This is a genomic window from Prolixibacteraceae bacterium (assembly GCA_019856515.1).
In the GTDB taxonomy this organism is placed as follows: domain Bacteria; phylum Bacteroidota; class Bacteroidia; order Bacteroidales; family Prolixibacteraceae; genus Halosquirtibacter; species Halosquirtibacter xylanolyticus.
This window is the reverse complement of the sequence record CP082230.1, coordinates 3,863,983-3,921,653: the sequence shown is the minus strand read 5'-3', so window position 1 is coordinate 3,921,653 and position 57,671 is coordinate 3,863,983. Positions and strand designations below refer to the sequence as shown.

Here is a 57,671-nt window from a genome sequence, read left to right as displayed (position 1 = left end):
AGAAACAACATTACTCTGTTTGGTTTGGTTCAATTCATCACCACTAACATTTTGAACTGAATAACCCAAAGATTTTTTCTCTCTTGAGATTCCTAAGGCAGCAACTACTACTTCACCCACAGCAACATGATCCTCTTCTAGAGTGACATCATAAACAATTTTGTCGGTCAAAGGAAGAACTATCTTTTTCATTCCAATGAAACTTATCGTCAAAGATGGAGCACCTTCTGGAATTTTAAGTTTAAAGGCACCATCAAAATCAGTTACAGTACCAACAGTTGTTGAAGTTACAACAACAGATGCCCCTGGGATTACAGAGTTATCTGATGCAGATCGCACCACCCCAGTAATAACTCTGGTCTGTGCTAATGAAACTTGCACACTACACAATAGTAATGTTACAAGGATTAGTAATTGCTTTCTCATAGACTTATATAAATATTTGATTTTTGTGTTTTACTCTGTAGTCCATTATTTAATTCACAAATGACAAATAATACAAACAGAATAAAATATATGACATTTTATGTTATGCCATAGAGTACAAATATATGTGTTTTACAACAGTTTAATTACATTATGCAATAACACGACACCATATACTTACATAATCACACACAGATCATACAAATAATACTATATCAAAAGACACATGCACATCATAATAATAAAACTTGATAATCAAGCTATTATATATTAATAAAAGTACACATAGTTATACATATACAACCACTATATTAAATTTATATTAACTTTGATTATAATCACATAAATTGACATAATAAACAACTAAAAACCTACAATCTTTAAACAATAAGCACAAAAAAAGAGATAATGTTCACAAAGAACATTATCTCTCAACACTATGTAAATCTATGAAAATTTCTAGTTCACATCCCACCAAAGTTTGGTGCTCATCTTATCACTACCTCCAAGTTCTACTACACCTGAATCATAACCACTTGGGTTTAATAGCGGTTCATCATTAGCAAATTTAACACGACTTGGAAGGTCATCTGTCACATCACTTACCAACGTAGTGAATACATACTCCTTACCTGCATCATCTTTACTTATGATTCCGTCCGTATCAACAAATGATACATCACCAGGTTTTACTAGCGTTTTAGGATATCCTGTTCTACGATACTCAGCCCACGCATTATATGGCTGCATATAAAGGGCTATATACTTCTGTGTCAATACAGTCTCCTCAGAAGCAGCAGGCAATGTTGCCATATAAGTATCAATACTTGCAGCATTCACACCCCATCTTATCATGGATGCACGAACACCTTTCTCATACCATTCTTGATTCCAACCATTTAACTCTGACTGAATAAAACAGACTTCTGCATAATCCATAAAAGGGTTACCAAAAGTAGCTTGCATTGGCATATTTGGAAGGGAGACCTTAGTCGCTCCAATTTTAGAAGCATACTCACTTTCCAAACCATAAGGCATGCCAATATAATTATCTGGATTATATTTCCCAGTCCCTAGAATATCCGAAGCTTTTGGTAAATAATCGCCTTTGGAAATTGCAGGTCCAGCAGAAGCTGTTGCTGTTGCATCAAAAGGTGCAGCAAAGTAGTATAGACGTGGATCAATAGAGGCGAATGGACCTACATTTGCTTTCAGAAGATCTACGAATGGTTTAGCTACAGTAAAATCAGTTCGGTTATCCACTGCAAATGCTTTATAGAAAGGTGATGCATTGGCCGCTGTTGCTTCGCCACGGAATAGTGCATTATCAGTATCACTGTCCATAATCCCACTATGTAGTGCTGCTGTTATTGCAAGATTTGCAATCTCAGGAACCGCAGCTTTAATACGCAATGCCCCTCTAAGAATAAGAGAATTTGCTAGCTTCTTCCACTTTGAAGCGTCGCCACCAAAAATACGATCCCCTTCAGTAAAAGCAACTTCAGATACGTCAATCATATCAGCAGCTTCACGTAATTCTTTAAGGATATCTGTGTAAACATCTTTTGGGTCAGCATACACTGGATTTAGAATATTTTCCTTTGCTTTTAGTGCTTGAAATGAAGGATTATCATTTCCGTAAGACTCATAAGGGATGGGGCCATAAGTCTCAGTAAGCAACATAAAAGTCCATGATTTAAGGATACGCGCTACGGCAATTTGGTTGTTATTATTCCCATAAGCCGACATCATGTCCTTAGTTGCAGGATCTGTATTTAGATCCGCAATAGTCTTCAAATCCATCAAATCCGTGTAGATGACCTTCCACGAACTTGAATTTGAATTTTCACGATATTGGTATCGATCTTCTTCGGTATAATTAGCTTGTGCCCAATATTGTGACCAAACCAAAGCCATACGACCAGAATACCACTGATCTCTAATATCATCTACCAAGCGATATTGAGCATTGATCAATAAGGTGGTAGTAGGAACAGTCACTGGACTATTCGGATTCTCATTTGTCTCTGTCAACTTCTCTGTACAGCTAGCAAAAAACAATGCGGCTGCGAAAGCTGTATATTTTATCTTTCTAATCATTATCAATGGTTTTTGGATTTTTACTTCTCTTGAGATGAAATCTCAATAATTAGAAGCTAAATTTCAGGTTAACACCATAGTTTGCTGTAGAAGGTAATGCACCACCTTCAATTCCTTGTACGTTTCCTGAAGAAGTTACAGCCGATTCTGGATCAAAATCAGGATTATCCAATCCCCAAACAGCAAGATTTCGTCCATACAATGAAATATTTAGGTTTCTTATTGGTCCTGTAAGACGACTTGGGAAAGTATAACCAAATGTAACTTCACGTAATTTGATATACGAAGCATCAAAAACACTTTGAGCATCAGGTCCAGAATAGAAGTCTGAAGCATAGCGCTGAGCAGAGATATTAGTCTCATTGTCCACAGCATTTCCTGAGACATCCCCAGCAGCATCGGTATGTACTACATTTCCATTACCATCGACTCTTCCGTATACACCATCTAAAACAATTCCATTCTCTCGAATATCCACACCATTGTGATATACAGATTCTTGGATCATCCCTGAATACATTCCCCACATATTTGAAGTAGAGAAGTAGCTACCACCTTGTTGAATATCAATCAAAGCAGTAAACGTAAAGTTTTTGTAGCTGAAAGAGTTGTTAAGTCCCATATTGAAATCAGGAAGTACAGTACCTAGTACTTCTGGTGAATCAGTTTTTAGATAACGACCATTGGTTCCAATGACTTTGTTTCCTGCATCGTCGTAGACATAGTTTCTACCCATTATTGCACCATAAGACTCTCCAACGAACGCATTTACTGTCACATTGAAAGGAGCTCTAGCCATTTGGTAGTTATCAATTCCATCTGTTAACTCAACTAATTTGTTGCTGTTCTTTGCAAAGTTCACTGCAATATCCCATGAAAAATCACGTGTTTGAACAGGTGTACCAGTTAACATTAACTCAATACCTTTATTACTCATGACTCCCGCATTCATCGTTTTGTACAGGTAACCTGTAGATCCTGATAATGCCACATTGGTAATAAGATCCTCTGTACGATTAGAGTAGTAAGTCGCGTCGACTCCCAAACGGTTTTTGAAGAACTTCAGTTCCGCTCCAATTTCCCATGAATAAGTAGTCTCTGGCTTCAGATTCTCATTAGGCAGAGTATTCGGAGTACTGTAACGTGGAGTACCATCAAAATTAGGCTGATAGTTTGTAAAAGTTTCTTTCAAAGAGTAAGGGTCTGTATCATTACCTACCATGGCCCATCCAGCACGTATCTTACCAAAAGAGAACCAAGATAAATCTTTCAGTCCATTTAATTCAGAAAGAACAAGACTACCTGTAAATGATGGATAGAAAAACGAACGATGAGCTTCAGGTAAAGTAGAAGACCAATCGTTACGGAATGTGGCATCAAAGTAGTATGTATTCTTATATCCTAAACTAAAGTTACCATAAGCACTATAAACTAACTTATGCTCCTCATAGTCGGTAACCTTAGAAGGATCTTTTGAGTTCGTAGTTGTATATAGATCAGGCAGAACAAGTCCCCCCTGAGTGGTTGCATAGTTAGAATAATAGTTATTCTTACGTATGTTTCCCCCAGCCATTGCTGTTAAACTAAGGTCATCAGTCAATTGCTTATTATAGTTCAACATGAATTCATAATTATTCTCCACAGATTGACGTACTTGCTCTGAATAACCAGAAGTCTCTTGTGAACCAATAGCAGAACGTTGACTATTACGGAAAGTGTAGGAATCATGGTAAGTTTTTAGACTTGCCTTTAGATCACTTGTAACATCATAAGTCAATCCAATATTTCCGATATAACGGTTTCTTTCATCTTCCGTATAATTCTCGTAACGTGTCCAATATGGATTGTTCGAATAAGCAGGTGTTCCATCATATGCAGAAGTTCTATTCCAACTATTTTGAGTTCCATCTGGATTCTTATAGTTCTTCAAATGCTCCATATCCAACTGGCGCTGTCCCCACTGGGTAAACTTCACCATGACATTATTGTCACCATAGCCCGTTTCAGGACGTCCTAATGCAGCAGTGTTTACATATGACACCCCAGCGTTAACGGTAAATTTATCGGACAATTTACGAGAACCATTAAAGCTAACAGTATATTTATCAAGATTAGAGTTTGGCATATATCCATCGGTATTCACACTTGATATAGACATTCTAAATGAACCTTTATCGTCAGATCCCGAAAGAGAAACAGAGTTATTGTATGTCACTCCTGTATCGAAGAAATCTTCCACATCATGCTCTGGCGCTATCCAAGGACGTGTCTTTAAGTATGTAGATGGATCATTTTGATTGAATGCATCCCAATGAAGGACTTGTTTGTTAGGATCGTATTTAGGTCCCCAGCTCTCATCAATATTATAACTCACAGCATCATAAGATTGACCATTGAAAGTTACTTCTTCAAAACCACCAATACCACCACCATAAGATGTTTGGTAATCAGGAAGACGATTCACTTTCTCAATAGAAACACCAGTGCTCACACTTACACCGATACCTTTATTTCCCTTTGAACCTTTCTTTGTAGTAATCATGATCACACCATTAGCAGCACGTGAACCATATAGTGCAGCAGCAGAAGGTCCTTTCAGTACAGACATTGTTTCAATATCTTCAGGATTAATATCCTGAGCCATATTACCATAATCATATCCACCAGCACCTCGTGCAGCTTCTGAACCATTGAAGTCTGAATTATCAATAGGGACACCATCTACAACGAAAAGAGGTTGGTTGTTACCTGTGATAGAACTAGCACCACGTATCAAAATACGACTAGAACCACCCATTGATCCAGAAGATCCTGAGACTTGTACTCCAGACACTTTACCTGAAAGCGCAGATACAACATTGCTCTGTTTCGTTTGAGTTAAATCATCACCACCAACATTCTGTACGGAATAACCTAGTGCCTTTTTATCTCTTGATATACCGAGAGCTGTGATGACAACCTCATCCATCGCAATATTATCTTCTGCTAGAACAACGCTATAGTTTTTTTGCTCAGTTAGTGAAACGACTTGTGATTTCATTCCCATGAAACTCACAGTGATATTAGAAGCATCAGAAGGAACTTTTAAAGAGAAGTTTCCATCAAAATCAGTTACAGTACCAACTGTCGTTGAAGTGACAACAACAGATGCCCCTGGAATTGGTTGTTGATCTTTACTTGCTATAACATTACCTGTTATAACACGAGTCTGTGCAAAAGCAGACTGTATCGTAACCAAGACCAAGAAGGCCCAAATTAACAATTGTTTTCTCATAGACTTAAATATTTGATTTTATTGTTCTCGTAAAATATCGACTATGATACTGCCATTTAACGATATCTATCCCGTTACAAATAGATATGAAAGTGATCACGGCAAAATTGCATCTCTTAGTTGTAAACTAATTCGACTACACCACAGTACGAATATTTTCCGAATGCAAATATATACGAGGAAACATATTATCAAAAATGATCTGTAAGTATAAACACCCTTTTTACTTACACTTTATCACTCAAATGGTGCAACTAATAATATCTACCAAATATTGTTAACAAAGGCTTTAATGCTCAATATCAAACAGATATAACATAAGACTAAAGAATATAAGTTAAGGCAATGTTAACCAACAACTGTTTATTAACTAAATTATTGATACTGTTAATAATTTCAAATTAATATTTTTTAAACAATCAACCCCTGTTATTTTAACACTTATGACGTGTTTAAAGATCTGATAAAGTGATAAAGCATCAATTTACAATAGGGTCATATCATAAAAACTACATTTATTTACAGAAGAGGGTATACAAATAACTTAAGAGTATACTAATATAATGGGATATCAAAAAGCTCCCTTAACATTTGTATTTTAAGTAATTATTTCGACATAAATTTAAATAGAATGAATTCATGTTCTAAGAGGATATAAACAAGGGGTACTTCAATTCAATACACATCTAAAGTCATAGATATAACAGACAAAAAGAGGATGCCCAAATATATAGGCACCCTCTTTCAATAAAATGATATAATAATATATCTCTATTTATTGTGCAAGATTTGGATTCAAACGAATTGCTTCCAATGGAAATTTAACTACATAACGAGGATCATTCTCTAGTAATGTCTCTGTTCTAGTTTCACCAGCATCATCTTTAAACTCATGAGTAATCGAAGGTTTTCCAAGACGCTTCAGATCAACCCATCGCTTTCCTTGGAATGCCAACTCCATACGACGTTGACGTAGGACTTCTTTAAGCAAAGCTGCATTATCCATAGCATCAATCTTTGCATTAAGCGTAGCTGCCCCAGCTGGAGTATATCGTGCTTCAATAAGCTTCTTCAGTTGTGTCTTTGCTGTTGACGCATCAGGAGCATCAAGACGTAAAGAGGCCTCAGCAAGCATAAGCATCACTTCAGGAACACGGAAAGTTGTTTTAAATTCATTACTACTCATTACTTTTGTTTTTCCATCATCAAAAAGCATAGCTTCTTTTCTCATAGAACCGTCCTCAGACATTCCTTCATTTAATGGAGTTGAAGCAATTATCAAGTTTCTTTGTGATGGAAAACTATATATTTTATGAATCGACAAGATGTTTTCAACTGACTTATATGTAAGAAAATCATCTTTTTCAGTATTCACATTTTGCAAAGAAGACTGTAACACTAATGCTTCATTAGCATCTGAAATTACATTAGACCATGAACCTTGTAATAACCCGACTTTAGCTTTCAAGGCATGTAATGCTACTTTGCTAAACCTATACGAAAGTGCTTTGTCTTTTTGTTGTTCAACAACCATAAGCTTACCTGCCTCTATTAAATCATTATTGATTTGGCTATAAATCACAGATAAGTTTTCTCGATTAAATTGACCATTAAGATCAACTTCTGGTTTTAAAACAAGAGGAACTGATTTAGTTGTAGATGCTGTTGATGCCATGTAGGTATCAGCAAAAACATTTACTAAATCCAAATATACCATTGCTCTCAATGCGTATGCCTCAGCAACCAACTGATTTTCATCAACTTCTGTCCCTTGGGTCATTTTTCCTTGAGCAGCAATTACCTGATTACACCCAAAAATAATCTCATATTGAGTTTTATATGTATATATGATTGTATTTATATCACCATTATTCTCATTCCAAAAATAATGCTCTATATACATTGCGTTATCGTCTCCTCCCTTAAAGGTATAATCATCTGAACGATAATCTATCAATCCTAGATTGTTATTATTTTGATTGTAACTATCGGTCAATAATGCACGATAGTCTTCAACTGTGGTAGGAAGTACCTTACCTACCGGAGTAATATCTAGGAAATCACTACAACTAGATAAAAAAGTGGCAATAATTAATCCCACTAAAATATGTATCTTTTTCATTGTCTTCAATAAATTGGTGAATTAGAAACTTAGGTTTAGACCAACGGAGAATGACTTCGCAATTGGTTGAGAATATACACTACCATATGTCTCAGGATCAAAATAGCCACTATAGTCCGTTCCAAACACAAACGGATTTAATGCTTCAACTTTCACAGAAGTAGTACCAACTCCAAGTTTGTCTGTAAAACTCTTTGGAAGATTGTAACTCAATCGAATATTTGAAATACGAATATAGTTTACTTCCTTAAACCAAATATCTAGATCTTTAAAAGGCTCAAAGGAACCTAAACCACCTGAGTTATATGCATAGTATTCATATGGGTTTTCAGGATCACTAGTGGAAGACATAATTGCAGGATAAACTCCATCTTTATTCTCAGGAGACCAAATTTGATTAACCTTACTAGAATAGTTTCTTGATCGATCAAAAGAACCTGCACTATAGAATGGTGTTTCACGTTTCATTCCTTTTAAGAAGAAGTTTGCAGCAACATAAAGTGTAAATCCTTTATAACGAAAACTATTTACAATACCTCCGGTGAACTTTGGATCTGTCGTACCCATATAAGTATATCTATCTCTAATTTCATCAGAGCTTAATGTAGAAGCTGTCAATGGAGCATAATCCCATAATGCTTCTAGTTTAAAAAACTCTGTTGCAGATACTCCCTTTCCATTATCATCATATATTGGCATTCCAGTTTCACTCAAACCTCTGGTTTTAAAACCAAACATCGCATTTACTGGTAATCCTTCACGAGATGGTACTACCTGCTGATCTCCAACATGTATTTTTTCCACCTGATCTTTATTATGTGACCAGTTAAATGTAACATCCCAACTAAATCGTTTTGATCTAATAGGCTGAGCAGTCAAACTTAATTCATAACCTTTATTACTAACCTCAGCCCAGTTCACTGGAGATGTATAAAAACCAGTCTCATGTGCTAATTCTTTTGTTCCAATTAAGTCATAAGAATTACGAGAATAAATATCTGCAGTAAACTGTAAACGATTTTTAAAGAATCCCAACTCAATTCCTAGATCGTAGTTTGTAGTTTTTTCCCACATCAAATCTGGGTTGGGTGCTCCTGTTACTACAATCGCATTTTCGTTTAACCCACCAAGAATATTGTGCTGATTCCATTCTCCTACAAGAGTAGGGGCTGTTGACTTATCAATATTCCCCTGAAGACCATATGAAAGACGTAATTTGGCCTTATTCATAAAATCAAGATTATAAAATGCTTCTTTATCAATATTCCAAGCTGCACCCATTGCCCATAAAGGAACGAACAGATCATTCGTATTCTTTCCAAAAATATTTGATGCATCAGTTCTAATACTACCAAATAATGAATAACGGCGATCAAAGCTATAACTAAATGTACCAAAGTAAGAAACATATGCATTCTCTGCAGCAGCTTCTCCATAAGTTGGAAATCCATTTGCATCACTTTCTCTGTGATAGACTAAAGGTTTCGATGTTAATGTAACTGGATTAAAACCATACACCCATGACTCACGCTGTGCAAGATCATCATGTCTGATTTCATCACCTATCATCAAATCAAGTTCATGTTTACTTCCGAAAGTTTTATTGTATTCTAAAATATTCTTAACATTCCATTGATTGATACGGCGATCCAAATTATTTCTAATTTGTCCTTCTGGAAGAAAATGTTGTTTATTGCCATCACTATCCGTATACTCTGATTTATAATTACGATGTCTCGAATAGAATGTTTCCCAATCTGCACGTTTTTCAGCTAACGATTGATCATACTGATAACCTAAAGTAGAACGGAATGTTAAGTCTTTCAATATCCTCCATTCTAAATCAAACTGAGCTAAATAACTCATTGATGTAAGGTTATACATTGTACCTTCTCGTTCCTCTACAAAGTTAAATGGCAAATATTCATTACCATTTGTCTGCGTATCTCGATCATACTTATAGCTACCATCTTTATTGTAAATATTCAAGTATGGGTTCACATTTCTCGAGTATCTATTTGGGTTGGTATAATTTTCAGTTCCTTGTAGGAAAGATGAGTTTTTACGTCTATTTGCGAATACTTTAAGGCCAACATTTAAATTGTTAGTTACATTAAAGTCCGTACGCATCGTTATACTACTTCTATTCATTCCAGTCCCTACAGTCGTACCTTTTTCATCATAGTATCCCATAGACACATAGTAGGTTGCAAAATCACTACCTCCTGATACACTAAGGTTATGATTTTGATTCACAGCAGAACGATAAATTTCTTTTCCCCAATCAGACCCACTTGATCTCAATGCACTGATTTGATCTTGCTTTACTTTACTTAGATGATCGAAGCCTTTATCTTGATAAATTGAAAGCTCATTACTTTGGCCATTCTTATCATTCTCTAAGATTCTCATCACCTCACCACCATGATAATTATAAGATCCCCAAGGTGAGAAATCAGTTCTGCCAGCCATCTGAAGTTCTAGATCAACTTTCTCACTCGCATTCAGTAAGTTTAAGTCATTCATTTTTGGACGCTGTACAAAAGAGATATTAGAGTTAATGTTCACATTAACCTTACCCTTTTTACCTTTTTTGGTGGTAACAACAATTACACCATTTGATGCACGAGCACCATAGATAGCAGTCGCTGCAGCATCTTTAAGAACTGTGATACTTTCAATGTCGTTCGGGTTCAGACCAGCAATACTACTATTCGTAAGGTCACTAATATCTTTACCATCAAGGCTAGGTACATCCGTATTAGTCAAAGGAACACCATCCACTACCCAAAGAGGATCTTGGGATCCATTCAGTGATGCATTACCACGAATACGTATCTTTGCTGGAGCACCTGGAGCACCTGATGTAACAGTAGTTTGCACACCAGCTAACTGTCCTGCAAGCATTTGATCGATACTCGAAACGTTTGCTTGGATAATATCATCTGTTTTAAGCTTCACTACAGATGCGGTTAGTTTACGCTCTTTGATATTTTGGTAACCAGTCACAACAATCTCTTCTATGTTTGATACATCAGACTTAAGTTGAATGACCAACTTACCAGAAGAAGGAATAGCTATTTTTTTCGTTTCATAGCCTACAAAGCTACAAGATACGAATTCAGCACTTTTTGGAACCTTCAATGAAAATACACCATTGATATTTGAAATTGTTCCTTGACTATAGTTGACTACAGTATTACTCTGTACTTCATTTAATACACCTACAACGGTGTTGTCTAGAAATACAGATGCTCCAGGAAGCGTTTCTCCAGAAGCAGCATCGAACACTACCCCATGAATTGTTCTTGTCTCTTGTGCGCTAACGCTCCAAGAACAACAGAACAGGAGTAGAAGTAAGAATAAAGAATATTGTTTCTTCATTTTAAATAGTTGATTTACAAAGATTGATTAATTTGAATAGTTGATTGCTTGTCTTCTCTCACTAGAAGAGAAGACAAGACTTTGGTATTATTTTATTTTCTTAGAGATTGCTCAATTCTCAACAATAGATCTTCATAGTGATTTCTTGTTGCAACATCTCCGGTATATCTTTTTGTTTTCAGTAACTTCTCAATGCGAAGAAGTGTTCCTCTTTTACAGCTTACAATATCATCTGAACGAAGCCCTGTTTTGAAACGCCTCTTTGAATCGATATGACAACCCTCGTGAAAACATGGCATTCCAACATGTAACCAAGATTCAACGACATCACTATGTAGCTTCTTCTTCTTCTCTTTCGAAGCATTTCTATCTGAAGCAATAATTAATGCATCAACGAATGTTTTCTCTATCATTCTATCGTTGAATGATAGACTTCTACCTTTGATGGTTTGACGGAAAATATATTTATATAGATCCTCCAACATCTGATCAGGACCATATCCTTTCGTCCCTTCAGCATCCTTAGCTAGAGTCATACGGTGCATACGAGTATCATTTAACAGATCCCACATTACATATGAAATAGCACCATAATAAGAGGCTGTAGGCTCATATTCATTATATCCAATCGGTGATGTTTTAATTGGATACACCTTGCTATATATAGGCGCAGCAAATAACCACTTAGGAAAAGTAAACACATTCTTCTCTAAATAATCTACGGCCTCTTTTTGCACTTTACCTGGAACATAATCATATGCATGCTCATGGTCTCCTTTAACAATATTGTTTTGGTAAACCCCTCCAATATTTGCCAATACATGGTAAGAGTAACGATGCCATTGACCAATAATACCATTCATCAGTTTACCGGCAGTAACGTAGTTATCACCAGATTTAGTTGTCCACTCTTCAACATGAGGAATAGTCTTCTTCAAATTGATCAATCCAAATTCACTAGCCTTCATTGCGTTGTCTCCAAGATCCTCAATTTGAGCTCGTGGATCAACAGCATCACGCATTCCTTGTTGTGCTAAGAAATGGCAATGAGGATTCTGATATGCCTCCTCGATGGTTTTACGAGACCATGATTTTTCATTATGAACATCTTTTACACCAGTGAAGTGATATCCCCACTCTATAGCAAACACATCATACTCTCCAATTTTTGGAGTGATATGCTTCAAGTGGTCTGCCTCTTGTGCGACATAATTAAATCGAGCGTAATCCATAATAGAAGGGGCTGTTGCTGCACTCTTCGTAAAAGTCTTACTTCTCAACGAATCAATTGGATATGTATAAGAAGACCCCATATTATGAGCTAACCCTAAAGTGTGTCCGATCTCATGAGAAGAGACAAAGCGTACAGCTTCTCCCATATGTTTATCAGAGAACACATTGTCTCTTGATTTAGGATCTATAATACCCGTTTGAACACGCATCCAATCTTGCACTGCCACCAATACATTATGCCACCATATTACATCCGCTTCAATAATTTCTCCTGAACGAGGATCAACAACACTAGGACCCATAGCATTCGATTGGTCAGATGCTGCATATGTAATTACTGAATAGCGAACATCATCAATATCAAAATCTTTATCCTCCTCAGTTACCAACTTACAAGTGATAGCATTTTTGAATCCAGCTTTCTCGAATGCAACATTCCAATCATTCACACCATCAATAATCGGCTGTTGCCACTGATTAGGAGTTGCAGGATCGACATAATATACGATCTGTTTTTTAGGCTCTACCAACTCACCTCTAGCATATGCCTCAGGATCTTTAGGCTCTAATTTCCAACGTGTAATCAGTTCTCTTTTTTCAACCTCTTGCTGTGCATCATTAAAGTACCAACGATCTTCAGTAAAATACCCCACTCTTTCATCAGAGAAACGTGGTGTCATTGGCTCTTCAGGAAGAAGAACAAGATTAGATGTAACTTCAACAGTCATACGAGCCTCCGATTCCATTCCTGGAATCTTAGTTGTCTGAACTGTCTTAACAAGTACATTCTCTGGAAAAGATTTAACTTTACCAATATATCCAAAGTTCTTTGATGGGCTAGTTCCCATTCCTACCGAACCAAACACATTTACAATACTCTTCTCACTACCATCATATATCTTATTCACTTTAATAACAACTGCTGTAGAGTCATTATTATAAGCTTCTACTTTGAAATTTTCTAAGATTGACTTCGTAAAATTTCGATCTACACTCTTTGTTATATTATCATCTTTAGGAGAGTCAACAAAGGGCTTATAGTTCATGACGAAGACCTTTTTCTCTAATCTATTAAGATGAAATTGTACTACCAAACTTTCAAATTTGATTCCTTGATTTAGACCTGCATCATTTAACTTTGCAGGAACTTTAGATAGCTTATTAACCACAAGCATATCACGATCCATCATTTTAAGAGGAATCTCAAAATAGTAGTTATTTGTATCCTTACAAAGTACATTAATGAAACCAGAGTCACATTCTGCTTTCAAAAATTCCTTGTCATACGGCGTCTTGACTACCTCTTCTTTGGCATCCTTATCCTTGTTTTTTCTCTTTAACCACTTAAACTGTGCCGATGACTCCATTGGATTCACCATCGCGGCAAGAAGAATTAATGCAGCAACTACTCTAAACATATTATCGCTTTTTCCTTAATTTTAAATAATAAGAGATGATCTATTATTCGTTTACAGTTCCAAACACTCTATGAAGTCATTAATACAAGTTGTTATTAACAACCGCACTTAAATAACAAACTGTCACAATAAGATGCAATCTCTTTCAAGAACACATAAAAAAAAGGAAGATTACTATTATTTTGAAGGGATAATGAATGAAATGACAGTATTTAGGAGTCAATAGACAAAAAACAGGAGTGAATGATTACCCCTATTTTTCTCTTATGATAGGTAATTCTGAAATATAATAATTCTCATCATGATAAAAGTTACAAGATTTAAGTGTAAATGTTTTATACCTCAATCTCATTAATCGATGACCTAAATTCATAGAGAATCCACTTTGGTCTCTCCTGTTTAAATTGTTACGGACAACAATAAAATCGCCATCCTTAAATATTTCAATCTTAAGAGGCTCTTCTTTGGTCGCTATGTTATGCTTTAAAGCATTCTCCACCAATAATTGTAAAGATGCTGGAGGCAACTGAATAGGTTGAACCTGTTCATCCAATAAGACATCTACATCGAAAGATACACGTTCACCAAAACGCAACTTTTGTATTGCAAAGTAATCATTTGCAAATTTAAGCTCGGACTTCAATGTAACTAAATCTTTCATCTGCGTAGATAGCTGATAACGTAACAAGTTAGATAATCTTTTCGCAAACGTACAAGCATCTACTGGATTTCGTGGGATAAGTACTATAAGAGAACTTAATGAATTAAATACGAAATGAGGATCAAGACCCGTTTTCAACAATTGAAGCTCAGTCATTGCAAGCTCTTTACTCTTTCGCTCTTCACTAATTTTTGTTAGAAAAAGAGACTCTTCCGCTCGTAATCTCAACTTATGTTCTCGATCAGAAAAGAACCATGACACCATCACAATGGATAAAACACAAATGAGAAAAAGTATCAATATCAATGCCAAGTTACGCTCTATTGCACTTAAGAATTCAGTATAGTTGAACTTAGGAGTATTTCCGATGAGCAACCATTGCTGTCCACCTACATGCATAACGCGATAAGAACGTATTACTTCCGACTGTAAAAAACCAGAGAATACGGATCGGTATGTACTAAACATCTCAGGGTCACAATTCTTCACAATGGCCCTATCAATTTGACTTGGGGACAACTGTCCTATCAACTGCTCTTCTGGATGATAAATATACCTTCCATTTTCATCGAGAATCTCTAAATAATTACTCGAACGGATATCCATCTTTGCAACTTTCTGATGAAAACGTTTAAGGTCAACAGTGATTCCGAGTATAAATGGATCCGATTTATCAAACGATAGATATCCTATATCCATTAAAAAAGTATCCCCCTTACGATAGGGACCAATAGTATAATTTCCTGTATTACCAATAGAGTTTTTCCTTGACTTAACCCATAGACTCGAATGATCTGACAATGAGTTATACCATCCATCAACCACTGTCGAGTCAGACTTAACATAGGTCTCTAACATATCAGGGAACTCTCTCTGTCGATGAGGATATTCAACAAAATATCCTATTTTCTTCTCATAATCAGAAAAATAGCTCTTTATTAGTTCGAGATTCTCCGAGGCAGCAATCATATTGAAACGCATTCCTGTTTCTTGTGCTTTCTCATATATAGAATCACGCAAAGAAGAAAGATAATATACACTTACAACCACAATTGTAAGTGCAACCCCTAAATAGACTCGTACTTTCGTTGGTATTCTCATGACAATAGCCAGTTTTTAAAGCTTAAAACTTTTGTTGCACTTAAAAGAACTAACTCATCTGTCTCAGGAGATAGATTCAGTTTGTATCTATTATTAGAGTATAGAACCAACTCATTCACACTTTGCTTATTCACCATATATGACCTATTTACACGGAAGAATAGAGTTGGATCCAATTGCTCTTCCAACTCTTTGAGTGTCGCATCATAATAGAATTTACGACCATCTTCAGTAATAGCATATAGATATTTATCCTCCGCAATAAAGTAGCATATCTCATGAACACTTATAGGCTTATAAACACGTCCAAGACGAAGCATCATTCTCTGAATATACTCTTCTTGAACATATTCTCCTTCAACCTTATTCTCTTTGGTTCTCTCCACATAATAAGAAGTTAAATTCTCATACTTCTCAAGTGCCTTAACAATACACATTCGATCATAAGGCTTTAGAATATAAGCAATGCTATTTAAATCAAAAGATGTTTGAACATATTGATCATACGCTGTCAAGAAAATAATCGGAGTCGAGACTTTTACTTCTTTAAAAATATCAAAACAGTCACCATCACTTAAGTGGACATCCATAAAAACCAAATCACACGTATTTGATTTAAACCATGCAATACTGTCTTTGACAGTATCTATCTTACCACATATTTCGATATTATCTGGTGCAATATCTAATAAATTACTTTCTAGTTCTTCACACAATAACTCTTCATCCTCAATAATCAGTACCCTCATGAAATGTGTATAGAATATATTTGCCTGTAAATATTGTTATTTTACAACAAAAAACAATCAAATTTTACCATTATTATTCAATTTATTGACTACAAGCAATAGTTTCGCAGTTATTCTTTTAGAAAAGAATCAATATGATCAATTAAGTTTTTAGTAGTCAGTGTATCTTCAGATATACAAACGATATCTGACTGTAAGTAGAAAGGCTCTCTATATTCAAGTGCTTGAACAATAAAACTACGAAGCTCAACTTCCGACTTTCCCCTTACTATTGGACGCTGGCTATTATTTTGTGTCAACCTCCTCACTAAAAGATCCATTGGTGTTTTTAGATATATAGAGATACCTGTATGACGTATCACGTCCATATTATTATAGAAACATGGTGTACCACCACCTGTAGCAATAACGACATTTTCAAATACAGACAACTCTTGTAATGCATCTCGCTCTTTTTCACGAAACCCACTTTCTCCCTCTTTTTCAAAAATGGAGGCAATAGACATGAAATATTTCTCTTCGATAAACTTATCTAGATCTATAAAAGAAAAACCCAGAGCAGAGGCCAATTGCACACCTATAGTCGATTTACCAGCCGCCATATATCCATTTAAATATACTCTACTTTTCTCCATGTCCATCTCCTTTTATATTAAAAAAGTGTCATTTGATTATCATCATCATCCGAGGTTGTCTCGTCCTCTATATCCTCAACTTCTTCTATAACTTCAGGTTCTACGAGTTCTAAATGTGCAACATCAAATGTTGTTAACCTCTTCCCTTTCGCCTTTATTGATTTTACACCAATGAAATCAGAGGTAATTACCTCTTCAGCCAATCGATTTTCGTTTCTTGCACCAAAATGAATTTTCACTATCGCCTCACCATTATCACTAACCAACATCATCTTATTCTTAGGATTATCTCCAATGAATGATATGGTATCCTTCTGGGTTGGGTCAATCTGGAACCGCTTTATATAATAGAACTTCTGATCTGCATCCCAATACACTACAACAAAGACACGATCAGAGTCTAGCTTTTGAATTCTCTTGATATCAGAAGAAAAATGATTACTTAGATCATATGAATGAACCGTACAATCACCCATACCACTTATGGATACGATTTTGTCATTACCACTAAACTCACCTAAAAAGGCACCTCGTTCTTCTGTGTTAAGTCTAAAAATATCCTTATCAAAAAATATACGACGTCCTCCTAGTGTGGAAGCACCTTTCTCTTTTAAAGTGATCTTCAACACTTCATTTTTGGTGACCGTATTTCCTTTTGATGTTCTTCCTTTAATTGCAAGCACACCCAGGTCAACCTCAAATATCAATCTTTTCAATCTTAACTTAGGCTTCAAAGTAACCTTTAGCTTCTCCGCTTCACCATTTGGATTAGCACTAAACCAATAAAGTCTAGAACCGGCTTTATCTCCCATTAGATTATATTCACGATCTCTTGTGACACCTGTCACAAAGAAACGTTTCATATAGGTCGTTCCTTGCTTCCCCTCACGGTAAACGGTATTATATATCGTTCGCTTGTCATTCTTTTTAAAGACCGCAATATGGATTACATTTTTACCAATAAACGCTTTCTCACTCACTTTTGTTACAAAGTAACTTCCATCTTTACGGAAAATAATCACATCATCGATATCAGAGCATTCAAACAGATACTCTTCCTTCTTTAGAGAGGTTCCAATAAATCCCTCTTTTCTATCGACATAAAGTTTCTCATTTGCTACAACAACTTTGGTTGCTTCAATATTCTCGAAACTTCTAATCTCCGTTTTACGCTCTTTATCCTTACCATATTTCTTCTTGATCTTACGGAAATAGTCGATAGTATACTTAACCATCTGACCAAGTTGTTTGTCAATTTTAGCAATCTCTTCTTCAATTGAAAGAATAAAATCAGTCGCCTTTTGAATATTAAACTTCAAAATTCTAGCCATCTTAATCTCTAGAAGTTTAATAATATCCTCTCGCAAAATTTCTTTCTTGAGACTCTCCTTCCATGGATCAAAACGCTGATCGATATGTGCCACCACTTCGTCCACACTCTTAGCCTCTTCAAACTCTTTATCTTTATACATGCGCTCTTCAATGAAAAGACGCTCCAAAGAGCTATAGTGCCATTGTGACTCTAGTTCAGACTTTCGAATCTCTAACTCTTTCTGTAAAAGTGCTAAGGTATTTTCTGTAGAACGTCGCAAGATAGTCTTGACATCAAGAAAAACAGGCTTATCTTGATCAATGATACAAGAGTTTGGTGAGATTGAGATCTCACAATCAGTGAATGCATATAGCGCATCAATCATTTGATCAGAACTTACACCAGGTCCAAGGTGAACTAAGATCTCTACATTTGCAGCAGTATTATCATCAATCTTCTTTACTTTGATCTTTCCTTTATCATTCGCCTTAATAATAGAATCGATCACTGAAGATGTCGTTCTACCATAGGGAATTTGATTAACAACCAAAGTCTTTGAATCTCTCTTCTCTATATTAGCACGAACACGTACGGCACCACCTCGAAGACCATTATTATATTTAGATACATCAATATATCCACCCGTCGGGAAATCAGGATATAAGTCAAAATCTCTCTTTTGAAGATAGAGAATAGATGCGTCAATAAGCTCAATAAAGTTGTGTGGTAGTATCTTAGATGCTAAACCTACCGCAATACCCTCTACCCCTTGTGCTAACAATAGAGGATACTTAACAGGAAGTGTCAGAGGCTCCTTGTTTCTTCCATCATAAGAGAGTTGCCAATCCGTAGTTTTTGGATTAAACACGACCTCTAGGGCAAACTTAGAGAGTCTGGCCTCAATATAACGTGGTGCAGCAGCAGAGTCTCCAGTTAAGATATTACCCCAGTTTCCTTGGGTATCCACCAAAAGGTTCTTCTGTCCTAGTTGCACCAAAGCATCGCCTATAGACGCATCCCCATGTGGGTGATACATCATCGTCTGACCAATAACATTGGCCACTTTATTATAACGACCATCATCCATACCCTTCATGGCATGCAGGATACGACGTTGTACCGGTTTCAGTCCATCATTGACATAAGGAACAGCTCGTTCTAAGATTACGTACGAAGCGTAATCTAAGAACCAATCCTTATACATTCCTGAAATATATTTTGCATGATAGAGCTTATCATTTACTCCATCAATATTCTCATTATCTCTATTCTCGTCTTGTGGTGTGTCAAACTCTTTTGGATCCATCATTAAGGTTTTAAAGCAAATTACTCAATCTCGTCTTTCTCTACATGCAGATTTTCTATAATGAACTGTTGACGATCGGGAGTATTTTTCCCCATATAAAAGCTCAACAACTCGCGAATAGATTCTGCTTTCTTCAGGATAACAGGATCTAAACGAATCTGATCGCCAATAAAATTCTTAAACTCATCAGGAGAGATCTCTCCTAACCCCTTAAAACGAGTAATCTCTGCTCCTTTGCCAATCTTCTTAATGGCAGTAACACGCTCCTCTTCATTATAACAATAATAGGTCTTCTTCTTATTTCTCACTCTGAACAGTGGTGTCTGAAGAATATATAAATGCCCTTGCTTTATTAATTCTGGAAAGAACTGGAGAAAGAAGGTAATTAATAAAAGTCGAATATGCATTCCATCCACATCTGCATCGGTTGCAATAATCACCTTATTATACCTCAACTCTTCAATACCATTCTCAATATTTAGTGCGGCTTGTAGAAGATTGAACTCTTCGTTCTCATACACCACCTTCTTTGTCAATCCAAAAGAGTTTAATGGTTTACCCCTTAAACTAAATACGGCTTGTGTATTTACATCTCTCGACTTGGTGATAGAACCACTTGCCGAGTCCCCCTCTGTGATAAATATTGACGATTGTTCTGCCTCTTTTTTATTAGTATTATAATGTGCTCTACAATCTCTAAGCTTTTTATTGTGTAGACTGACCTTCTTAGCTCGCTGTTTTGCTAACTTCTTTATTCCTGATATCGCTTTACGCTCGCGTTCAGACTCCTGAATACGTCTCAACATCACCTCTGCCACATCCGCATTCTTGTAGAGGTAATTATCCAACTCTTTGTTTACAAAGTTAACAACAAAGTTACGAACAGAAGGACCTTTAGGGCCTATATCTTTCGATCCTAATTTTGTCTTTGTCTGCGACTCGAAGATAGGCTCTTCCACCTTAATAGATATGGCAGCCACAATACTTGCACGTATATCCGATGCATCAAAATCCTTCTTATAGAAGTCTCTTAATGTTTTTACAATCGACTCTTTATATGCAGCTAAATGTGTTCCTCCATGCGTTGTATGCTGACCATTCACAAAAGAGAAATAATCTTCACCATATTGATTCGTATGCGTCAACGCCACTTCAATATCCTGCCCTTTAATATGAACAGGAGGATATAGACACGGCGTATCTAAACTATCATTCAAAAGATCTAACAGACCATTCTTCGACTGAAACTTCTCCCCATTATAGTAGATAATCAGTCCTGAATTAAGATAGCAGTAATTCTTAATTAAATTCTCAACAAACTCACTTATATAGTGGTAATTACTAAATATCGCTTCATCGGGTTTAAAACTAACCCAAGAACCATTAGGCTCCTCCGTAGGTTCTATTACTGAATCGGAAACAATATTTCCCTCAGAGAAACTAACCTCTTTTTTTTCTCCCTCACGAAACGCTTGAACCGTAAAAGAAGAGGACAAAGCATTAACAGCCTTCACCCCTACACCATTCAATCCAACAGACTTTTTAAATACCTTCGAATCATACTTTGCTCCAGTATTCATCCTCGATACTACATCCTTCACTTTTCCAAGAGGTATACCTCGTCCAAAATCACGAACAGATACTAGCTCATCACTAACGTTAATCTCTATTTTATTCCCATAACCCATCATGAATTCATCGATAGAGTTATCTACCACCTCTTTTAAGAGGACATAGATACCATCATCAGGAGATGTTCCATCTCCCAACTTTCCGATATACATTCCAGGGCGCTTACGAATATGTTCTTTCCAATCTAAGGTTCTAATTGAATCTTCAGAATAAACTTGTGACATGGCAATACAAGGTTGGACAATTGGTTATTACTAAATACAACTTTTTTGTAAACTCCTAACTTACAAAAAAGTTAAATAATTTGTATAATGATTTATGAGGAAACCTCATAAAGCTACAACAAATCATTGATTACATAGCACAAAACAATAAATATAGGGAGTCCTAACATCCAACGAAGTGCTGAAAACACAGGTTTCAACTCTTGATTACTCATCGACGAGCGACTAAAACTACGTCCATTCATAAATGGAACATACTTCTCTATAACCAACGTTACTCTATAAATCAACCAACCATAGAAGACCCCTAGAAGACCTCCACAAATAACATCACCAGGATAGTGGACGCCTAAATATACTCGGGAAAAACTAACAATCGCAGACCATATAAGCATATAGTATAAGAAAGTTTTATTCTTTACATATTTATATATCAGGATAGACAAGGCAAATGAGTTGGCAGCGTGTGCACTCACAAAACCAAATCGCCCACCCTTCTTATAAAAGATATTAACCAATGACCCAATAACAGGATCATGACCTGGTCTTGGTCGAGCAAAACCATACTTAAACAAATTACATGTTTGATCTGTCACTAAAATAGTTAATGCAATCATAGGAATAATAATCCACATCTGTTTTCCAAAATGCTTATATAGATGGTAGGCCAAAATACCATAAAACAACACCCACGTTATTTTATAAGTATAGGTAAACATCACATAATCCCACAACGTCGAATGATTTCCGTTGAAATATAATAACAACTGAGAATCAAGCTCCTTCAATGCTTCTATTAGCCACATAGTCAAACCCTTTTAAATATTATGAATAGAGAAATAAAAAGCACAAACAAATGAATGATTGTGCTTCTTATTAAGTGTTTTATTTATTTAATCGCTTCCAAATCTCATCTTTCAGTGGAGCGATATTGAACCCTGTCACCGAAGAGATAAATAGATGAGGTATATCTTTTAACTCTTCATCAATTTCTGACATGAGATCTTCGTCTAACATATCAGACTTCGTAATAACCAAGAATCGTTCTTTATCAAGTAACTCTGGATTATACATCTCTAACTCGTTTATCAACACATCATACTCTTTCAGATAATCATCACTATCTGCAGGGATCATGAATAGCAACATTGAATTACGCTCGATATGTCTCAAGAAACGATGTCCTAGACCTTTTCCTTCATGAGCTCCTTCAATAATTCCTGGAATATCTGCCATTACAAACGAACGATCATCACGATAACCAACAATACCTAAGTTAGGTACCAAAGTTGTAAAGTGATACTCTGCAATCTTTGGTCTTGCAGCAGAAACTACCGATAGAAGTGTTGACTTTCCTGCACTTGGAAAACCGACTAAACCAACATCAGCAAGAACTTTTAGTTCGAGAATCTTCCATGCTTCTTCTCCATCCTCTCCTGGCTGTGCATATTGAGGTGTTTGATTTGTTGACGATTTAAAGTGTGTATTACCCAGACCTCCTCGGCCTCCTTGAGCAATATGCTCCTCTTGACCATCCTCAGTAATCTCAAACATCACCTCTCCAGTTTCTGAATCTCTCGCGATGGTTCCTAATGGCACATCAATGTATACATCCTCACCATCCTTACCGGTAGAACCTTGGCCTGAACCTGATGCTCCATGTCCAGCAAAAATATGCTTACGGAACTTCAAGTGCAATAGAGTCCACATCTGACTATTACCACGAATAATCACATGTCCTCCTCGTCCACCATCTCCACCATCTGGACCTCCTTTAGGAATATACTTCTCACGGCGCATATGGCGTGAACCTGGACCACCCTTACCTGAGCGGCAATATATCTTTACGTAATCTACGAAATTCGAACCTGACATTAAAAAATATGGTTTAATCAAACAGGAATTCCTGTCATCTTATTCAACACCCAATCAATGAGACTTTTGCCCCCACAAAGTTAAAAAAAATGACAGACGGTACACCCCATCTGTCATTTTATTTCCGCTTATATTTTTTTTACAAGCTCTTAATTGCAGCAGTCAAACGACTTGCAATCTCCTCTATCGATCCTTGTCCTTCAATAGGGCTCAATTTAGATTGAGCACCATAAAAGTCCTTTAAAGGAGCTGTTTTCTCATTATAGTTATTAATTCTATTCTCAATGATAGAACTATCTTGGTCATCTGAACGCCCTGAAGTTAATCCTCTATTAAGAAGACGCTTCATCAACTCTTCCTTCTCTACTTCCAACGACAACATGGCTGAAACTGCAGTTCCGTGTTCTGTAAGAAGTTGATCAAGTGCTTCAGCTTGTGCCACCGTACGAGGGAAACCATCGAAGATAAATCCTTTTGATGCTTCATTCGATTCCAGCTTAGAACCAATCATACCAATAACAACCTCATCAGGTACTAAGTCTCCATTATCCATAAAAGCTTTCGCTTTCAATCCAAGCTCAGTTTCTGCTGCGATTTCGCTACGAAGAAGATCTCCTGTAGAGATATGATTCAAATCAAAATCCTTAATAAGGAATTCTGCTTGTGTTCCTTTTCCGGCTCCTGGAGGCCCAAACAATACTAGATTCAACATTATATATTCTTATTTTATTAAGGTACAAGTGTATAAATATCCTTCAAGTTACGTCCTCTTCCATCATAGTCTAATCCATAACCTACGATGAAATCGTTTGGAATTTCCAAACCTACGTAATCAACAGTAACATCCTTTTTCAATGCTTTCGGCTTGAAAAGTAAAGTAGCTACTCTAATATCTGCAGCTCCTCTTTCTGTTACTTGGTCGATAAGATTTGCAATAGTAAATCCTGAATCAACGATATCTTCTACGATAACTACAGTACGATCTTTCAAATCTTCCTTCAAACCGATCAACTGCTTAATATTCTCTGTCGTTTGTGTTCCCTCATATGAAGCCAACTTCACAAAAGAAACCTCTGCGTCTGTTAACTCAACCTCTTTTAACAAATCGGCTGCGAACATGAAACAACCATTCAGGACACACAAAAATATTGCTTCTTTCCCTTCAAGATCTTCTCTCATCTTGACTGCCATCTCTTTCACAGCAGCTACAATCTGCTCATTTGGATAAGAAACTTCGAATTCTTTGTCCCAAAGCTTAACTCTTTTCATCTCTGAAATTGTTTATCGACTAACGTTTGATAGATGTACTTTAAATTTTCATCATTTACTCCCCGAATCTTCTCTATCTAATAGCCACATTTTAATAATCTAAATAGATTTGTAGGAGAAAGGGCGCAAATTAACGAAACATATCCGGTTCAAAAAAAAAAGATGGCATATTTTTTTGTCAATAAATCATTTTTTTTCCGATCCAACATTTGTATCTTTTCTTTTTGTAAACCCAAAACATTCACTTAGTTACTAATCAAAAGTATGAAACCTAGAGTAAGTATTATAATGGGCAGCACATCTGACCTGCCAGTGATGGAGAAAGCAGCACAATTATTAGACGATTTTCAGATTCCTTTTGAAATCCATGCCCTTTCAGCACATCGCACCCCAGAACAAGTTGAGAAATTTGCGACCGAAGCAAAAAGTAGAGGTATTGAAGTTATTATTGCTGCAGCAGGTATGGCGGCACACCTTCCTGGTGTTATTGCTGCAATGACCACTCTTCCTGTTATTGGCGTACCAATAAAAGCTAGTTTAGATGGTATGGATGCACTTCTAGCTATTGCCCAGATGCCTCCTGGCATTCCAGTTGCCACAGTAGCCATCAATGGTGCAATGAATGCAGGGATCCTTGCAGCACAAATTATTGCAACAGGAGATGACAAAGTTGGAGAGCAGATGGTCGCATACAAAGAACAATTAAAAGACAAAATAGTAAAAGCGAACAAAGAGCTTCAAACAGTAGATTTTAAGTATAAGACAAATTAATCACACTTATACTACCTCGAATCAAACCTTCATCTTTTTCAATTGTTCTTTCAGTTATAATATAACAGTTAGTTCAATTCAGATGAAGGTTTATTATTTTTACATTCTACAATTCACGCTATTATTACATACAGCAACCCTGTCGTCACAACCCTCTATCAACGAATCCTCTTTTCAAGATACGTATAACCTCTATGCTTCATTCCATTTAGAAGAACCCTTTAACTCTGAGACCAACCCTCTCTCTTTAACCTCACTTCAAAAATGGTACTTTAATCCGATATCAATAAACCAAGCAAATAGAGAGACTTTACTACAGATCCCTCTGTTTAACGCCATGGACATACAAACATTATTAGATTACCGACAAAAGCACGGATACATCTACACAATAAATGAACTAGAGGTTCTTCTACACCTTGACCCCCTTACATCAGATCTTCTATCTTTTCTTATCTCTTTCCACTTACCTAATGCAAAAAAAAGCCCACGCAAACTCAAAGGTTATAGTGCAGTTACTCTCTCAAATAAAAAAAGATCGAATAAAGTCAGCTTTGAGGGGTTCGACAAATACAAGAAACAAGAGAGGCTATATATTGAAAAAGGAAAATGGAGTCTAAAGGCTATAGGAGAGTCTGACTATGGGGAGACTAAAATATTCCATGACCACCTGAGTGCAACATTACAGTATAAGGGACAGAAAACACAATGGATCATTGGTGATTTCAAGCCAAACTATGGACAGGGTGTCTCCTTCTCCACCTCCTCTTTTTTCTCTAGTAACACCCCCGATGGTATTATTAACAATGTGAATAAAATTCAGAGCCATGCACTTGCTGAAGAGAACAACTTCTTTCGTGGTATCGCCATAACACAGAAAGTAGGAGCATTTAAACTGATAGGATACTACTCCCAAAAATCGCGAGATGCATATATAAGAGATAAAGACACAGAACCGTTCTTCTCATCCACATCTAGTGATGGGATTCATATATCCCAATCCCAAATAGCCAAACATAATGCATTAGAAGAAAAAGCAAAGGGGGCTGCACTTGAGTATAGCAATAAAAACGTCAAAATCATTGGATACTACCATAATGGATCATATAGTGTCCCTCTAAAAAAATTAAATGCAATCACTTCAGAATATCTACCCTCTATTGATAATTTCAACATCTATGGTGCAGCATACCATATCTATCTAAAGAAGTTCCATCTATTTGGTGAAGTTGCTTGGGACCCATACCAACAAATAGGTCAGATACATGGTATCTATGGTGCCATCCTCCCACACTTACACACAACCATCGGTTATCGCTCTTATCCCATCACCTTCTACGCACCCTATGGAAATGCTTATGCCGTTCATAGTAGTTGTAAAAACGAAAAAGGACCGTTTATCATTAATAACTTTGAGATGTCTCGGAAGTTTAAAATCCAAAACACCCTCTCCTACTTTAATGAAATACGCCCCATAGACCTTCAAGATCAAGAAAATAAAAACTCCATGAAGATTACCACGACCATCAACTATCTAAAGTCAAGTTCCACCTCTCTGCAACTTAAACATCAATGGAAATCATATCATCGATCATACAAGAGAAACCATAGGGCATATCCTTATAGCTACACCTACCAAAACATCCGTATTAAAGGCTCTAAAGAAATATCCTCCAAATGTACAATCAATACAGAGTTCCAATGGACCACTCTTCAAAAAGACGAACTATCTGAGCAGGGCCTATTAGGCAGGATATATGCAAAGATCCTACTGTTTCCCAAAAGCACAACATATATTCAAGCGGCACTCTTTGACACCGACTCTTTTCAATCACGATTATTTACATATGAACAAGATCTTCGATACAACTTTAGCTGCCCATCATATTATGGTAAAGGGCAACACTTCTTTATTCTTGAGAGACTCGAATTAACGCCTTGGTGTCAAATATCAACAAAAATTGCGTGGACTGAGTTTACTAAAACAAAGAAGCTAAACCAAAATAAAACCATAGAGGAAAAAGAGAAGATTAATAGTTATAGCCTAATGCTTATGCTAAAGCTATAAGCACATCAACAAGAGTGAATATGATACAATGATTTTATCTAACAATAAAATTACAATATAAAGAGTAAATAGAGGGAGTAACCACTATGGGTTACACCTATTTATTACTATTTTTGTCAAAATTTTTGCGGGATGTTTCCCCTGTATATCAATTTATTTTATGGATTTAAATAAAAAATACGAAGAGATAAGACCCTATAGAGACCATGAGATTAAAGAAGTTGTTGCTACACTATTAAAAGACGACTCTTTCCATCATGTATTCGAAAAACTATTCCCGAACAAACAAGAACGAGAAATGTTCCTAGACATTTTCGCCTCAATAGAAACGGTAATTGACTTTCAATATAAAATTATCCGCCCCCTTGTTGATCGCGTTGCAGACATGTCTACTGACGGAGTTCAGTTTTTAGGAAAAGAGAACTTTGACTACAAAAAATGTCATGTGTTTATTTCGAATCATCGTGATATTGTACTTGACCCTGCCTTCCTTAATGTAGGAGCTATTAAACAAGACATTAGAGCGACTGAGATTGCAATAGGAAGTAATCTTCTTATTTACGATTGGATTACACATCTCGTGAAAATGAATCGTAGCTTTGTAGTAAAAAGAGATATTCCGGTAAAACAGATGCTTGCAGCCTCTGAAAACTTATCTGGATACATCCGTTCCAATATCACAGAAAGAGATCAATCTGTTTGGATCGCTCAAAAAGAGGGGCGGACTAAAAACGGGATCGATAGAACACAAGTCGCATTACTTAAAATGCTTAATATAAGCAATAACCACAGTTCAACCCGACAAGGATTTATCGATCTTGATATCGTTCCGATGTCTCTATCCTATGAGATTGAACCATGTGGAGGCCTTAAAGTACTAGAACTTCTTCGCAAAAAGTATGAACCAGACTACAAAAAACAGCCTGGTGAAGATTTGCAAAGTATGGGGACTGGTATCATAGCACCCAAAGGAAGAGTTGTCTTTCAATTTAGTGAGCCTATCAATCCAACACTTCTAGCAACAGAAGAGGTGAAAAATAAGAATAAACAACTAAAAGTTGTTGCCGATATTCTTGACCAAGCAATTATATCCAACTACAAACTGTGGCCATTTAACTTCATCGCATTCGATCGTGTTAATAATACAGATCGTTTTAGTAATGAATACACATCTGAAGATATCGAAAAATTCGATAAACTAACCGAGGAGAGTTTATCTATCATCGATTTCAAACAAGATGAAGCACTACAGTTGTGGCTTGAAATGTATGCCAATCCTGTACAAAGCAAGATTGAATTCAACTGCTTGTAGAATAGACATTAAAAAAAGCACATCCATTACAGATGTGCTTTTTTGCTACTATGGTTATATGCTAATTTAGAACCATCTCTTCATTCAAAAATTCTTCCACATCATACATTGGTAAGTCGAAGGCATCTGCAACACCCTGATAAACCACTTTACCATCCACAACATTCAATCCGAGCTTCAAGGCTTTATCCTCCTTACATGCCTGCTTCCATCCCTTATTTGCTAACTTAATCGCATAAGGTAATGTCGCATTTGTCAGTGCCAAAGTCGATGTTCTTGGAACAGCACCTGGCATATTAGCTACCGAGTAATGAATTACACCATCAATCTCAAATACTGGATTATCATGTGTTGTTGGACGAGTTGTTTCAATACAACCTCCTTGATCAATCGCTACATCTACCAATACAGTACCAGCCTGCATCGTAGGTAACATATCTCTTGTGATCAAATTCGGAGCAACGGCACCAGGAATAAGAACAGCACCCACTATCACATCATGTGTTTTTGCCATCTCACGAATATTATATTCGTTGGACATCATCGTCTTAACGTTAGCTGGCATCACATCATCCAAATAGCGTAAACGCTTCAAGTTGACATCCATAATCGTAACATCCGCACCTAAACCAGCAGCCATCTTAGCAGCTTCCGTACCTACAATACCTCCACCAATAACTAAGACCTTTGCAGGTGGCACTCCTGCAACACCCCCCATTAAAACACCACGTCCACCAAAAAGCTTCTCTAAATACTTCGCTCCTTCTTGGATAGACATTCTTCCTGCTACTTCCGACATAGGAACCAATAAAGGCAACGAACGATCCTCTAACTCTACAGTCTCATAAGCCAAACAAACACCTTTCTGCTGAATCATAGCATGTGTTAATGGCTCACACGACGCAAAGTGGAAATAAGTATATACTAACTGGCCCTCTTTAATCAAAGCATACTCTGGTTCAATAGGCTCTTTTACCTTGATAATCATCTCGGCAATGCCATAAACCTCTTCGATAGTAGGAAGAATGGTTGCTCCAGCTTTCTCATACTCCTCATCTTCAAAACCGCTACCCATACCTGCAGTATGTTGTACATAAACTGTGTGACCATATTTGATCATCTCTGCAGCCCCTGCTGGGGTCAACGAAACTCTGTTTTCGTTATTCTTTATCTCCTTTGGAACTCCTATAATCATAGCGTTATATTTTTAAGCGACACTCAAAAGTAAGTTACACCCAATTCACAAAACATGATTTTTATTAGCAAATGATAAAACCCATATCTACGATACCCAAACTTTAAAATCATGCTTTATTACTTTTTAACCTCAAAAAATTACAATTAATCTGATTCCCAATGCCATAAATCAGAATCCCAAACTAACTTCAATTTGATCAAGTAAAATTATAACTTACCTTTGTTATCTATTGATGTCGTATAACACTTTTTGACCCGACTTACTTCGGTCAAAATCGATATAAATTCATATTTATTTTTTCATTATGCCAGAAATATCAATTCGAGGAAAGCAACTACCAGAATCTTCCATTCGTAAGTTGGTACCTTTTGCTGACGCGGCAAAAGACAAAGGAGTACATGTATTCCATCTTAATATTGGACAACCAGATATTAAGACGCCAGCCCACGCCATAGAAAGAATCAAAAATTTTGATTTTGAACTGATTCCCTACGGCAACTCCGCCGGTAACCTTTCTTATCGAACCAAACTGGCCAAATACTACCAATCACATAATCTAGACGTAGATTCTAATAATATTCTTGTCACCACAGGAGGTTCCGAAGCAATAAGCTTTGCTTTCAAAGCATGCTTTAATCCTGGAGATGAAATCATCATCCCTGAACCATTCTATGCAAACTACTTATCGTTTGCCCAAGAGTCGGACATCGTGATTAAAACCATCACCTCTACCATTGAAGATGGGTTTAAACTTCCATCTATTGATAAGTTTAAAGAGATTATTACAGAGAAGACCAAAGGCATTTTCATCTGTAACCCAAGTAATCCTACAGGCTACCTCTACAACAAAGAGGAGTTACAGGCTTTAGCTCAGATCGTAAAAGAGTATGACCTCTACCTGCTATCGGATGAAGTGTACAACGAGTTTGTATACGATGGTCGCAAACACTGTTCAGTACTATCATTAAAAGACATTAAGGAGAATGTTATCATGATAGACTCCGTCTCAAAACACTTCAGTGCTTGCGGAGTGCGTATTGGATCTTTAGTATCACACAATAAGAGAGTAATATCAACGATTCTTAAGTTTGCCATGGCACGCCTATGTCCACCCATGCTTGGACAAGAAGTTGCAGAAGCCGCTTTCGATTCGCCCCCTGAATATATACAGGAAGTATACAAAGAGTATCTCAAGAGACGAGACTACTGTATCGATCGTCTTAATAAAATGGAAGGAGTCTACTCACCCATGCCACAAGGTGCATTCTACTCAATAGTCAAACTACCTATAGACCATTGCGATAAGTTCTGTCAATGGCTACTAGAGTCTTTCTCCTACCGAAAGCAAACTATCATGCTAGCTCCTGCAACTGGTTTCTATAAGACTGAAGGGGCAGGCATCGACCAAGTACGTATAGCCTACGTACTAAAGACCGAAGACCTAGAAAAAGCATTAGACTGCCTCGAAGAAGCACTAAAAGTCTATCCAGGACGTACCAACAAGTAGCCTCTATTGACATCTTTAAATGAGGGATAAGTTTACCCTCATTTAAAGATGTAATCCGTATTATAATCGAAAAGCCATCTTAAGCATCAACACGCGTTCTCTTAAAGGCAATCGAGTATAACTATAGTTCATCCCCGACTCCGTGCCAACCTCATACTGATCTTGATCAAATAGGTTCGACATCACAAAGGACAAATCATATCGCTTACTAGGACTCCATTTCACCTCAGCATCCATAAAGAAGAAGTCCTCAAAACGATCCTTTGCCACCTCTCTGTCTGTATAGTCTCCTGCCACAGAGAAAGTGACGCTCTTTGTCGGATATAAATAAAGATCCATTCTATGCGTATAACTTCGTAAAGGATCGGTGACTACACCATCATACTTTTGCCACATATAGTTACCCACCAACTTATAATTGGCCGAAAACCACTTAATCTTCTTAAAGATTGTAGTAAAAGTCCCTGTAACAATCTGAGAACGATTATAAAACAATGTACCATTCTGTGAAAATAAGGATAAATAGTTGTTATAATCTCCCTTCAACTTCAGTGTTAATCCTGCACCATACAGCGTCTTATCGATTAACCCACTGACATAAATAAACTCGCTCTTATTGCTCCCCCAGGTAGGCAATATCTCTGTCAGCTGCGACGAATAACGATAATCATGATATTGATGAGACCAATTCTTATAATAGGTCCCACTCAAGCTCGCAAAAAACATCGTAGCCAAATCTTTATACCGAATTGACCCTCCGGCTTTAAAACGTGATACACGATCAAACCACTGGTCCATATCCAATTGATTTCTATACAACGTACGATAATCCTTAAAGAAAGGAGTTTGTGTCACCACAAAATCATGGGAAGCATCACTATCGTAAGAAGTATCTAAACGAAACTCCCATAAGTCCAAATACTCATAGTTAAAGTAAACCTTAGGATGATACGAAAGGTAATAATGATCCTTCGTCTCTTTCCTCGTTTCCCATCCCAACTTCTCCACCTCAAAAGGGACTTCAAAATGAACGTAGCCCTCCTTAAAACGCCATTTATACGATGGGTTCATTCCAACACTATATTCACTCTTGGTTTGATTACCCGACACGGTTTTACCTAATGGATCACCTACAAGATCATAGTCTCCAATAGGAGTTAAATGATCTTGTTTCATCAGGTAGTCAATCCCCACTTTAAACTCTCTTTTTCCATTTAAAGAACCTATCCCGACATTCCCCTTCGCAACCCAATAATTTCGATCAGCGACTTGGTGAATCCAAGGACTCATCTTCTGCTTTGACGAAGACGATCCCAATACATCCATTTGACTCTCTCCATCATAATACCGCAACAACATACGCATAGACAAAAGCAAATTGTCTTTACGCAAGGTCATATCCATGGTATTATCCATATAGTTAGGAGACTGACGGTTCTCCTGTCTCCGTTGATTTCCATTTTGTACCACACGATAATCTTGCCTCTGCCAAGAAAAAGACGCTTTCATCTTATCTTCGATATAAAGATTATCTCCATTATGCTCAAACTGCAACTGTGGAACCACCCTATCTGTCTTATAAAGCCCTTGTTGCAATGATTGTACAGTCACTGGGTTATCCACACCATATCGTTGATACATGCTCATCGATTGATCTGTTCGATCACCATAATAAGATGCATTGGCCCTCAACGTAGTCTGCTTAGAAAACGAAAATAGCTCATTTACCCCCACACTATAGGAGTTATTATCCAAATAACGGGATGCGGGCAGAGGAATCTGTCTTACCCCTAGCTCACCATATAGATCCTCAGGTAGCATATCAAAGGTAGATAGATTCGAGTAATCCAACCGATTGCTCGTTTCACCCGATAAATCTTTACCAGTATTATTCATCTTTCCTGTAATCAGTGCTTGATGTTTCGGATTCACTCTCATCAGAAAAACACTATTATCCCACGATGTCCAAGGCATACCAACTCCTCCTTTCAACTCGCCAAACATACGCATCTTATGCCCCTTCTTTATCGTAACATTCAGTGCAGCTTGTCTTGGAGGAACCGTCCCCTCTAAAGCCCTTTTATGTTGATGATGCTCCATAATCTGCACCTGAGCCACTGCATCTACAGGCAAACTATTGGTCGCCTGATTATAGGCCCCTCCCAAAAGATCTTTGCCTTCAATATAGAAACGGCTGATGGCTTCACCCTGATACTTCACCGTACCATTCTTGCTCACCTCAATACCCGGCAGTTTCTTCAATACATCTCCAATCGTACGATCTTTCTTCTCTACAAACGACCCCACATTGTATCGAATCGTATCTTTCGTAGCCCGAATAGGAGGCACATCCACTGTCACCTGTGCAATATTCTGCACCTCCGTATATAGCTTAACACGATGGTTTGTAAGCGCCTCTTCATACGAAATAGAAAAGGTCTTATATCCCATATGTGCATATGTAACACGCTTCGCTTCAGGATATGCCTTAATGTGATATTCTCCTTTGGTACCCGTAAGAAAATAGCCTAACATCTTATCCGAAGCCCCATAAAGTTTACATATAACATTCGGAATAGGCCTCAAACTCTTGGCATCCACCACCAACCCTTCCAGTCCCTTCGATTTCTCGGCATAAACGCTCAAAGAGAAAAGGCTAATAACGGTTATTACGATAGTAATATATCTAATCATATTTTATTCTAATTCCATTGGATTATAGGGCTTGGGTTTTAATTTAGCCATTGCTTCTAAAGATCTATTCGGGTTTGGAAAAGCATGTTCAATCGCTTGTGCAGGAAACTCCCGGCTATACTTATACACCTTTCGTGCCTTCTTTCTCGAAGATGGAATGACTTTATTACTTATCTTTTTATATATCAATTGGGTATGATTCAGTGTATAAAGCCCATTTAATTTGAAATGATAATGATCCTGAGTATCATGAATATCCATGATTAAACCTGGCAATCCACCAAAAACATCTGGACCATAAGGCATAGAGATACCCTCTGCAAACCATGCCTCATAGTCGCGTCCCCGATAATGACACGTTGCCATCTTACATTTGTAATTCAGAATCGTACTATCTCTTTCGGTTATAATCCAATCAAACAAAGGAATACTATCCTCAAATTCATATCTCTGTACAAGAACCCCCTTTTGGCGTCTTAGTAATTTACCATCTAAATAGCCATGCATAACCATCTCGTAATACTTGATTTTCCGCCCAACATTCATAAGTTGAATTATTCCACTTGACGAATTAATTGAATTCGTAGCACAATCATCGTTAATGGAATCTGATAAAAAATCATTGTAATCTTTAAAACATCGCGAGTGTTTACCTATCTGCAAGAAAGTCTGCGCATGTTTCATTTTCTCTGGTTTCTTAGGATCTAAACGAAAATCTAACGTGTAAAATATATTAACTTTAGCTGTATCAACTATATGTTTCTCGACTATTTTAAAAGTCAGATTACCGAAATCACGTCCTTTAATACTTTGGCTGTAACCACCAAATGTAACAAAGATCAACAAGTAAAATAAAATGAATAGTTTCATATCTTTATAAAAAAAGAGCTATAGCATCAATACTATAGCTCTTACCTAATAATACTTTATTAATCACAATATTCAGCTTCTAAAGCTAATGCATATTGCACCATCTCTCCCGTTGATTTAAAATTGGAATTTGGTACATTTTCAGTATGTCCACAAGAAGTCGTAATTGTTACAGCATTGGCAATTCCAGCCACACTTAAAATAAAGGCCGCGCATAAAATAATCTTTTTCATAAAAAATTTAAATTAGTTTATTAATGCCTACTCACTTTATATATTTATTAAAGGCTTTTCAGCAATCTCCTTTCAGTTACAATATAATAACTATTATAAACATTTATTAAGTATTATGGTGTCATTTTGTGTACATCTAACATTAATTTAACAAATATATTCCATTTTATACATTTATATCAAAAATAAGAGTACGATACAATGGAAGAAATGACAAACAGTTGATGCTAATTCACCTCTACTCTAATTCCATTGGATTGTAAGGCTTCGGCTTAATATTAGCAATATCATCAGCTGTCAATTCATCATCAGGGAAAGCTTGCTTCATTGCTTCTGCTGGAAACTTTCTTGTATGCTCATATATCTTTCTTGTTCGCGATCTTGTAGAGGCAATCACTTTCTCATCATTCGTTGCATAAATTAATTGAAGATGGTCCACAGGATATAATCCATTCAATTGGAAGTGATAATGATATTGGGTGTCATGAACATCCATTATTAAACCTGGTAATCCTCCAAAAACATCTGGACCATAGGGCATAGAGATACCCTCAGCAAACCATGCCTCATAGTCGCGTCCACGATAATGACACGTTGCCATCTTACATTTGTAATTCAGAATCGTACTATCTCTTTCGGTGATAATCCAATCAAACAAAGGAATACTATCCCGATATTCATAGATGGAAGGATATATATCATGACGCTTCACCAACTGCCCTTCTTCAACACCAAACAAAATAGTCTTTTGATACTTGCGTCTTTTCATCACAGACATCAATTTCATCATCCCCTCCATCGCACTAAGTGATTTTTTAGCACAATCATCATTCACCGAATCAGAAAGGAATTCATTGTAATCTTTAAAACATCGCGAGTGTTTACCTATCTGCAAGAAAGTCTGCGCATGTTTCATTTTCTCTGGTTTCTTAGGATCTAAACGAAAATCTAACGTATAGAAGATATCAACCTTTGCCGTATCAATGATCTCTTTCTCGATCACGTCAAAACCAAGTTCATTCAAATCCCCCCCTTCAACAGTCTGGGAATAAACATTACCAACAAAAAGGAGAATAAGGAAAAATAGGAGTTCTTTCATAAAAATTAAATTATCGGATTTAGGTTATAACTTAAATAACATCTCAAAGGTAATTTGACCACCCACTCTCAAAGATACAAACATAAACATGTAAATACATATATTAACATTAATTTAATACAGTTGGTTTATTAAAATAGTACCATATTATCACAAAATCATAAAGTAGCATAATAAGGGCGAAGTAAGGGCTAGAAGCTAATAATCAATATCTAAAGAGAGAGGAACAATGTGATCGTTATATTACATATTCAAGTCAAGAATACTGTTATATTAACATTTATTCAACCCACAAACAGATAAATCAACATTATTTATCATTCAGATGTGATATTATGTTACTTTTATACCCACAACAATGACCAATATGGGGGGAGTAAATCATATAAACACAACCTAAATGAAAAAAATCATTCTACTACTAGCAATTACGATGGCTAGTCTAAACACAAAAGCACAAGGAACAGGAACGGAAGACCTTTTCAAAATTAACCTGACATTAAAACCAGGTTTTGGTGTAGAGAAGAAGATCGGGGACAAAAGCACAATGGATCTGTCACTCAAAACCTACTGGTCAATAGAAGATACCGAAGCATATATTAGACCATCTATCTATCTGGGGTATCGCTATTACTACAATATTCTGATGAGAGAAAGTAAAGGGAAAGACACAAAAGGTAATAGCGCAAGTTTTGTAACTGCTGAAATAGGATATATTCATAAAAACATTACCAGCAATAAATACTGGAATGATATTAATCCTTATGGGATAGATTGTAATATAATGTGGGGAATACGTAGAACATTTAACTGGTTCTACCTGGAAGGACAAATCGGAGTTGGTAAAACCTGGTGGCATGACAAACAATATGAACATGCAGGAACAAAAGCTATCGACTGGAGAGGAGATATCATTATTGGATTTCTTCTTTAAACAGACTTGACATTGTATCATGATATCTTCTACATTATATCATGATACAATGTAGAAGGCTCCTTCCAAACATTGGAGTATAAAACCTAGCCACTCTAAATCCGACTTTAATAACGATGATTAAGATTAAGCCTAATCTTAAGACGAGGAAAAGGATCGTTAGGGATCAACTCAGTTTCTTTAATAATCGATAAATTATACCATATTCTTCCGACTCTCAACATTCCAGATTTCACCTCAAAATCATGCGTATAATACAAATTAAAATAATCAACAACGAAATGATCTAATACCGTGATCTCTTTTACATGATTATCATGAATCATCTTTTTCAGCCTATGTTCCAATAGATCCGTTTGCGTTTCTACCGGAAGCTCCTCTTTGCTACAAGCAAACGAAAGAAAGATCATAAAAAATAAAATAACTTTTTTCATTGTATATTGATTTAACCCTTCCCATAACAACCGATAAAACAATCAGTAAGTCCATCACCTTGTTGCTGCTAAGTGTTATATTAATTAATTAATTAGAGTAGTACAGTAATATCGTACGGATATTTTGTAAATCTTGAACCTCCATTCTTGATATATCCAGTAAATTATACCATTTCCCCTCTACCTTGATTTTACAGTTGGATATTTCAATAGTTCCAGAAGAGGGAAATTGAAAATCAATAAACTCTGGACGATCCCAAGATAACTGATCTACTTCTACAATAACGACTCCTGTCACGTTATTGGATCGAATCACCTCTAAAACCTTCGCTTCCATTGCCTCCTCTTCCGTCATATAATGCGTCTTACTACATGCGCAAGAGAGGAATATCATTAAAATGAAAATAACTTTTCTCATATTTATTATTCTTTTGAGTATCATACAACAAACCATCCCACAGATACACTTCAAACTAGTAAGTCGTATCTCTCACTCCAACTATCGATGTTTGGCCTTCGTGATAAATAATTGTAAACTTCCTTTGCAACCATTTGAAAAGGCACGAACGAAACGCACACACCATTCTCCTAATAATCGAGAACGACACAATAGTGATTCCAAGACGGCGAAATCAAATCCTCATTATTACTTCACCCTCCTTTAAATCGATCACGAGCCCTTGGTATCTATTTCCAGGAGCTAAATACATCCTCTCAACCCTCTTCAAATAGTACCATTTTAAATCTACTCGAATCATACCTCCTCCCACTTCAAAATCATCTGTAAAAGAGTTGTAAGGATTTAATATCGGCACCCGATCTCGAACATAGACCTCTTTCACATGATGCTCTCTAATAATTTCTAAAATCTGTCGCTCCATCGCATGGGCTTCAATATTACTCTGTTTGTTCTCCTCAGAACAAGACACTATTGAAAGAACAACAATAAATAGAAAAGTAATTTTTCTCATCTCAAATATATATTACGATTCACATCCTTTCAAAAATATCACCACAAGGAAAAAGAATGGAATTAGGTTTAAAACATAAATAACTAAGCACAAAGTTCAAATATACACAAATTAACACTCAAGCACACTAAATCATACTAATGGTTTTTTTTATGTGATAGACCTTTACAAATAGTATTTAAACATCAACTATTCAGACCACATTTCACTATTTATATCCTATTTGTAAAGGTTTTATTGTAGTAGAATCAAAGATATTATTTATTTTTGTTCTAAATAACAAGCGGTGTTGACACAACACCAAACATCTAAGATTCAAATATTTAAACAAAAACATGTCATCAAATATAGATAGTATTCAAAGCACCATTGACCAATGGGCTACACACGAAAAAGAGTGGGCACTTAAGTACCTCATACAATTTCAACAAAACATGAAAAATAGTGATGAGTTAACCTTAGACCACCATCACGACATAAAACATATATCCCAATCCAATAACAACAGAGAGGACAGTGAATCAATAATAACTCAAAAGAGATCCGAACAAGAGTTGTCCGAATCGATCGAGACATTCCCCGTTTATGACAGAAAGAACCCATTCTCTGCTAGGGTCCTCAAGAAGGAGCGCATCACAGGAGATGCATCGAACAAAGAGGTATACCACCTAGAGTTATCACTACAAGGATCAGGCTTGACCTACCAGCCAGGTGATATTCTTGGTATCCACCATGACAATCCACCACGACTCGTTCAAGCGATCCTCACCCACTTTAAAATAGACGCAGATGCACCATTCTTCTATCGTGATCACCTAAGAATTGCGGAGTCCATTCTTCATCACTTAGTAGAGATCACTTCGATCAATGCGATGTTACTAAAGAAATACCAAAAGCTGACAGACCACGAAGGATTGCAAAAGCTATTACAAAACAAAGACGAAAAATTGGCGTACCTCCACGGACATGATATTCTTGATCTACTGCATGATTTCCCTTCGGATATCACATTTGATCAATTCATTACGATTCTTACTCCTCGCTATCCTCGTCTCTACTCCATTGCATCGAGTATGAAGAAGGTCGACCAACAGGTACATATTACTATTCGTACCGTTCGTTACGAGATAAAAAATAGAGAGAGAGAAGGGGCTTGCTCTACATTTATTGCTGATAGAATCAAAGAGCGACAGCTACTGCCTATCTTTATTGAGTCGAACAAAGGATTCAAACTGCCCAACCAACCTCAACACCCTATTGTGATGATAGGTGCAGGTGTAGGAGTAGCTCCATTCCGCTCTTTTCTCCAAGAGATAGATCAACTAGAATCAAGCAAAAAACCCGAAAGCTGGCTCTTCTTCGGCGAACAGAAGAGGGAATCCGACTACCTATATCAATCGGAGTGGAAAGCATTCCAAAACAAAAAAACACTGGGTCGAATAGACACCGCTTTCAGTCGTGATAAGGAGCAAAAGGTATACGTACAACATCGTATCACAGAACAACAAAGTCTATTATGGGAGTGGATAGAGCACAAAAACGCTCATCTATATATTTGTGGCGATAAAAATCATATGGCCAAAGAGGTCCAAGAGAGCCTTAAAGAGATTGTGAGAAAACATGGAAACCTAACCACAGAAGAGGCGGACAAATACATCAAAACATTGAAGCGAGAAAAACGTCTTCAGCTCGATGTCTTTTAATCCCATGGAGACAATGAAACATACATTAAATCACGACTCCATCTTGTGTTTTAATGGCTTGCTATTGCTATAACAGAGCTGTATTCAATGCAGAAACAACATGAAGATGCTTATCTCACGACATAGTGAGGTAAGCATTTTTCATCTCTACAACACCAATTCTAGTCATAAAAAATGATCGGCATTTTTCCCTAATCAAACAATCAACACCCGTTACTAACCAATAGACAAATAGGTCCACCAAACTATTTTCCAGAACCTCTTCAAACCACACCTCTTAAGTCACCCCAAATCAAAACACCCAATACCCCAGACAGAGTGTAATTTACACTACCACCACCTCCCTCTCGAATTAGATATTCAACCTAGCCAAACAGGGGAATACCCTATACCTTCTCCCAACTTAATCCGTCCACAATCCGTCGTTAATCTAATCTTAATCCGTCCTTTGTCCATAGTTCGTCCATCATTGATCCATGGTTCAGCCATCAAAAACCCCGAAATCGATGGACAAACCATGGAGGAAGCATGGCTAAACCATGGACAAAGGACGGATTAAGGACGGATTAAGGACGGATTAGGGATGTATTAAAGGCGGATTAAGTCAGGGGAAAGTAGGGTTTAATCTACTATCAACCCACTGTTTGACCTCTGAAAGAATATTGATATGGCATGAAGAAAACTCGGTGGAGATATTGTGATACTATCGTTAGGATACTGTTAGACTATGGTTAGATTTTTGTAGAGTGATTATGATGGTATTTTTGTGACCTTTCGGAACAGGATATATTCGTAAGTTTCGATAGTTCACTTCAGAATTCTATGGAGGTAAAATGAGGGGTATCTTTCAAGGATATTTTGTTTGTAGGGCATTAAAGGGTATTTCTATTGAGAAAGGCTACTGTTTCATTTTTGTAGCTTGATTAAACAAAATATATTTGAGATGATATGTTTATCATCTCAAATATCTAATTGTTATGAGATAGAATACAGGCTCTATCACACCTTCATAAGATGTGGTTAGAAAGCTTGGATGAAATCGGCTCTAGAGTAGGTTCCAGGAGAGGCATGAGATCCAAATTCGAAATCCATCTCTACTTTTTTGACACGGCTGTTTTCGGTTAAAGTAAAGGTGATAATTCCAAGACAGGTACGCGCTCCACTAGACCCCATATGCTGGGTTAAATCTTCAGCTTGGTTAATCTTAATCATTAACGTTTCAGCTTTTTGTCCTACGACCTCTATACCTAAGAATAGGGTTGTATTAAGGATGTCCACCAACTCCTGAATGGTATAGGGGGTCTTCACCGAAGCTCCAACTTTTTTAAATGCTACATCATTGATCTTTTCATCCCACACTGAGCTCCAGAGGCTAGAGTGGGATTTATGTTCGATTTCTTCTGCAAGTGTTGACTTACTGAAAGAGATAATCATGAACAAAATAAGGTTAAAGCGTAAAAAAGCATTCATCATTTTTAGTCAATTAAGATGGGTTATTTTATTCAATATCTTCGGCTACTGCACCTGTACCACGTTGAAGTGATTTATATCTTTTTGATGGTGAGGAGATAAAAGATCCAAGACCTAGTTGTTCCCATCTTGTGTCTACCTGCTCGATCATCTCATCATCAGAGACAACAGGATTTGGCCACAATCGTTGGAAACCATCGTTGGTCTCTGTCTTACGTGTTCCGTCAATAATCATACGGCTTGGACCGTTCGGAAAGAACGGGTCATATATCTTACAGTCTCTTAGTGGATCGATATTTCCAGAGCAGTACCAACTCACAAAATCATAGTCTGTGATATCGACTCCATTATCGACCACTACTATAAATTTAGCAGGTGCAAATGCTTTCTCTTCTGTAATATATCTGCTCGCCTCTTTTATATCGAAAGAGGCATCTTTATTGACCGAGATAATCAATATTGAGATACCATCTTCCCAAAGTGATCCATCGAACGACTCAATGTAACTAGGTTGAGAGAGTGGTGCAACAAAGTGTATCGGTTTGCCTTCGATGACATTTTCATCTACTCCCCCCTTCTCTTCAGGTAGTTTTTCGGTGGCATCCACCCCCATTTTAGAGCCATATGCAAAAGCGTTAGAAGAGTGGTCTAGCACATCCATTGGTCCCTTAGAGAAGAAGACATCACGAGCGACGTTCACATTCTTCGAGATGATTCTTGCAATACGACGATAGCTATGTACATTGGCTTTTTCACCATTGGTGACCACAAGAACTTTGTTGAACATCATCTGTCCAGCTCCCCACATACTATAGGCTACCTTATTGGCTTGTCCAGCAAAGGTTTTGTCTATCTGTGCCAGGGTAATATTGTGGGCTACTCCTGCAGGAGGTAGATCCATATCGATAATCTCTGGCACCATCACCAATTTCATCGGGGCTAAGAAAATACGTTCTGAAGCACGTTGAATATATGCATCTTCCATCGGTGGAATACCTACGATGGTGGCAGGATAGATGGCTCTATTTTTGTATGTAATACATGTCACATGGAATCGAGGATACCAATCGGCTAGAGAGTAGAATCCAGTGTGATCACCAAATGGACCTTCCCATACTAACTCCTCTTCGGGATCGACATATCCTTCGATAATAATATCGGCATTCGATGGGACATAGAGGTCGTTGGTAACACACTTAACCAAGTCGACGGCTTCGTCGCGAAGGAATCCAGCAAGTAGATACTCATCGATATTATCTGGAAGCGGAGCAGTGGCAGAAAATATTAGAGAAGGGTCGCCACCAAGGACAACAGAAACGGGCATCTTGGTGCCTAGTTCTTTATGTCGATTATAATGTCGAGCTCCCGTTTTATGCTTATGCCAGTGCATTCCAGTGGTTTTATTGTCTAAAACCTGCATACGATACATTCCTACATTTCGAATTTTTGTGTCAGGATCCTCCGTTACCACACAAGGAAGGGTAATGAAAGGTCCCCCATCGGCAGGCCAACATCTTAATATTGGCAGCTTAGATAGATCGACATCCTCTCCTTTAAGAACCACCTCTTGACATTTCCCACGGCCTTTAGATCTTTGGGGCATCCAAGATGCGATTCCTTTTAATGTTGGAATCATTTTAAACTTATCGAACCAACTCAGTTTCGGTGATGTTAGTTCGGAGAAGACGTGGTCGATACGCTCACCTACTTGGTCGAGAGTAAAACACCCTAAGGCCATAGATATTCTTTTTGTAGATCCCATAGCATTGATTAAAACAGGGAATTCGGTTCCATTGTTTTCGAACAATAGTGCCTTACCACCACGATCGCTTTTAGAAAAACGGTCGACAATTTCGGTAATTTCCATGTCAGGGGAGACTTTCTCCTTGACTCGTATCAGTTCTCCCTCTCGATCTAATTGATCTACAAATTCAGTTAATTCTTTAAAGGCCATCTCTTAAGTAGTTTAAAATGTCACGAATATATTATCGTATCTCCCTAGTAAATATAGGGAAAGAATTCCATGTGAAAAATACAAATTATCGATTGGCTTTGCACATTTACAGCCTTTATTTTTTGTAGGTCGTTTAAATAAATAACATAAACTTTTTCATACACAGCCTTTTTGAGTTACTTTTGCAGAAGAAAAGAGAGAAAATATTCTTTGTTTCTATGAATAAACTCAATACAATATTGCGAATGATCATGATCTATTTCGATATTGTATTGGTGAAATAAATATCGTAGTCACCCATCGTTATATCTTTATATAAAGTGAAAAATATTATCGCAGATTTACTACAACGTGAAGCACAGGCTGTATTAAATATTCCACAGGACAATGATTTCGAGAAAGCTATTGAGATTATAGAGCTACACGTCCAGAAAAAAGGCGGAAAGTTAGTAACAAGTGGAATGGGTAAAGCAGGTCAAATTGCTTTAAACATCTCAACGACTTTCTGTTCGACAGGAACACCATCGATCTTTCTTCACCCTAGTGAAGCACAACATGGAGATCTTGGAGTGATTCAACCTAATGATGTGTTGCTATTGATTTCCAACTCTGGACGAACGAGTGAGATTGTCAAGTTGGTGCACCTAGCAGAAAATCTATACCCAGGATTGCCACTAATTGTGATCACTTCAAAGGGAGATAGCGAACTTGCAAATATTGCTGATATTGTTCTTCTTACAGGAGACCCAAAGGAGTTGTGTCCATTAGGATTAACCCCTAGTACCTCCACAACTACCATGACTGTGATCGGGGATATTCTAGTGAATTTGACCATGAAAAAGATCGAATTTACCAATGAGCAATATGCCAAAAGACACCATGGTGGCTATTTAGGAGAGAAGTCGAAAAGACAGGCGAAAAATAACTGATTTATACAACTAAGAGCTATCGTTCAATGAGAATCACAAGAGAAAACAGCGTTGCGTTGATCATCGATCTACAGGAGAAATTGGTTCCTGTAATGCGTAACAAGAAGGAGGTCATTAAGAATAATCAGATTGTTATCTCTGGGTTGAAGGAGCTTGGAGTGCCTACGATCTTTTCACAGCAGTATCCGAAGGGATTGGGAGAGACCATAGAAGAAATTAAGTCGTTGGTGGAAGATTTCATCTCATTTGACAAGGCTGACTTTAGTTGTTATGGTCACGAGATGTGTAAAAGTTTCTTGCATGCCAACGAAGCGAAGAATGTGATTATCACAGGTATTGAATCACATATTTGTGTATTACAGACGGCACTTGATTTGAAAGATGCTGGATACAATCCGATTGTGGTGGTGGATGCAGTAGACTCACGTAAGAAGTCGGATAAGAAGGTGGCTTTACGTCGTTTCGAATCAGAAGGAATTACATTGACAACTTATGAATCAATCCTATTTGAATTGGCAGGATCGGCAAAAGCACCTGCTTTTAAAGCGATCTCTAAGTTGATTAAATAGTCATTGATGTCTATCGACAATACGGGTTACCAACTTGAATGAGCTGAATGTTCATGATCTATTATACAGAATGTATATGCAAGACCTGATAGTTTACTTCATCAATAAATAGGTATTATAGTATGGTTAGCACGTAATGATTCAACATATAAAGAGAAGCCCAAGTTCTGAACAGAGCTTGGGCTTCTTTATTTTAGTCTATTTTAATGGAACCTGTTTTGTCTGAGATAAAGACTTCATGGCCTCCAAAGCATCGTTGACATCGAATATCTTGATGAAAGTCAATCGTATTCGATCTTTCTCCTGTTTCATTCCCGCCTTGCCGGGGTTCTGTTGTAGCCACTGCAAAATAGCAGTAAACTCAGCAGAGCTATAGAATGGTGATTGTGGATCGGAGATAAAATCAAGGATCATACGCTTTTTCTTCAAACGTATCTTCTCAATACCGATACTTTGTGCAGCCCATCTTAGCTGTACTATTTTAGTCAACTCAGTAGCCTCTTCAGGCATCTTACCGAATCGGTCTTCCGTATTCTGAATAAAGAGGTTTAGATCTTCGACACGCTCAATATTGTCTAATTCATTATATAGAATCATACGCTCCGCAGTGTTCTCCACATAGTCGCTAGGAAACAGCAGCTCCATATCTGTCTCTATTTGACAATCTTGCACATAGGATACATTCATAAAGGCTTTGCGCGCCTCTTTGTCGTTCTCTTTCTCGTCATCAAATATATCTTTGAACTCTTCTGTTTTCAGTTCGTGAATGGCTTCATTCAAAATACGCTGATAGGTTTCAAAACCAATGTCGGCAATAAAACCACTCTGCTCCCCACCAAGCATGTTACCAGCACCACGAATATCAAGATCTTGCATCGATATGTTAAAACCACTACCTAGCTCCGAAAACTCCTCTATGGCCTCTAAACGACGACGTGACTCGGCAGGAAGAGAGGACATTGGAGGTGCTAAAAGATAGCAAAATGCTTTCTTATTAGATCGTCCCACACGTCCCCTTAACTGGTGTAGCTCACTCAACCCAAATTGATGGGCATGGTTGATAATAATAGTATTGGCATTAGGGATATCTAATCCCGATTCGATGATGGTGGTGGCAATCAACACATCATACTCCCCTGCAATAAACGATAGCATGACCTTCTCTAAAGAGGCCCCATCCATCTGCCCATGTCCTACGATGGTTCTAACCCCTGGACAGACACGTTGTATCATGGCCTCCACTTCGTGGATGTTTTGTACACGGTTGTTGATAAAGAAGACCTGTCCACCACGCTCCAGTTCATATTCGATAGACTCTTTGATTATCTCTTCGTTGAAACCATGTACTTCGGTTAAAATAGGATAACGGTTCGGTGGAGGGGTGTTGATCACAGATAGATCACGTGCCCCCATTAGCGAAAACTGCAGGGTACGTGGGATTGGTGTGGCTGTAAGAGTCAGAGTGTCTACATTCACCTTGAACTTCTTCAACTTCTCTTTGACCGCGACACCAAACTTCTGCTCTTCGTCAATGATCAATAGACCTAGATCTTTAAAAGCCACATCTTTACCGACCAATTTATGGGTTCCGATAACAATATCAATTTTACCCTCTTTTAAGCCTTGTAGCACCTCTTTGACCTCCTTAGGCTTACGCATCCTAGATAGGTATGCGACGTTACAAGGAAGGTCCTCCAAACGCTGTATAAAAGTCTTATAGTGTTGGAAAGCCAAGATGGTTGTTGGGACTAAAACAGCCACTTGTTTACTATCACAAACGGCCTTAAAAGCAGCACGTATTGCAACCTCTGTTTTTCCGAACCCTACATCACCACATACCAGACGATCCATAGGTATCTGCTTCTCCATATCTTGCTTCACAGCAAGGGTCGCTTTGTTTTGATCTGGCGTATCTTCGTAGATAAAAGAGGCTTCTAGTTCTTGCTGGAGGTAGCTATCCTCAGTGAAAGCAAATCCTTGCTCCTGTTTTCTTTTGGCATAAAGTGCAATAAGATCTTTGGCAATATCTTTTACTTTCGACTTGGTCTTAGACTTCATCTTCTGCCATGCAGAGGTACCTAACTTATTCAGTTTGGGTTCTGTCCCATCTTTGTCTTTATATTTAGAGATACGATGAAGCGCATGGATACTGACAAGAAGTGAATCGTTTCCTTTAAACACGAGTCGTAATGACTCTTGTACTTTCCCATTCTCTTCGGTACGAACCAGACCAGCAAACTGCCCTACTCCATGGTCGATATGAACAATATAGTCTCCTGGACTTAGCTTTTGCAACTCTTTTAAGGTGATGGCCAGCTTGGATGACTTCTGTGATTTCAGACGGAAACGGTGGTAACGCTCAAAGATCTGGTGGTCTGTATAGATACACAATTTAAGGTCGTGGTCTACAAAACCTTCACTGACAGAGGTGAGCATATCTTCGAACTCCTCACTATACCCTTTATCATTGAATATCGCCCTGATTCGCTGTAGCTGTTTGGTATTAGACGAAAGAATAAGGTTGCGATAGCCTTCAGAATTGTGGTTATGAAGATCTTCAGCTAAGAGGTCAAAATTCTTATGAAATAGAGGTTGGTTCGACAGGTTAAAAGTATAGACATTGGACTCTTTAAAGTAATTTTTATGTCCATATTCGATTGTACGAACAGCACTCATCGCTTGGAGATAAGCAGTGCTATTGATCAAAGCATCATCGATATTTACATCGGATTCACTTCGCTCAATATAACTTTGAGAGTGGTTGTAGAAATGGTCAATCTTCTCACCAATAAAAGAGATGTCTTGTGCAATGACCAAACACTCTTTTCCAATGAAATCGAAGAAGGTGCATTTCTCTATCTCTTTGGTCACATCTTGTATGTTCGGAACAATGGCAACATGCTCGATTCGAGACTTTGAGATCTGTGATTCGATGTCAAAGATACGTATGGAATCCACCTCGTCTCCGAAGAAGTCAATACGATAAGGGTCCTCGTTGGAGAATGAGAAGATGTCCACGATAGATCCTCGGATAGAGTATTGTCCTGGTTCGTATACAAAATCGACACGTTCAAAACCATACTCTTCAAGGGTCTCTTGAAGAAAAGGGGTGTCTAATTTATCGTTAACACGAACCTGGAGTGTAATGGTTTGTAGTGTCTTCTCCTCAACAATCTTCTCAGCAAGTGCCTCAGGATAGGTTACAACAAAAGCTTTATCGCTGCTACTGATGGCATTTAACACATCGGTTCGTTGAATTACATTCTCGCTTTCAATACGATCTAAATCAAGGTGTCTACGATGAGATGATGGGAAGTAATGAAGATTCGTTGGGGCATAAAACCTTTGTATATCATCATAAAAATAGGCTGCCGATTCCTGGTCGTTTGCAATAAACAATCCAACTCCTTTATTTTCAGATATTGCAGACCACAGATACATTGGTGCTGCAGAACCTTTTAGCCCCTCACATTTATATTTTAAGCTCTTGCCTTCTTTTAAATCCCCCTTTAAGGTAACCACTAAAGGGTTTGAATCAATACAGTTTGCTAATTCTTTTGTATCCAATGATGCTTCTTTTTATGATATAAAATTCTTTATTTGATGATCTCTTCCCATACAAAATAGGATGGGTCGATTACCTCTCTATTCCATGCCACAGTGTTCTTGAATATTCCGAACACAGAGGAGCCACTGCCACTCATAGATACGTAGGTAGCACCCTCTTGATAAAGTTTAGTCTTTAACTCTTGAATGGCTGGATATTGACAAAATACACTCTTTTCGAAATCATTTTCAACCAACCCTTTCCATGATGGTAGAGGATTGAGGATCGCCTCTTCTAAAGAGGTGAAAGGCTCATGTGGTGTAACATAACGAAATGCCTCTGGTGTGGAAACCATAATGTTAGGATTTACCAGCACCAAACGATATCCTGACAGATCCAAGTCGGTTGGAACTAACTCTTCCCCCCTACCCGTTGCGAAACAGGGGGTATTGATAATAAAAAATGGACAATCACTCCCGAGTTGAACAGACAGATCGATGAGCTCTTGCGTGTTTAACTCTAAGTTAAACATCTCATTTAATGCTTTTAGCATAAATGACGCATCTGCAGATCCTCCACCTAAACCAGCTCCAAACGGAATCTTCTTATGTAGATGGATGTCTAAATTGGGAATTTCAAAACGCTCTTTTATGAGTAAGAGAGCTAGATAAACTAAATTATCAGTCAATTCGCCCTCGATGGTTAAACCGGATTGTGTAAATCGAGTGTGATCCAAACCATTTTCAACGATCTCCAATCCATCACATAACTGTAGGGGATAGAAGAGTGTGGATAAGTTATGAAAACCATCCTCTCGCTTTGAAATGACATTTAGACCTATATTAATCTTTGCATTAGGAAAATAAAGCATACTCCTTTCTATTTTGATGCAAAAGTACAAAAAAATATAGATTTAGAATAAATCATAAGTCACACATAAATGACTGTAAAACACAACTATAAGAAGATAATGTTAATAAAAATAAAAATCACGTTTAAAATAAAGATATAGAAAGTGAAAGTTTATGTAATATTAGATTTCTCCTCATATTTTTTATATCATTGCACCATACTTTACATAATCGTTTGCACAATTTTATTTAAATCGACAGAATATGAGATGGTTACTTATTATAACAATCGCTATGTCTCTCCTTCCTGTTTCTTCTGTAAGAGGCAATGGTGCTACTGATCGCAAGTCTTCACTTATGGTCCAAAGATCAAGGTATGTGTTATACCATTCACACGATGAGATTGCCCGCAAGAAAGCATTAGAAACTATTTTTCAATATGCAGAACAGAAAGATGGGTACGCTTTAAATGCCTTAGGTTTGATCTATATGAGTGGGAAAGGATTGCCAAAGGATACCATTAAGGCTAGTGAGATGTTTGCAAAAGCTTCAGAACAAGGTATGGGAGATGCCATGTGTAATTTAGCTAAATTATACCGTACAGGTAGAGGAGGTGTAAAACAGTGTGACACCATGGCCTTTAAATATTATAAGATGGCAGCGGAACACAATCACCGCGTCGGGATATACTGTGTTGGGAGATGCTACTATAAAGGCAAAGGAACCAAGATAGACTTCAAGAAAGCCTATGATTGGTTAACTGTTGGAGACCAACAAGGAACTGTTGCGGCAAGTTATCTAAGAGGTGTTTGTCTCTATAAAGGAAGAGGCGTCGAAAAGAAATCAGACGAAGGACTTAAGTTAATTCGAACAAGTTTAGATGAGGGCTACACGAGAGCAGAAAAATTCCTCAAATTCAACAAGATAGATTATTAATAAAAAAAGCACTGCTATAATAGGCAGTGCTTTTTTTATATTGTACCAAGATATGGTCTTTACTATTTCTTTCTAAAGAAGATCTGAATAGGAACTCCTGTTAAATCGAAATGCTCTCTAAACTTATTCTCTAGATATCTTTTATATGGATCTTTGATATACTGAGGTAAGTTACAGTAGAAAGCAAATGTCGGAGCATGCGTTGGAAGTTGCATCGCATACTTGATCTTGATATACTTTCCTTTGTAAGCAGGTGGTGGATACGCTTCGATCACCGGTAGCATCACATCATTAATAGCAGATGTTTGAATACGCTTAGTACGTCTCTCATATACAGCCATTGCTTCCTCAAGTACCTTGATAATACGTTGTTTTGTTACCGCAGATGTGAAGACAATTGGAATGTCCACAAACGGCGCAAAACGACGGAATAACTTCTCCTTAAACTCATTGACAGTATTGGTATCTTTGTCTTCAATCAAGTCCCACTTATTGACCATCACCACCAAACCTTTACGGTTACGTTGGATCAAGTTGAAGATCGATACATCCTGTGCCTCCACTCCTCTTGTTGCATCAAGAATCAGAATACAAACATCTGAATTTTCAATAGTTCTAACAGCACGAAGCGTAGAGTAAAATTCTACATCTTCATTTACATTACGTTTTTTACGTAATCCAGCCGTGTCCACCATCAAGAAGTCATGACCAAACTTAGAGAAACGTGTAGAGATCGAGTCACGTGTTGTTCCAGCTAAATCTGTAACAATATTACGATCCTCTTCCAAAAGTACATTTACGGTAGATGATTTACCTACATTAGGACGACCAACGAAAGCCAAACGAGGAAGGTCAAGATCTTCTTGCTCTACTTCTTTTGGGAGTTTATTAACCACTTCATCCAGAAGATCACCTGTTCCACTACCATTGATAGATGAGATATTAAAATAGTCTCCCAATCCTAACGAATAGAACTCGGTTGCATCTAGAGACCTTTTGTTGTTATCCACCTTATTCACCACTAGTATGAACTCTTTGTCTGACTTACGAAGTAGCTCGGCAACTCCATTGTCAAGCTCTGTAATGCCATCTTCCACATTCACAACAAACAAGATAACATCCGCTTCATCAATAGCCAAATGTACTTGTTTGCGAATAGCATCTTCAAAGATATCATCTGATCCATGAACATACCCACCTGTATCAATGATAGAGAATTCTCTACCATTCCACTCTACTTTACCATAGTTACGATCACGAGTTACTCCAGCCACATCATTAACAATGGCCTTACGTGATTCGGTGAAACGATTAAAAAGAGTTGATTTCCCAACATTTGGGCGTCCTACAACAGCTACTATACCACTCATGCTTATATTCGTTGTTATTTTATTCGTTGTATCCGAAGTTCTTCAATTGATTGTCTTTATCTCTCCAGTCCTTGTTGACCTTAACGATGGTCTTAAGGAATACTTGTTTCCCGAAGAACTCTTCCATATCCTTACGTGCTTCTGTTCCTACACGACGTAGACCTAACCCTTGGTGTCCAATGATAATACCTTTCTGGCTCGATCGTATCACGTGTATTATGGCACGTATCTTAATGATTTCTGGCTCCTCTTTGAACTCCTCTACTTCAATCTCCACAGAGTAAGGAATCTCTTTCTTATAGTGTACCAAAATCTTCTCTCGGATGATCTCCTGTACAAAGAAACGCTCACTCTTGTCTGTTAGCTGATCCTTCTCGAAATAAGGAGGCGCTTCAGGTAGAAGTTCGACGATACGATCGAAGATGTAGTTAAGGTTGAATTTTCTAAGTGCCGAGATCACAAGTATCTCTGCCTTAGGAAGACGCTCTTGCCAATCTTTGATCAACTGATCTACGGTCTCTTGGTCTGAGATATCAATCTTATTTAAAACCAAAAGAATTGGAGTATCTGTTGCTTGTAGCTTCTCAAGATACTCTTGGTTTTTATCCCATCTCTCAAATACATCTGTAACGTAAAGAATTACATCTGCATCCACAAGCGCTGAATCTACAAACTTCAACATAGACTCTTGAAGCTTATAGTTTGGTTTAAGGATACCTGGGGTATCCGAGTAGATAATTTGGAAATCATCTCCATTTACGATTCCCTTGATGCGGTGACGAGTTGTCTGCATCTTACTTGTAATAATAGAGAGTTTCTCTCCAACAAGTCCATTCATCAATGTCGATTTTCCTACGTTTGGGTTACCGACAATACTGACAAAGCCTGATTTGTGCTTCATTATGATATCTTAAATATATTTGCTGCAAAGATATAAATATTTCTAACCTTTTGATACATTAATCGTTAAAGGTCAATCCTTGCTTAAAAAGTTACTTTATTATTTGGTACTGTAGATCTCCATAAAACAGTTCTTGCAGTCAAAATCAAGACGATACTGTTGTTTTTCATCTACAAGCATCAGTGGAAGTGCGAATTGATGACCTCTCTTCATACACTTCCCTATCTCATTTAAGATGCAATATCTGGTATGCATTAACATCTTATTCTTTCGAGCGCCTTTCGAGATCTCTAAAGCCATCTCTTTGACCTTTGCCTGATGTCTTTCATAGAACTGAACAGCTAAACGATTGGCCACATTGGCCCTATAATCCACCTCATTTTCAATATAAGGGACATGATTCGGAACAAACGTTGATCCATCGATATGTGTCTCTTCCAATATTCCAATTAAAGCTTCCACTAACTCACGTCGTACTTGTGACAAGACTTTATTTGGAATAAAAGGAGCATTCGAAAGATCAAAACGATATTGAGACATATAGAACGGAGTATCTCCTAATTTCGATAGTTGCTTCTCAATATTCGATTTTGCAGCCTCTTCATTCTTGGCTATCTCCAACTCTTTTCTATCTAGTTGTTGCTCGACAAAACGATTCTCATCTACATGAAATCGAATCGTGATCATCTCTGGACCCTCCGTCACCTCAACCTGTAGAGCTCTTTTTCGTGATGTACGACTCTTCTCTAAGGAGTGTAAAAATTGGTGGTTATAGTTTCGATAGACTTGATCTCCTTTAGATAGTGGAATCATTCGTTGTGGAAAGATACGATCTCGCTCCACTGTATTTACTTTTACGCCTTCGGTCTGTGCATTGGATTGCACTACGACTAAACCATCGTTGTTTGCTAACTCTACTTCGGATTTGATGGTAAAAGATTTCTTAGAAACCTCATCTACCTCTCCAATATATTCTCCTAATGACTTTGGTGTATCCAAGTTCGCTATCGAATTTTGCTTTCCATTAAGAAAATATGGTGTAAAATCGCGAGAGAAACTCTTCTTTGGATCAGGAGTGAAATCATAGACCGTCTTACCAACAGAACTTCGTCTTTTAGTATGGTCATTATTTAATATCTCATCTATACTTCTACGATAGTGTCCAACAGAATTCTTCAGATATGTGATGTCTTTTAATCGTCCCTCTATCTTGAGGGATTGGACACCACTGTCAACCATCTCTTTTAACGAATGGGTTTGGTTCATGTCCTTTAATGACAATAGGTACTTATTATCTACCCATTTTGTGTCATTTGCATCTATTAAAGAGTAAGTTTTACGACACGATTGAACACATGCTCCTCTGTTGGCACTACGAGCACCATTGTAAGCACTCATATAGCATTGTCCACTTAAGCTAACACATAAAGCTCCATGAATAAATGCCTCTAACTCGACATCAGTATGTGAAGCAATATTTGTTATCTCCTCTAAAGATAACTCTCTTGCCAATACCACCCTATCAAAACCTACCTTCTCAAGAAAAGAGACTTTCTCTAAAGTGAAGTTATTGGTTTGGGTACTTGCATGTAATGAAATGGGAGGTAAATCCATCTCTAATATTCCCATATCTTGAACAATCAAAGCATCTACACCAGCATGATATGCTTCCCATATAATGCGGTGAGCCTCTTCTAATTCATGGTCATATAGAATGGTATTCAATGCCATAAACACATCGCCATCATAACGATGGGCATAACGAACTAAAGATTCAATATCTTGTATACTGTTACCTGCATTGGCTCTTGCACCAAAGCTTGGTCCCCCAATATATACTGCATCCGCACCATAATCAAAAGCAGCCACGCCATACTCTAAATTCTTGGCAGGGGCTAATAGTTCGATGAAATCTCGTTTAGACATACCTCTTATTAATAATCATCACATTTTTAATAACGTGCAAAGAAACAGGTTTTTTTCATATTTCAAGCTTTCTTTCTCACATTATACGATAACCAACAAAATAAAAAGAAGCTGCCTATAAGTCAGACAGCTTCTTCTATAATATATGATTAGAACCCTGATGGGTTTACTCTTCAATAAGTACTTGACCTGTCATGGCCGCTGGAATCTCAAGCCCCATGATGTTTAAGATAGTTGGAGCAACGTCGGCAAGAATACCAGACTTCACTTTTTTATCTTTCTGATCAGTAACCCAAATAAATGGAACTGGATTCAATGAGTGTGCAGTATTCACAGAACCATCTTTGTTTAATGCATTATCTGCATTACCATGATCTGCAATAATTACTACATCATAACCGTTTGCTTGAGCCGTTTCAACAACTTGTTTTGCACAGTTGTCAACAGAAGAGATCGCTTTCTCTATAGCAGAATAATCTCCAGTGTGACCTACCATATCTCCGTTTGCAAAATTCAAACAGATAAAGTCAGCTGATTGAGCTTCCAATTCTGGCAATAACTTACCTGTTACGATTGGCGCTGACATCTCAGGCTGTAGGTCATAAGTAGCCACCTTTGGAGATGGAACTAAAATACGACGCTCTCCTTCAAATTCTGATTCACGACCACCTGAGAAGAAGAAGGTTACGTGTGCAAACTTCTCAGTCTCTGCAGTACGAATCTGCTTCAAACCAGCTCTCTCCACGATCTCCCCTAAAGTTTCCGTAATATTTGCTTTATCAAATATTACATTGATGCCTTTAAAGCTCTCGTTGTAAGTAGTCATGGTGTACCACTCCACATCCATTGTTTTCATTCCAAAATCAGAATGATCCTCTTGTGTGAAAACACGAGTCAATTGACGTAGACGGTCTGTACGGTAGTTATAACAGATAACGACATCTCCTTCTTGAATCAATCCTTCTGCATTACCATCTGCATCCACAGTAACAACTGGCTTAATGAACTCGTCATTCACCCCTGCATCATATGAAGCTTGGATAGAAGCTAAAAGATCTGTTGACTTCTCGCCTTCTCCTTTTGTTAGCTGATCATACATCAACTTAACACGTTCCCAATTCTCATCACGATCCATACCGAAGTAACGTCCGATCAAAGAGACAAACTTAGCTGGAGTACCCTCTAACGACTCTAATGCTTCCTTTACGTAACCATAAGCTGACTTAGGGTCAGTATCACGTCCATCAGTTAAACCATGAACATAAACATTCTCTAATCCCATACTTCCAGCAACTTCTGCAAGTGCTGTCATATGCTTAGTTAAAGCGTGAACTCCTCCAGGTCCAACAAGACCAATTAGATGAACATTCTTGTTATTCTCTTTTGCGTAGTTATATGCTTTTTGGATCTGCTCATTATTCTTAAGCGTATCCTCTTCAATTGCTTTGTTAATCTTCACAAGGTCTTGGTATACCACACGACCTGCACCAATATTTAAGTGCCCAACCTCAGAGTTACCCATCTGTCCATCAGGAAGACCTACATTCTCTCCTGAAGTAAGAAGTTGACTATTTGGATACTTCTCAATCAACGAATCAATAAAAGGAGTCGGTGTATTGAAAATTGCATCTGATTTTGATTTATCGCCAATACCCCAACCATCAAGGATCATAAGTAAGGCTTTCTTTGTATTTGCCATCTTTAATTATTTTGATCAATTCTAAATTAAAATGCAGGGCAAAAATACCTAAAAAACCATTTATAATCAAATAGTTTACGAGAACTTAACAGAAAAGTGATCATTTCGTAAGCAATATAAGAAGGCTTAAAACGTAATGTCGTGATTTAACATCCAATAACAACATTTTATTCGTGTAAATCATAATGACAATCACATTCAATACGATCTGTATTGTCTTTCTAGTGACCTAGATATAGCCAATAGAATGGAACGATATACAAATTTGGGCATTTTGTAATAATACAATATTGATTTGGGACTAACCTATATAACAATGGGATAGTAATTCATAACGGGACAACATATATTGATTATGACAACAATAATTATCATAATGAAATCATAGTTACGGAGAGAGTGTTGTCATACTATATAACAACAGACGGTTAACAATAATAATTAATTTTAACCAATTATTAATTTATTTTAATAATGCCGTTTTAAATACAAACGAAAACAACAACAAACATCACTAAGTTTATGAAGAGAATTTTACTCATCTTGCTCATCATGTCAAGTCTAAATCTTTTGGCAGAAAACCAATTGAGACAAAGGACAAATAATTTGACATTTCTTAATTCAACAACATCTAAGGATCTCTTTTTTGCATCTATTGATTATCAAGAAAATCCTATCATCTGTACTGCGGAAGATGTAGAGATTAAGATTGACCCAAACTCACCATTGAAAGTTAAGGACATTAAAGTTATTGATTTTGACAACGGGAGCTGGGCACACATCAAGGCCACATTTTATGCTTCAGAACCGGTATTTGGTGAAGATGTATATTATAGAGTAAAGAATGCATTCACATTTAATACCAAAACAAATAAATACGAGGACAAGTGGGTACGTATTAAAGTAACACTAACGGATCAAATTCTTTTATCTGCAACAAATGACCTTCTTACCCCTGCAGACAAGGATGAAGAGATCAAAGATATCGTCTCTTATAACAATCA

41 protein-coding genes (2 of these 41 only partly in view) are annotated in these 57,671 nt (G+C 37.3%); 10 read left to right on the top strand and 31 right to left on the bottom strand.

The features are described from left to right. The 15 genes from K5X82_14430 to hpt all read right to left on the bottom strand — a co-directional run. Positions 1–426, bottom strand: the 5' end (the start) of a protein-coding gene (locus tag K5X82_14430) for a SusC/RagA family TonB-linked outer membrane protein (protein QZT36444.1). It extends 2,808 nt beyond the left edge of the window; 426 of the gene's 3,234 nt are visible here — the first part of the coding sequence; the start codon lies at positions 424–426; its stop codon lies off the left edge, out of view. Between the two features lie 459 nt (positions 427–885). After that, on the bottom strand, positions 886–2,526 hold the full coding sequence (locus K5X82_14425; GenBank protein ID QZT36443.1) for a SusD/RagB family nutrient-binding outer membrane lipoprotein: 1,641 nt from the start codon (positions 2,524–2,526) through the stop codon (positions 886–888). A 49-nt stretch (positions 2,527–2,575) separates the two neighbouring features. Further along, the gene (locus K5X82_14420) at positions 2,576–5,800 is read right to left on the bottom strand and encodes a SusC/RagA family TonB-linked outer membrane protein (GenBank protein QZT36442.1); all 3,225 of its coding nucleotides are present in this window, start codon (positions 5,798–5,800) and stop codon (positions 2,576–2,578) included. A 775-nt stretch (positions 5,801–6,575) separates the two neighbouring features. Continuing rightward, complete coding sequence (locus tag K5X82_14415) at positions 6,576–7,922, bottom strand: RagB/SusD family nutrient uptake outer membrane protein (protein QZT36441.1); 1,347 nt, start codon at positions 7,920–7,922, stop codon at positions 6,576–6,578. A gap of 21 nt (positions 7,923–7,943) precedes the next feature. Then, entirely contained in the window at positions 7,944–11,306 is a 3,363-nt protein-coding gene (locus K5X82_14410; GenBank protein ID QZT36440.1) for a SusC/RagA family TonB-linked outer membrane protein, read from the bottom strand. A 92-nt stretch (positions 11,307–11,398) separates the two neighbouring features. Then, positions 11,399–13,957 (bottom strand): zinc-dependent metalloprotease, encoded by a 2,559-nt coding sequence (locus K5X82_14405; GenBank protein QZT36439.1) that lies wholly within the window; start codon positions 13,955–13,957, stop codon positions 11,399–11,401. Positions 13,958–14,210: 253 nt separating this feature from the next. Next, the gene (locus K5X82_14400; GenBank protein ID QZT36438.1) at positions 14,211–15,719 is read right to left on the bottom strand and encodes a histidine kinase; all 1,509 of its coding nucleotides are present in this window, start codon (positions 15,717–15,719) and stop codon (positions 14,211–14,213) included. Next, positions 15,716–16,468 (bottom strand): LytTR family DNA-binding domain-containing protein, encoded by a 753-nt coding sequence (locus K5X82_14395; GenBank protein QZT36437.1) that lies wholly within the window; start codon positions 16,466–16,468, stop codon positions 15,716–15,718. The genes K5X82_14400 and K5X82_14395 overlap by 4 nt, the downstream gene beginning before the upstream one ends. 110 nt (positions 16,469–16,578) lie before the next feature. Further along, complete coding sequence (locus tag K5X82_14390; GenBank protein QZT36436.1) at positions 16,579–17,103, bottom strand: shikimate kinase; 525 nt, start codon at positions 17,101–17,103, stop codon at positions 16,579–16,581. Positions 17,104–17,120: 17 nt separating this feature from the next. After that, entirely contained in the window at positions 17,121–19,724 is a 2,604-nt protein-coding gene (locus K5X82_14385; protein ID QZT36435.1) for a DNA gyrase/topoisomerase IV subunit A, read from the bottom strand. Between the two features lie 17 nt (positions 19,725–19,741). Continuing rightward, the gene (locus K5X82_14380) at positions 19,742–21,577 is read right to left on the bottom strand and encodes a type IIA DNA topoisomerase subunit B (protein QZT36434.1); all 1,836 of its coding nucleotides are present in this window, start codon (positions 21,575–21,577) and stop codon (positions 19,742–19,744) included. Positions 21,578–21,690: 113 nt separating this feature from the next. Continuing rightward, positions 21,691–22,383: a phosphatase PAP2 family protein gene (locus tag K5X82_14375; protein QZT36433.1), complete on the bottom strand. Its 693-nt coding sequence runs from the start codon at positions 22,381–22,383 to the stop codon at positions 21,691–21,693. A gap of 79 nt (positions 22,384–22,462) precedes the next feature. Then, positions 22,463–23,452, bottom strand: a complete 990-nt coding sequence (obgE, locus tag K5X82_14370) for a GTPase ObgE (protein QZT36432.1) — start codon at positions 23,450–23,452, stop codon at positions 22,463–22,465. A 139-nt stretch (positions 23,453–23,591) separates the two neighbouring features. Continuing rightward, positions 23,592–24,164: an adenylate kinase gene (locus K5X82_14365; protein QZT36431.1), complete on the bottom strand. Its 573-nt coding sequence runs from the start codon at positions 24,162–24,164 to the stop codon at positions 23,592–23,594. A 17-nt stretch (positions 24,165–24,181) separates the two neighbouring features. Further along, positions 24,182–24,721, bottom strand: coding sequence for a hypoxanthine phosphoribosyltransferase (hpt, locus tag K5X82_14360; GenBank protein QZT36430.1), 540 nt, complete (start codon positions 24,719–24,721; stop codon positions 24,182–24,184). 264 nt (positions 24,722–24,985) lie between these two features. Here hpt and purE point away from each other — a divergent pair, with 264 nt between their 5' ends. The 3 genes from purE to K5X82_14345 all read left to right on the top strand — a co-directional run bounded on the left by purE (position 24,986) and on the right by K5X82_14345 (position 28,872). Next, positions 24,986–25,492 (top strand): 5-(carboxyamino)imidazole ribonucleotide mutase, encoded by a 507-nt coding sequence (purE, locus tag K5X82_14355; protein ID QZT36429.1) that lies wholly within the window; start codon positions 24,986–24,988, stop codon positions 25,490–25,492. Between the two features lie 82 nt (positions 25,493–25,574). After that, entirely contained in the window at positions 25,575–27,560 is a 1,986-nt protein-coding gene (locus K5X82_14350) for a helix-hairpin-helix domain-containing protein (protein QZT36428.1), read from the top strand. A gap of 160 nt (positions 27,561–27,720) precedes the next feature. Further along, positions 27,721–28,872, top strand: coding sequence for a 1-acyl-sn-glycerol-3-phosphate acyltransferase (locus tag K5X82_14345; GenBank protein QZT36427.1), 1,152 nt, complete (start codon positions 27,721–27,723; stop codon positions 28,870–28,872). Positions 28,873–28,933: 61 nt separating this feature from the next. Here K5X82_14345 and ald read toward each other — a convergent pair whose 3' ends face one another. Then, the gene (ald, locus tag K5X82_14340) at positions 28,934–30,067 is read right to left on the bottom strand and encodes an alanine dehydrogenase (GenBank protein QZT36426.1); all 1,134 of its coding nucleotides are present in this window, start codon (positions 30,065–30,067) and stop codon (positions 28,934–28,936) included. Positions 30,068–30,374: 307 nt separating this feature from the next. On the opposite strand from ald, the gene K5X82_14335 reads away from it, so the two are divergent. After that, on the top strand, positions 30,375–31,577 hold the full coding sequence (locus K5X82_14335) for a pyridoxal phosphate-dependent aminotransferase (protein ID QZT36425.1): 1,203 nt from the start codon (positions 30,375–30,377) through the stop codon (positions 31,575–31,577). 60 nt (positions 31,578–31,637) lie between these two features. Here K5X82_14335 and K5X82_14330 read toward each other — a convergent pair whose 3' ends face one another. The 4 genes from K5X82_14330 to K5X82_14315 all read right to left on the bottom strand — a co-directional run bounded on the left by K5X82_14330 (position 31,638) and on the right by K5X82_14315 (position 36,473). Further along, positions 31,638–34,271, bottom strand: coding sequence for a hypothetical protein (locus tag K5X82_14330; GenBank protein QZT36424.1), 2,634 nt, complete (start codon positions 34,269–34,271; stop codon positions 31,638–31,640). A 3-nt stretch (positions 34,272–34,274) separates the two neighbouring features. After that, a complete protein-coding gene (locus tag K5X82_14325; GenBank protein ID QZT36423.1) occupies positions 34,275–35,141 on the bottom strand; it encodes a GLPGLI family protein in 867 nt (288 codons plus the stop codon). A gap of 59 nt (positions 35,142–35,200) precedes the next feature. Beyond that, the gene (locus K5X82_14320) at positions 35,201–35,374 is read right to left on the bottom strand and encodes a hypothetical protein (GenBank protein QZT36422.1); all 174 of its coding nucleotides are present in this window, start codon (positions 35,372–35,374) and stop codon (positions 35,201–35,203) included. A 238-nt stretch (positions 35,375–35,612) separates the two neighbouring features. Beyond that, positions 35,613–36,473 (bottom strand): GLPGLI family protein, encoded by an 861-nt coding sequence (locus tag K5X82_14315; GenBank protein ID QZT36421.1) that lies wholly within the window; start codon positions 36,471–36,473, stop codon positions 35,613–35,615. Between the two features lie 400 nt (positions 36,474–36,873). On the opposite strand from K5X82_14315, the gene K5X82_14310 reads away from it, so the two are divergent. Continuing rightward, positions 36,874–37,407, top strand: coding sequence for a DUF3575 domain-containing protein (locus K5X82_14310; protein QZT36420.1), 534 nt, complete (start codon positions 36,874–36,876; stop codon positions 37,405–37,407). 107 nt (positions 37,408–37,514) lie between these two features. Here the strand turns inward: K5X82_14310 and K5X82_14305 are convergent, their stop codons facing one another. The 3 genes from K5X82_14305 to K5X82_14295 all read right to left on the bottom strand — a co-directional run bounded on the left by K5X82_14305 (position 37,515) and on the right by K5X82_14295 (position 38,812). Continuing rightward, positions 37,515–37,841, bottom strand: a complete 327-nt coding sequence (locus tag K5X82_14305) for a hypothetical protein (GenBank protein ID QZT36419.1) — start codon at positions 37,839–37,841, stop codon at positions 37,515–37,517. Positions 37,842–37,929: 88 nt separating this feature from the next. Next, positions 37,930–38,259 (bottom strand): hypothetical protein, encoded by a 330-nt coding sequence (locus K5X82_14300; protein ID QZT36418.1) that lies wholly within the window; start codon positions 38,257–38,259, stop codon positions 37,930–37,932. Positions 38,260–38,473: 214 nt separating this feature from the next. Continuing rightward, positions 38,474–38,812, bottom strand: coding sequence for a hypothetical protein (locus K5X82_14295; GenBank protein QZT36417.1), 339 nt, complete (start codon positions 38,810–38,812; stop codon positions 38,474–38,476). Between the two features lie 335 nt (positions 38,813–39,147). Here K5X82_14295 and K5X82_14290 point away from each other — a divergent pair, with 335 nt between their 5' ends. Then, positions 39,148–40,515, top strand: a complete 1,368-nt coding sequence (locus K5X82_14290) for a hypothetical protein (protein QZT36416.1) — start codon at positions 39,148–39,150, stop codon at positions 40,513–40,515. Between the two features lie 1,020 nt (positions 40,516–41,535). On the opposite strand, the gene K5X82_14285 is transcribed toward K5X82_14290, so the two are convergent. After that, on the bottom strand, positions 41,536–41,988 hold the full coding sequence (locus tag K5X82_14285; protein QZT36415.1) for a hypothetical protein: 453 nt from the start codon (positions 41,986–41,988) through the stop codon (positions 41,536–41,538). Between the two features lie 25 nt (positions 41,989–42,013). Beyond that, entirely contained in the window at positions 42,014–43,939 is a 1,926-nt protein-coding gene (locus tag K5X82_14280) for a menaquinone biosynthesis decarboxylase (GenBank protein ID QZT36414.1), read from the bottom strand. Between the two features lie 320 nt (positions 43,940–44,259). Here K5X82_14280 and K5X82_14275 point away from each other — a divergent pair, with 320 nt between their 5' ends. Together K5X82_14275 and K5X82_14270 are read left to right on the top strand one after the other, a co-directional pair. Beyond that, positions 44,260–44,868: an SIS domain-containing protein gene (locus tag K5X82_14275; GenBank protein QZT36413.1), complete on the top strand. Its 609-nt coding sequence runs from the start codon at positions 44,260–44,262 to the stop codon at positions 44,866–44,868. Between the two features lie 26 nt (positions 44,869–44,894). Then, on the top strand, positions 44,895–45,437 hold the full coding sequence (locus tag K5X82_14270; protein QZT36412.1) for an isochorismatase family protein: 543 nt from the start codon (positions 44,895–44,897) through the stop codon (positions 45,435–45,437). Positions 45,438–45,635: 198 nt separating this feature from the next. Here K5X82_14270 and mfd read toward each other — a convergent pair whose 3' ends face one another. Beyond that, entirely contained in the window at positions 45,636–49,004 is a 3,369-nt protein-coding gene (mfd, locus tag K5X82_14265) for a transcription-repair coupling factor (GenBank protein ID QZT36411.1), read from the bottom strand. 29 nt (positions 49,005–49,033) lie between these two features. Continuing rightward, complete coding sequence (gene ispE / locus K5X82_14260) at positions 49,034–49,855, bottom strand: 4-(cytidine 5'-diphospho)-2-C-methyl-D-erythritol kinase (GenBank protein QZT36410.1); 822 nt, start codon at positions 49,853–49,855, stop codon at positions 49,034–49,036. A gap of 244 nt (positions 49,856–50,099) precedes the next feature. On the opposite strand from ispE, the gene K5X82_14255 reads away from it, so the two are divergent. Next, a complete protein-coding gene (locus K5X82_14255; protein QZT36409.1) occupies positions 50,100–50,771 on the top strand; it encodes a sel1 repeat family protein in 672 nt (223 codons plus the stop codon). Positions 50,772–50,833: 62 nt separating this feature from the next. Here K5X82_14255 and der read toward each other — a convergent pair whose 3' ends face one another. The 4 genes from der to gpmI form a co-directional block, all read right to left on the bottom strand. Beyond that, complete coding sequence (gene der, locus K5X82_14250; protein QZT36408.1) at positions 50,834–52,141, bottom strand: ribosome biogenesis GTPase Der; 1,308 nt, start codon at positions 52,139–52,141, stop codon at positions 50,834–50,836. A 19-nt stretch (positions 52,142–52,160) separates the two neighbouring features. Further along, on the bottom strand, positions 52,161–53,042 hold the full coding sequence (gene era, locus K5X82_14245) for a GTPase Era (protein ID QZT36407.1): 882 nt from the start codon (positions 53,040–53,042) through the stop codon (positions 52,161–52,163). Positions 53,043–53,141: 99 nt separating this feature from the next. Next, the gene (locus K5X82_14240) at positions 53,142–54,968 is read right to left on the bottom strand and encodes a U32 family peptidase (protein ID QZT36406.1); all 1,827 of its coding nucleotides are present in this window, start codon (positions 54,966–54,968) and stop codon (positions 53,142–53,144) included. A gap of 166 nt (positions 54,969–55,134) precedes the next feature. Next, positions 55,135–56,667: a 2,3-bisphosphoglycerate-independent phosphoglycerate mutase gene (gene gpmI / locus K5X82_14235; protein ID QZT36405.1), complete on the bottom strand. Its 1,533-nt coding sequence runs from the start codon at positions 56,665–56,667 to the stop codon at positions 55,135–55,137. A 522-nt stretch (positions 56,668–57,189) separates the two neighbouring features. Between gpmI and K5X82_14230 the strand changes: the two genes are divergently transcribed. Continuing rightward, positions 57,190–57,671, top strand: the start of a protein-coding gene (locus K5X82_14230; GenBank protein QZT36404.1) for a T9SS type A sorting domain-containing protein. The gene runs 1,024 nt beyond the window's last position; 482 of the gene's 1,506 nt are visible here — the first part of the coding sequence; its start codon is at positions 57,190–57,192; its stop codon lies beyond the right edge, outside the window.

Bases quoted from the DNA above. Each gene is read 5' to 3' on its own strand.
- K5X82_14350 (QZT36428.1), top strand. From the start codon at position 25,575: ATGAAGGTTTATTATTTTTACATTCTACAATTCACGCTATTATTACAT.
- K5X82_14300 (QZT36418.1), bottom strand. From the start codon at position 38,259: ATGAGAAAAGTTATTTTCATTTTAATGATATTCCTCTCTTGCGCATGT.
- K5X82_14305 (QZT36419.1), bottom strand. From the start codon at position 37,841: ATGAAAAAAGTTATTTTATTTTTTATGATCTTTCTTTCGTTTGCTTGT.
- ald (QZT36426.1), bottom strand. From the start codon at position 30,067: ATGATTATAGGAGTTCCAAAGGAGATAAAGAATAACGAAAACAGAGTT.
- ispE (QZT36410.1), bottom strand. From the start codon at position 49,855: ATGCTTTATTTTCCTAATGCAAAGATTAATATAGGTCTAAATGTCATT.
- K5X82_14255 (QZT36409.1), top strand. From the start codon at position 50,100: ATGAGATGGTTACTTATTATAACAATCGCTATGTCTCTCCTTCCTGTT.
- era (QZT36407.1), bottom strand. From the start codon at position 53,042: ATGAAGCACAAATCAGGCTTTGTCAGTATTGTCGGTAACCCAAACGTA.
- gpmI (QZT36405.1), bottom strand. From the start codon at position 56,667: ATGGCAAATACAAAGAAAGCCTTACTTATGATCCTTGATGGTTGGGGT.
- K5X82_14335 (QZT36425.1), top strand. From the start codon at position 30,375: ATGCCAGAAATATCAATTCGAGGAAAGCAACTACCAGAATCTTCCATT.
- K5X82_14375 (QZT36433.1), bottom strand. From the start codon at position 22,383: ATGTGGCTAATAGAAGCATTGAAGGAGCTTGATTCTCAGTTGTTATTA.
- K5X82_14270 (QZT36412.1), top strand. From the start codon at position 44,895: ATGAGAATCACAAGAGAAAACAGCGTTGCGTTGATCATCGATCTACAG.
- K5X82_14390 (QZT36436.1), bottom strand. From the start codon at position 17,103: ATGGAGAAAAGTAGAGTATATTTAAATGGATATATGGCGGCTGGTAAA.
- K5X82_14295 (QZT36417.1), bottom strand. From the start codon at position 38,812: ATGAGAAAAATTACTTTTCTATTTATTGTTGTTCTTTCAATAGTGTCT.
- K5X82_14240 (QZT36406.1), bottom strand. From the start codon at position 54,968: ATGTCTAAACGAGATTTCATCGAACTATTAGCCCCTGCCAAGAATTTA.
- K5X82_14415 (QZT36441.1), bottom strand. From the start codon at position 7,922: ATGAAAAAGATACATATTTTAGTGGGATTAATTATTGCCACTTTTTTA.
- obgE (QZT36432.1), bottom strand. From the start codon at position 23,452: ATGTCAGGTTCGAATTTCGTAGATTACGTAAAGATATATTGCCGCTCA.
- K5X82_14420 (QZT36442.1), bottom strand. From the start codon at position 5,800: ATGAGAAAACAATTGTTAATTTGGGCCTTCTTGGTCTTGGTTACGATA.
- purE (QZT36429.1), top strand. From the start codon at position 24,986: ATGAAACCTAGAGTAAGTATTATAATGGGCAGCACATCTGACCTGCCA.
- K5X82_14400 (QZT36438.1), bottom strand. From the start codon at position 15,719: ATGAGAATACCAACGAAAGTACGAGTCTATTTAGGGGTTGCACTTACA.
- K5X82_14425 (QZT36443.1), bottom strand. From the start codon at position 2,526: ATGATTAGAAAGATAAAATATACAGCTTTCGCAGCCGCATTGTTTTTT.
- der (QZT36408.1), bottom strand. From the start codon at position 52,141: ATGAGTGGTATAGTAGCTGTTGTAGGACGCCCAAATGTTGGGAAATCA.
- K5X82_14395 (QZT36437.1), bottom strand. From the start codon at position 16,468: ATGAGGGTACTGATTATTGAGGATGAAGAGTTATTGTGTGAAGAACTA.
- K5X82_14345 (QZT36427.1), top strand. From the start codon at position 27,721: ATGGATTTAAATAAAAAATACGAAGAGATAAGACCCTATAGAGACCAT.
- hpt (QZT36430.1), bottom strand. From the start codon at position 24,721: ATGAAAAGAGTTAAGCTTTGGGACAAAGAATTCGAAGTTTCTTATCCA.
- K5X82_14315 (QZT36421.1), bottom strand. From the start codon at position 36,473: ATGAAAGAACTCCTATTTTTCCTTATTCTCCTTTTTGTTGGTAATGTT.
- K5X82_14365 (QZT36431.1), bottom strand. From the start codon at position 24,164: ATGTTGAATCTAGTATTGTTTGGGCCTCCAGGAGCCGGAAAAGGAACA.
- K5X82_14380 (QZT36434.1), bottom strand. From the start codon at position 21,577: ATGTCACAAGTTTATTCTGAAGATTCAATTAGAACCTTAGATTGGAAA.
- K5X82_14410 (QZT36440.1), bottom strand. From the start codon at position 11,306: ATGAAGAAACAATATTCTTTATTCTTACTTCTACTCCTGTTCTGTTGT.
- K5X82_14290 (QZT36416.1), top strand. From the start codon at position 39,148: ATGTCATCAAATATAGATAGTATTCAAAGCACCATTGACCAATGGGCT.
- K5X82_14405 (QZT36439.1), bottom strand. From the start codon at position 13,957: ATGTTTAGAGTAGTTGCTGCATTAATTCTTCTTGCCGCGATGGTGAAT.
- K5X82_14320 (QZT36422.1), bottom strand. From the start codon at position 35,374: ATGAAAAAGATTATTTTATGCGCGGCCTTTATTTTAAGTGTGGCTGGA.
- K5X82_14325 (QZT36423.1), bottom strand. From the start codon at position 35,141: ATGAAACTATTCATTTTATTTTACTTGTTGATCTTTGTTACATTTGGT.
- K5X82_14330 (QZT36424.1), bottom strand. From the start codon at position 34,271: ATGATTAGATATATTACTATCGTAATAACCGTTATTAGCCTTTTCTCT.
- K5X82_14285 (QZT36415.1), bottom strand. From the start codon at position 41,988: ATGATGAATGCTTTTTTACGCTTTAACCTTATTTTGTTCATGATTATC.
- K5X82_14310 (QZT36420.1), top strand. From the start codon at position 36,874: ATGAAAAAAATCATTCTACTACTAGCAATTACGATGGCTAGTCTAAAC.
- K5X82_14280 (QZT36414.1), bottom strand. From the start codon at position 43,939: ATGGCCTTTAAAGAATTAACTGAATTTGTAGATCAATTAGATCGAGAG.
- K5X82_14385 (QZT36435.1), bottom strand. From the start codon at position 19,724: ATGATGGATCCAAAAGAGTTTGACACACCACAAGACGAGAATAGAGAT.